Raw genomic sequence first — 44704 nt, 5'->3', positions numbered from 1 at the left:
AGCCTGCGTTCGGCCAGCGTGGTTTAACGGGGCGCCTAGGATCAAAAGCCAGATCAAGAGCGACTCGCTTCGCATCGTGGTTACGGTTGGGCGCTACAGAGTTGTGTAGATACCTATGTCCCGATAGCCGCACCGCGATACCCCGCCTGCCCCTAATCCCCACCGCCATGATTTCTCTGAAAAACCTCTTCCCCCATCGCCGCAATCTGCCCCTCGATCAACGCTTCAAAAGGTTTGAGCAACGTCTCGAACGATGCCGGCGCCTCCAGTACCTGCAACGCCTGCGCAATCGCTTCGACCGTCGACAAGGCGCCAGGTCCCGGCGCCTTGCGCAAGCGATACCGGGAGACACCGCCATCGGCCAGCGTGACCCGAGGCAAGGCCGCCAGCAACGGGTTGAGGTGCAGCAACTTGCGCGCCTTGCGCCAGGTGCCGTCAGGCACCACCAGCAACAGCGGCTGATCGTCTTGTGCGTAGGCTTGCAGGGGTTGGGCATCATCGGCCGGAAACAACAGCCGCGCCTGATAGCCGGGCGGGTTCAACAGGGTCGCCAGGTCATCGAACACCTCTCCCACCACCAACTGCGCATTGTTCAACCCCAACGCCGCCAGCCGCGCGGTATTAAGCGCGTGGTTGACCTCGCTCGGATGCTGCAGCAGTAACACACGGGTGCGACTGTCGAGACGCGGAATCAGCGGGCACAGGCAGTGGCTGACGGGCCTGAGACAATGGGAACACTGGGGTCTGGACATGCTTTTCAGGCCTGGTTGAGCTGGGCTTTAAGTAAATCGCGGAAAGTCTGGATCAGCGGCTCGCGGCCTCGCCCCCGGCGCATGATCATCGAAAACGGCGCCTGGTAGCCGAAGGTGGCCGGCAGCAGTACGCGCAGGTCGCCCTTGTCGGCCCAGGCCTGGGCGTAGTGCTCGGGCAGGTAGCCGATATAGGCGCCGGACAACACCAAAATCAGCTGCGCCTCCATGCTTTCCACGGTGGCCGCGCTGTGCTTGAAGCCATGGCGCGCGAGTTCGGCCTGGCTCCAGTAACCACGCCCGACCATACGTTGCTGGGTGATGACCTGCTCGGGGATACGCCGCTCGTTGAACAACGGGTGCCGGGTGCTGCAATACAGCCAGTGCTGCTCCCGGTACAGCGGCATGTAGATCAGCCCGCTCATGCGGTTGGAAAACGCGCCGATGGCCAGATCCAGGCGATTGTCCTGTACCCCCAGTTGCAGTTCATAAGGACTCATCACCGACAGATGCAAATGGACTGCCGGGTGTTCGAGGCTGTAGGCACCGATCACCTCAGCGAACGGCAGCGCTTTGTCGCTGACCGTGGAGTCGAGCACACCGAGCTTGAGGGTGCCGCGCAATTCGCCCTTCAACGCGGCGGCATATTGTTCGAAGCCTTCCAGTTCGCCCAGTAAACGCAAGGTCTCCTGATAAAACAGCTCGCCCTTGCTGGTCAGGCTGAAACCGCCGCGCCCACGATGGCACAGCACCAGGCCCAACGCCGATTCCAGCTGGCTCATATAGGTGCTGATGGCTGACGTCGACAGGTTGAGTGCGTGTTGCGCGTTGGCGAACCCCTGGTGTCGCACAACGCTGACGAAGATGCGCAGCAGTTTCAGGTCGGGCAAGGCGTTGGCCATCAAATCTCCGCAGGCTCTCTTATTTAAACCGAGTTTACCCCAGGCGTTAGTTTAGAAAAATCTGAACTAAGTATTTGCCTCTGCCGATTCTTCCCTGCCCCCGCTTTTTACAGAATCGGCCTCCTGATAAACACAGCAACGATGAGGCAATCCCGTGGACAAGATTTTCCACCAACCACTGGGCGGCAACGAAATGCCGCGCTTCGCCGGCATCGCCACCATGATGCGCCTGCCCCACCTGCAAACGGCCGAGGGCCTGGACGCGGCCTTCATCGGCGTGCCCCTGGACATCGGCACCTCGCTGCGCGCCGGCACCCGCTTCGGGCCTCGGGAAATTCGCGCCGAGTCGGTGATGATCCGCCCTTACAACATGGCAACCGGCGCTGCGCCGTTCGATTCGCTGTCGGTTGCGGATATCGGCGACGTGGCGATCAATACCTTTAATCTCCTCGACGCCGTGCGCATCATCGAACACGCCTACGATGAAATCCTCGAGCACGCCGTTATCCCCCTGACCCTGGGCGGCGACCACACCATCACCCTGCCGATCCTGCGGGCGATTCACAAGAAACACGGCAAGGTCGGGCTGGTGCACATCGACGCCCACGCCGACGTCAACGACCATATGTTCGGCGAGAAAATCGCCCACGGCACTACCTTCCGCCGCGCCGTGGAAGAGGGTTTGCTCGACTGCGACCGTGTGGTGCAGATCGGCCTGCGCGCGCAGGGCTACACCGCTGAAGACTTCAACTGGAGCCGCAAGCAGGGCTTCCGCGTGGTCCAGGCCGAAGAGTGCTGGCATCACTCGCTCGCGCCGTTGATGGCCGAAGTGCGCGAAAAGGTCGGCGGCGGCCCGGTGTACCTGAGCTTCGACATCGATGGCATCGACCCGGCCTGGGCACCGGGCACCGGCACGCCGGAAATCGGCGGGCTGACCACCATCCAGGCGATCGAGATCATTCGTGGCTGCCAGGGCCTGGACTTGATTGGTTGTGATCTGGTGGAAGTTTCGCCGCCCTATGACACCACCGGCAACACCTCGCTGCTGGGTGCCAACCTGCTGTATGAAATGCTCTGTGTATTGCCCGGCGTGACGCATCGCTGATCAGCGCGTACACGCCTTGAACAGAATAAAAAGCATGGTCGCACTCTGAAAAACCCGGGGACTTCCAAGGTCCCCAATCACCGATGTACCTGACCTTGGCTCGCGCGCTTGCCGAGCCGACTGCCGCCTGATCGTCCATAAAAAATATAATCGGAGAATCACCGTCATGGCTTTGGATCTATTTGTCGTCCTCATCTACGCCGCCGGCATGCTGGTGCTCGGCTACTACGGCATGCGCCGCGCCAAGACCCATGAAGACTATCTGGTGGCCGGGCGCAACCTGGGGCCATCGCTGTATATGGGCACCATGGCCGCCACGGTATTGGGCGGCGCCTCCACCGTCGGCACTGTGCGCCTGGGTTATGTGCACGGTATTTCCGGTTTTTGGCTGTGCGCCGCACTGGGCGCGGGGATCATTGTGCTGAACCTGTTCCTGGCCAGGCCGCTGTTGAAGCTGAAAATCTTCACCGTCACCCAGGTCCTGGAGAAACGCTACAACCCCATGGCTCGCCAGGCCAGCGCAGTGATCATGCTGGCTTACGCACTGATGATCGCAGTGACCTCGATCCTGGCCATCGGCACTGTGCTGCAAGTGTTGTTCGGCCTGCCGTTCTGGATCTCGGTGCTGCTGGGCGGTGGCGTGGTGGTGGTGTATTCGACCATCGGCGGCATGTGGTCGCTGACCCTGACCGATATCGTGCAGTTCGTGATCAAGACGGTTGGACTGATGTTCATTCTGTTGCCGATCTGCCTGTACCGCGTCGGCGGCTGGGATGAACTGGTGGCCAGGCTGCCGGCATCGAGTTTGAGCTTCACCGCGATTGGCTGGGACACGATCATTACCTACTTCATGATCTACTTCTTCGGCATCCTGATCGGCCAGGATATCTGGCAGCGCGTATTCACCGCTCGCGACGAAAAAGTTGCGCGGTACGCCGGCACCTTCGCCGGGTTCTATTGCATTGTTTATGGACTGGCATGCGCATTGATCGGCATGGCGGCGCATGTGCTGATCCCGGAACTGGATAACGCCAACAACGCGTTCGCGGCCATCGTCAAAGCCTCACTGCCGGACGGCATTCGCGGCCTGGTGATTGCCGCAGCCCTGGCGGCCATGATGTCCACGGCCAGCGCCGGCTTGCTCGCCGCCTCCACCGTGCTGACCGAAGACTTGTTGCCACGGTTGCGCAGCGGCAAGCAGTCGAGCCTGGGCGTCAACCGCTTGTTCACCTTGCTGACCGGCATCGCCGTGATCGGCATCGCACTGGTGGTGAACGATGTGATCAGCGCCCTGACCCTGGCCTATAACCTGCTGGTGGGCGGCATGCTGATCCCGCTGATCGGAGCAGTCTTCTGGAAACGCGCGACCACCGCAGGGGCGATTACGTCGATGGGCCTGGGGTTCCTGACCGCGCTGGTATTCATGTTCAAGGATGGGCTGGATGCAAACACGCCGATTTATTACAGCCTCGCGGTCGCGTCGGTGAGTTTTGTGCTGGTGAGTGTGGTGTCGCGTAAACCGGGCGCCGTGGTGGCAGGCGTGGCTTGACCCCGTCCGGGCTTTAGAGCGGTTTCTTCAGCGGGTGCGACGGCGAATGTCACACCCGTTTTTTGTCCCTCAATGGTCAGACGTTCTGGCCAAGATGATCTCCTGAACCAAAGAGGCCCACACCAATCCCTGGGTAGTGCCTCCGGCATATGTGCCTCCGGCCGCGATTTGATGGTAGGCGGACCAATAAACGATCGAAAGCCCATCTGAAGTACCCGGCCTCGCACATTCGATTATTTGCAGGTCACTCTTTTCGACGGCTCTGCGGTAAGACTGTGGAAAATGCCGAGAAATAGCAGCAAGGCACGCCGCGAGTACTTGCTCTTTATATTCAAGCGTTGATCCAGGCGGAACCTGCCCGCCGGAGACAAGAATGCAATCCCCGTCCAGGCGGCAATTCATGACACCGACGGGTAGATCGTACTGCAACTTGAGCCCGCGCATTTCAGCACCTTCATGTCCAATCGCGGGCAGTTTGAAAAACCAACCGATGATCGCGATCACGTTGGGTTCCTCTACGCCCATGGCAGTGACAACGAAGTGATCTTTGCTCAGTTCACAAATGTGTTCCGACGTCAAAAGCCTGGACCGAAACTGAACCCCCGCACGTTGCAAAAGCCTCTCCAACTCCAGAATCAGATCGTCGAATGCCACCTCGTAGCCGGATACTTCTATAGCCCGGCCGACACCATGAACGCCGTAACTTGCCTGGATTTGCGTATGACTAATCTCTGCAACTTCACCTCCTGGCTTGCCGCTCGGCCAAGGACGGCGTTCGATATCGCGCTGTTCGCGTATCGCTCCTTCTACATCAGTGGTATCGCCTATATAGGCTCTTACAATCCGCGCGTGCGCAAAGGGTGCCAGCGACGGGTTGTCAGCCAGAAGTTTTTCAAACAATTCAATGCCTGCTCGGTTGCATTCAACGGCCAAATGCTGATTTCCGCAGAGCAGGTACTGATTATGGAGCGGCTTTGCCGTCGTCTCCGTCGCTGACAGGTGACGCATGTTCACCTGCTTGTGGCTGGCGCCATCGCTCTGCCGGTTGCGGCCGTATACGTCGACTTGATAATTGGCCAGGCGAAACATCACGGCTTGAAAAAGGCCGTTGATCCCTCTGCCGATGATCGACACGCGTGGCGCATCGGCCTCTATCTGCTGAACGGGAATCGCCAATGACTGTACAACTTTGCGCCTGGCAAGACCGTGCAAAGCCGTCAAGCTCAATTGGATTGCGACGGCATAGTCGAGATCGCACTGGCAGGCTTCTGCAGTTGCCGCCTGCGCCGTCAGCGTCGCCGGTTTGCGCCACGTGGAGACACTACAGCCGAGCTTTTGCGCGCGCATTCGAAACGCGTCCAATGTGACGAGCCCATAGTCCAATACAAGCTGGATGCCCTCGGCTCGCGCCAGGGCCTGCAAAGCGTCATCGCTGAACACGTCCGGTTTGGCGACGCAAACAACGCGAGCCTGTTTGTGCAGACATTGAATAAGGGCACGGTCAATACGACGGGTGGAGTCCTTAGTCAGAGATAAACACAGAGCGACTGCACGGGCCCCCTTCATCGCCTCGAACCAGTCGACTACAAATGACACCCGGCTGTTTTGGGAGACTTTTCTGCCAAGTGCCGAAGGGCAGCGGCTTAACACCTTAATTCGAACATCCGGGTCTCGATCAAGGAGTAACGTGACAAGTTCCTGACCGACATTGCCGTATCCCAGCACGCAGATGTCACGGGGTATCGAGCCATCGGCCAATGTCAGCCAGCGCGCAATATAAGCAGCGACATGCGGCGCGTTCACACCGGGCGTATTGACCACTTGAATCCCTTTGGATGCGCACAGGTCCAGTCGAACCTTATCGAGGCTCGTCCCCCTGCGAATCAGATGCAGGTTTCCAAATGGGTGGGCTGAACGCCAGAGGTCTATGACGTCTGCATCCATGGCTTGGTCCCCAACAACGATTGTTGCTGGACGCAAAAGCCCGATCTGGGTGAGCAACGCCTGCTTGGTTATTGTCGGGGAGAGAAACACGATGTTGTCCGGAGCATCAGCTTTCCAGCCTCTGGAAACCGGCGCGATATGTAAAATGCTCTCGGTTGTGGCGATCAAGGATGCGGCGACGGGCGGAACGGGAAAGCGCGTCATGGCTTAGTCTCCAATAACTCTGACTTAGTAATGCCCCGAAGAGAGGTTTTATAAAGTTTGGAGTTACGGAAGCGGCCGTTCTCTATTCCTGGGTTTTGTTTGACCTTTCCACAAAGAATTGCAACAACCGATGAAATTCCGTAACGGAATTCAACCTACGCTCATCTTTTAAAATGAATAAGCCAGCCAATTCTGACGAGCGAGTAGCCCAATTCCGACATTTGAAGGCGAGAGATGTAAGGCGCTTTAACCGATCTTCGTGCCTGTCACAAACGAAATATGGGAGCGAACCTGCTCGCGAATGCAGTAAACCAGTCAACTACTTATCGACTGACTCACCGCATCGCGAACAAGCCCGCTCCCACACGAATACCGGATTGGCTGGGGATCAACGCCGACGTGGGCGGCGTTGCTCGTCATCGGTACGAATCGGCACCGGCTGCAGTGGAGGCTCGATCAAGCCCAGCGCAACGCCAAGGTCATGGAGCCAGGTTTGAATTTTCTCTTTCATGATTTGCCCCCTTTGAGGGTAATGCGGGTAGACGCCTGTCTTGTCGCCCTTTCCTACACTGATAGTAGCCCTAAGTCCTATGTATTGCTTGCGCGAAACCACAACGAACTATTACTGAATGGATCAGGATCCTGTCGATTCGTTCAAGCAATCTCGCGCCTGTCTTGCACGCTCTCTGCCTGGCTCGCCTGCTGCAGCTCGATCCATGCATTGAGGTTAGCGCCGAGCATACCCTTTCGCCACATCAACCAGGTGGTGGCAGTGGCAAAAGGCCCAGTCAGCGGATGAACGGACACACTGTCCTTGCCCGGCAGGCTCTCGAGCATGGATTCGGACATCAACGCCACGCCTGAGCCGGCGATCACACAAGCCAGCATGCCCTGGTAGGACTCGATCTCGATGGCGCGGCCCATGGCCACGCGCTCGTGGGAAAACCAGGTCTCCAGGCGGGTGCGATAGGCGCAACTGCGGCGGAACGTGAAAACCGAGCGGCCGGCCACATCCTGGGGGCCGCGCACCGGCGGGTGGTCGGCCTCGCAAATGATCACCAAGCGCTCTTCGCACAGCGGCACGCCGTCCAGCGTGGCAATCGTCAATGGACCATCCACCAGCGCCGCATCCAGCCGCCCGGTGATCAAGCCTTCGAGCAGTTCGCCGCTCGGCGCGGATTGCACCTGCAAATTCACCATCGGGTAGGCCTTGTGATAACGCGCCAATAGCGTGGGCAAGTGAATCGCCGCCGTGCTGTACATGCTGCCGAGGACAAAATCACCCGCCGGTTGCCCGCCCTGCACGGCGCCATGAGCTTCATCGTGCAGGGCCAGTAGACGGGTGCTGTAGTCCAGCAGCACTTTACCCGCAGGAGAAAGCTGCAAACGCTGGCGTTCACGCACGAACAGCTCGACGCCAAGCTGTTCTTCCATTTGCTTGAGCCGGGTCGACAGGTTCGACGGCACACGGTGCAGGCGCTCGGCGGCGCGGGTGATGGAGCCCTCTTCCGCTACCGCCTGGAAGATGCGCAGTTGACTGAACTCCATAGCCTTTCTCCAAAACTGAACAAGTTACTCACTATTATTCATTTTTACAGAAAGTCAATCCGCTTTAGCCTGACGGTCTTCGCTTTCTCGCAGGACACGTGCACATGTCACCGCTGATTCGCTTAACCGCCAGCTTTGTCGCCCTGATGATGGCCATGGGCATCGGCCGCTTTGCCCTGACTCCGCAGATGCCGCATTTGCTCAGCGAAGGTCAGATCGACCTGACCGGCGCCGGGTTGATCGCGGCCGCCAATTACCTGGGTTATTTCGTCGGTGCGGTGGACTCGATTTTCGCCCGCAGTCATCACCACATTAAAGGGCGCTTGTACGGCGGGTTGTGGCTCTGCGTGCTGCTGACCCTGGCGTCCTGTTGGGCCCAAGGCTTCTGGCCTCATCTGCTGCTGCGTTTCGGCACCGGTGTCGCCAGCGCCTGGGCCCTGGTGATGATTACCAGCCTGAGCCAGCCGCTGGCGATTGCCGCCGGCAGGCCACGCCTGGGAGCGCTGGTGTTCGCAGGACCTGGCTTGGGCATTGTGCTCACCGGACTGCTGGCGCTGGGGTCCAACCTGTTGGGGCAAAGCTCCGCAACGCTGTGGTTGGTGTATGGCACGGTGGCACTGGTGATGCTGCTGGCCATCCTGCCATTCCTGCCAACGCCGACCACGCTGGCTGCGCCCGCCTCCAACGCGGGTAATAACGGCAGCATCGCGCACTTGGGCTGGATCTACTTCCTGTTCGGCCTGGGCTACATCATTCCAGCGACTTTCCTGTCGCAGATGGCCACTGCGCAGTTCAAGGGCGCCTGGCAGGCCGACTTGTTCTGGCCGTGCTTTGGCCTGGCCGCTGCGATGGGCGTGGTGATAGCCAGCCTGCGGCGCAAGGACCCGAACACCACCCGGCGCTGGCTGATGACCACGCTGTGGCTGCAGGCGGCCGGCGTATTCACGTGCCTGCTGGGCAATACCTGGGGCCTGGCGCTGGGAGTATTGCTGTGCGGCGCACCGTTTCTGGCGTGCATGCAATTGGTCATGGCGCGCCTGCGCGAGATTGCGCCCCACGGCTACCAGCGCAGCACCGGCCTGTTGACGGCAAGCTTTGCCATCGGCCAATTGAGCGGGCCGCTGCTGGCCTCGGTGAGCAGCCACTTGAGCGGCGGCCTGCAACCGGCGCTGGTGATTGCCGGTTGTGGTCTGTTGGTGGCCGGCGGTGTCGTGCTCAGCCAGCGACCAGAGGGGTCGGCAAGCGCACCTGCTCACGCCGTGCCAGTACCAGAAAAAACAGCCCTCCCAGGAAGCAGCCGGTAAACCAGGCGAAATTGGCCATGCCTTGCAACGCAGGCGTGAAGGTGATGGCGACGCCCACCAGCGTCGCCGGTACCAAGGCCTTGACCGCCGTCCAGTTCACCCCGCCGTCGAAGTAATAGCGTCCGCTCGGGCTGTCATCGAACAGCGCATCCACGTCGATCTGCTGCTTTTTGACCAGGTAAAAATCCACCAGCAGGATGCCGAACAGCGGCCCGATAAACGCGGCCAGGATATCCAGGGTGTAGTGAATCATCAGCGGGTTATTGAACAGGTTCCACGGCGTGATAAAGATCGACGCCACGGCGGCGATCATTCCACCCGCACGCCAGCTGATTTTGCTCGGCGCAATGTTGGCGAAGTCGAACGCAGGCGAGACAAAGTTGGCGACGATATTGATGCCGATAGTGGCGGTCACGAACGCGAAGGCGCCCAGCAACACGGCCATGCTGTTGTCGATGCGCGACACAGTGGCGATGGGGTCATGCAACATTTCGCCAAATACTGGCAGGGTGCCCGAGACGATCACCACGGTTACCAGGGAGAAGGCCAGGAAGTTCACCGGCAGCCCCCAGAAGTTGCCACGGCGCACGTCCTGCATGCTGCGGCAGTAGCGACTGAAATCGCCAAAATTGAGGGTGGGTCCGGAGAAGTACGACACCACCAGCGCCGTCGCCACGATCACCTGGCCGAACGCCTGCCAGCCCGACAGCGACTTTTCCGCCAGGGTAAAGCTGATATTCGCCCAACCCGCTTTCCACACAATCCAGCCGGCCAGGGCAAACATCACCGCATACACCACCGGGCCGGCCCAGTCGATAAAGCGGCGGATGGATTCCATGCCGGCCCAGAACACGGCGGCCTGCAGCACCCACAACGTAAGAAAGCCGAACCAGCCCAGGTACGACAACCCGGCAAAGTGCGGCTCTGCATACACAGCCATCGACGGGAAAAAGCGCAGCACCACGATGATCAAGGCACTCGACGCCAGGTACGTCTGAATGCCGTACCAGGCAACCGCGATCAGGCCACGGATCACCGCAGGAATATTCGCACCAAATACACCAAATGCCAGGCGGCAAATCACTGGATAAGGCACCGCCGCCTGCTGACTCGGCTTGGCCACCAGGTTGGCGATCAGTTGCACAATGCAAATGCCCGCAAGCAAGGCGATCAACACCTGCCAACTGGCCAGTCCCAGGGCGAACAGGCTGGCGGCGAACACGTAGCCGCCGACGCTGTGCACGTCGCTCATCCAGAAGGCGAAGATGTTGTACCAGGTCCATTTTTGCGGCAGTGGGCCCAGGTCCTGGTTATACAGCCGTGGGCTGTAGCCGTTGGGCAATTGGTCGGTCATCGCGGGACTCCTCGTAATATCGCCCTGCGTTGACGTAGCGATATGCATACGGTACGCAGTATGGGTTGTATACGAGGTAGTCAGCAGAATGCATGCCAATAGCACACAATGCCCAGGGAACGGCGTTCCAAAGACATTATAAAGGTTTAGATAGAACAGCTATGCGCAACAACGGTGCACTACAATCCTGTACACAATCAGTGGCGCACTCGTTGTGCACAGAGATAGCCGACTGTGCAACAGATCGCTGTGAGCACAGTCCCCCACGCCATGTCCATTACCGCCAGGCCGGCGGACCAGCCTTGCAGCGTGGCCCAATTGCTCAGGTCGTAAGTGCCATAGGCCACCAACCCCAGCAAGGCCCCCAAACGCGCAGCGCGTTGCCAGCTCGCGCTGGGCAAGACAACGAATATCACGCAACCGAGGACATACAGCAGATAGAACACGACGGCGGGCAACAGCCGGGGCTGATCGAGCATCAGCGAGCCGAGCAGGCTTTTATAGGTAGGTCCCATCAGGACGCCCAGCCAGAGGCCGTCCAGCACCAGGAAGGCGACCAGCGTACCGAGGTAGGCAAACAAGGTTTTCTTCGACATTTGACCATCCACTGTAGGAGCAAGCGTGCTCCTACAGCAGAGCCGGCCGCACTCAGCTTAGTTCAATGCGATCGGCATGAATCACAATCTGCCCCTGCTTGTAGAGCGCACCAATGGCCTTTTTGAAGTTGCCTTTGCTCACACCGAACAAGTTGCTGATGACGGCGGGATCGCTTTTATCACTGACCGGCAAGGTGCCGTTGTTGTCACGCAATTTGGCGAGGATCTTCGAGTTGAGGCTGGAAGCCGCTTCCTGGCCAACCGGCTGCAGGCTCAGGCTGATGTTGCCATCGGCGCGGATCTCTTTGATAAAGCCTTTCTCTTCCTTGCCCGGGCGCAGGAACTTGAACACTTCGTTCTTGTGGATCAGGCCCCAGTGTTTGTTGTTGATGATCGCCTTGAAGCCCATGTCCGTGGCTTCGGCCACCAACAGGTCGACTTCCTGGCCCACCTGGTAATTGGCCGGCGTTTTGTCCAGGTAGCGATCAAGGCGCGCGGTGGCGGTGATGCGCCGGGTGTGCTTGTCGAGATAGACATGCACCACGCAATATTCACCGGCGCTCAGCTGACGCTTTTCTTCCGAGTAGGGCAGCAACAGATCCTTGGGCAGCCCCCAATCGAGGAACACGCCGATGCTGTTGACTTCCACCACTTTCAAACTGGCAAATTCGCCCACTTGAACTTTGGGTTTTTCAGTGGTGGCGATAAGTTTGTCATCACTGTCCAGATAAATGAAAACGTTAAGCCAGTCTTCATCTTCACTGGGAATGTCCTTGGGGATATACCGATTAGGCAAGAGGATTTCACCGTCTTGCGCACCATCCAGGTACAAACCAAAGTTAGTGTGTTTAACCACTTGCAAGCTGTTGTAGCGCCCGACTAAAGCCATTTCCAGATACCCTCATTGCGTGGGCGGCATTCTACCCGAGTTGAGCCAGACACGCGCGCGCGCCTGAAAAATCCGCAGGCCGACGTGGCGCTGCGATGGCAGTGCCCCGCTCGTCTGATCAATCCTGCGAATTTTACCCGTCACCAGCGCCTGCACATTTCAAGCTTTCGAGTTAAAACAGTCAGTTAGCGGGTTATTGGGTTGATCAAGTTCGGTCTTTTGCAGAGGCGACATTTAATTCCCTGGGGATATTTGCCAAGCAATTGTCAAGTAATTCCTGTACGATGCCTGGCCAAGTTAATTTTCTACAGGTTAGTGGCCGCCATGCGCGTAAAAGCATCCAACAGCAAAGCAAAGCCAGCTCCCGCCGTTGAAACCAGCGAATCGATCAACAGCCAGATTGCTGCGTTCCTCAAGTCCGGTGGCGAAATCCAGCAAATTGCCAAGGGCGTGAGCGGCCAGACTTTCGGCCCGTCCAAGCAGATCAGCCTGGGCAAAAAGTAATACCCGCGCAACGCACCTGGTCCCTAAGCGTCTTGCCTTCAAGGCGCTAGGACTAGAGCCCGAAACACCTTCGCAACACCTTGATCCTCACCCCAATCGACGAACGGGCCTCACCTGCGAGCTTTCGCCGGTATCCTTGCACACGTCTAGCACGGGCATCTGCCCATCCTTTTCCTCACTGCTCCTCGCTTTTCATGGAGTGAAGCATGCTCAAATCCTGCATGTTACTGGTCAGCGCGCTTGCCGTGTGTCCGCTCGCCGAAGCGCAGATTTTCCAGCGCGAATTGGGCGACTTCGACCTGAAATTGGGTACCACCCCCAGCCGCACCATGGCCCAGGGCCTGGTCAAGCCGACCTCCCCCGGCAGCGACGCATTCCATGGCGGGCTGGACCTGAGTCACGACAGCGGCCTGTACTTCGGCCAGTTTTCACCGAACATGGGGTTGTCCTCGCCCAGCACCCTTGAAGTGGATTCCTATATGGGGTTCAAGCATCCCTTCGACCAGACCCTGGGCTACGAAGTGGGCTTGATTCACTACAGCTACCCCAAGGTCAGCCCCCTCGACAGCCAGGCGTTTTATGGTGGCCTGAACCTGCTGGGCAACCGTTTCGGCGTGTCTTTCAGCAACGACCCCGACCGCCAGGACAGCACGCTGTTTGCCGACCTCGGCGGCACCCAGCCTTTCGGCGTCGGCGTCAGCGTGAAGTACACCACCCATCAACTGGGCACCCCGGCGTCGGTGGAGAACGGCGCCATCAGCAGCTTCAGCGACTGGTCAGTGCAACTCTCCAGGGCCTGGAAAGGGGTCGACCTGGACCTGATCTACAGCGACTCCAGCCTCAGTGGCGGGGACTGCTCGGCCTACTCCGGACACAATTCGCAATGTGACGGCCTGTTGACCTTGAAGGCTGTCCGGTCGTTTTATTGATGGGCTGAACTGTCGCCCCTTGTGCAGGTTCACATGCATTAATCCCAACCGTGCAAGGACCTGCCCATGTTGCGTCGGCTCAAATTTATGGTGTTATTGCTGACCCTGAGCCTGGTGCTCGCCGGCTGCAATCGCGTGGGCCTGGCCTACCGTAATCTTGACGTGATCATCCCCTGGACCCTCAACGACTACCTGGACATGAACGCCGGGCAGAAGAGCTGGTTCAATGACAAACTCAAGGAGCACCTGGCCTGGCACTGCACCACGCAATTGCCGGGTTACCTGGACTGGCTGGACCGCCTGCAACAGATGGTCGACGCCAATCAGGTCACCGACGCCGCCTTGCAGGCCCGCACTGTCGAAGCCAAACAGGCCATCGCTGAAATCGCGCGTGAAATCACCCCGTCTGCGGTGCAATTGCTGCAAGGTCTGGATGATCAGCAGGTCAAGGAGATGAACGACGCCCTGGCCAAAGACCTGCGCAAACGCCAGGACGAATACCTCAAGCCGCCGCTGGCCCAGCAGATCAAGGAGCGCGCCGAGCGCATGAGCAAGCGTCTGGACGCCTGGATCGGCCCACTCAGCGCCAGCCAGCAGCAGCGGGTGGTGGCCTGGTCCGAGGCATTGGGAGATCAGAACAACGAGTGGATCGGCAACCGCGCGCACTGGCAGGCGCAGTTCAGCGAGGCGCTGCGGCAACGCAACAGTCCCGGGTTTGCGCAAAAAATGCAGCAGTTACTGGTGGACCGGGAAAGTCTTTGGACCCCCGAGTACCGGGCGGCCTATGCACAGACCGAAGCGGCAGCGCGTAGTTTGATTGTGGATTTGATGGCGCAGAGCACTGAGCAACAGCGCATGAAGCTGAGCCAGAAAATCGACAAAGTCCGTGGCGATTTTCAGGCCCTCAAATGCCTCAAGGCTGCCTCTGCGTGATGTGGGTAAGGGCGTGCTTTCGATAGCAGCGCGGGACAAGCCCTACCGCCGTCTGTAGGAGCGAGCTTGCTCGCGAAAAACTCACAGGCACCGCGTTCATTCAGGAAGCACGCGTTATCGTTGACGTTTTTCGCGAGCAAGCTCGCTCCTACAGGGTTATGCGGGGTGTTCAGATGGCGCCGCCGGCAATTGCAGCCTTGGAGGCAACCTGATCGAAGGTGGCTTCGTCCAGCGCATCTTCCTGTTGGTCCAGCACATGGCGTGGATGGTGTTCGCCTGGAATGGAACTGTCGATCAGGGAAAGCAGGCTTGAACCGCGCGGCGTCAGGATGAAATTCTCCCCATTGCCGCCTTCCTCCTGCGGACGCGATTCGATAAACCCGCGCTTGAGCAACAGTGCTTCGTAATCCGCAGCCGTCTTTTTCAGCGTATCCAGGTTGCCTACGGGCTCGCCCGCCGTGGCCTTCTCGGCGGCTTCCTGCTCGGCGTACTTGCGCGGGGCGAAGCTGCCCTCACCGTTTTGCACTTCATGCAGCAGACGTTCGATCAGATCCCAGTTGTAAGTCGTCATCCTGATTCCTCCTGCAGGCCCAAGGAAAAGTAGCCCGTCTAGAGGTGTGACACGCCAGCTCAGCCGCCGTTCAGCCTGATCGACGGGCGTCATTTCGCTGAACTTTCCCGACGTTCGCCCCCTCAACCGTACACAATCGCCAAGGAGGTCGCCCATGAAAACCCTGATGAACCTGGCCGTCGCCGCTACGCTGCTGAGCAGCGTGCCCGCCTGGGCCTGCACGCCTGAGGAAGCCACCGCCAAGCGCGAGCAACTGGCTCGGGAAGTCACCCAGCTCACTGAGCAGAACCCGACCAAGGCCAAGGAGATGAATGACGAGTTGCAGAAAATGGACTTGGACACCGAAAGCGCGGAATTTCCCGACAAGTGCCAGTTGATTGATGCGCGCCTCAAGGAACTCAAGGAAGCGGCGGCTAAAGCCAAAAGCTGAATGCAGGCGTGGACGCGGAGCGTCTCGGGAGGCGTTCCCACGCGCAGCGTGGGAACGATCGGTCAGACGGACGTTACTCGGCAGCCGGCACTTCCGGCTTGCGGCGCTTGAGCGGGGCCATGCCGTCCTTGCTGACGAGCGACAGGTTGTCGGTCTTCGGCCGATTGGCGATCTTGCGCTTGGTCGGTGACTTGGCGCCGGCCTTTTTCTTTTCGCCCTTGGCGTCAGTCTTTTTCTTCTTCACCCCAACGGCCTTGCCCGAGGCCTTGACCTTCTTCGGCCCGGTGTAGGTGCCTTTGACTTCCTTGATGGTGCGGCGCTCGAAAGATTGCTTAAGGTAGCGCTCGATGCTCGACATCAGGTTCCAGTCGCCGTGACAGATCAGCGAGATGGCCAGGCCATCGTTGCCGGCACGCCCGGTACGGCCGATACGGTGCACGTATTCGTCGCCGCTGCGTGGCATGTCGAAGTTGATCACCAGGTCCAGGCCATCCACGTCAAGGCCGCGCGCGGCGACATCGGTAGCGACCAGGATCTTCACGCCGCCCGCCTTGAGGCGGTCGATGGCCAGTTTGCGATCCTTCTGGTCCTTTTCGCCGTGCAGCACGAACGCCTTGTATTCCTGCGCCACCAGGCGCCCGTAGATCCGGTCGGCAGCGGCGCGGGTGTTGGTGAAGACGATCGCCTTCTGATAGGTCTCGTTGGCCAGCAGCCAATTGAGGATCTGTTCTTTATGCACGTTGTGGTCAGCGGTGACGATCTGCTGACGCGTGGTCGCGTTCAGGTCGCTGACGTTGTTGACCTGCAGGTGCTCGGGGTCGTTCAGCACCTTGGCGACCATGTCGCGCAGGGTCGAGCCACCGGTGGTGGCGGAGAACAGCATGGTCTGCTGGCGGTTGACGCATTCGGCCACCAGGCGCTGCACGTCGTCGGCAAAGCCCATGTCGAGCATGCGGTCGGCTTCGTCAAGCACCAGCACTTCGACTTCCTTGAGGTCGAGGTTGCCGGCATTGAGTTGCTCGATCATGCGGCCCGGGGTGCCGATCAGGATATCCGGGACCTTGCGCAGCATGGCGGCCTGGACCTTGAAGTCTTCGCCACCGGTAATGATGCCGGACTTGATGAAGGTGAACTGCGAGAAGCGCTCGACTTCCTTCAGGGTCTGCTGGGCCAGCTCGCGGGTCGGCAGCAGGATCAGGGTCTTGATGCTGACGCGGACTTTAGCCGGGCCGATCAGGCGGTTGAGGACCGGCAGGACGAAAGCAGCGGTCTTGCCGCTACCGGTTTGCGCCGTCACCCGCAGGTCACGCCCCTGGAGCGCGAGCGGGATGGCCGCTGCCTGCACAGGCGTAGGCTCGACAAATTTAAGCTCGGCCACGGCTTTGAGCAGGCGTTCGTGCAGGGCGAATTGGGAAAACACGGGTGCTACCTCGAAGAAATACAAAATATCAGCTGCATAGGTTACCGGTTTCGGGCGTCCAAACCGAGTTTCTTTACGCGAACGGTGCTAATCAGCTGCTTTTTTGTCAGCGATTTTGTCCGTGGCGTCAACTTTGTTGCACTTAAATGCTCTAATCGGCCCGTGTTGTCTTACAGAAGAATCGGTTAATCCATGGATATCAAACAGCTCTGGCTCAACGTCCAAGACCTCTGGGGCGCCCTCGATGAACACCCGGTCCTGCATTCCAGCCTCGGCTTGCTGGTATTGCTGGTGGTGGCCTTCGTCGTGGGGCGTGTGGCGCGCTACCTCATCCTGCACGCGGTCAAATTACTCGGCCGGCAACCGGCGCTGCATTGGCTCAATGATCTGCGGCATAACAAAGTCTTCCATCGCCTGGCGCAGATGACGCCGTCCCTGGTGATCCAGTTCGGCCTGTACCTGGTGCCGGACCTGAGCAAGACCGCCATCCTGTTCATAGGCAACGTGGCCCTGGCGATCACCATTCTGTTCATGGTGCTGGCGATAAGTGCCCTGCTCAACGCGCTGCTGGATATCTACGCGCGCACCGAACATGCGCGCACCCGCTCGATCAAGGGCTATGTGCAGCTGGCGAAGATGGTGCTGTTCGTGTTTGGCGCGATCATCATCGTCGCCACCCTGATCGACCGTTCGCCGCTGTTGCTGCTGTCGGGCCTGGGTGCCATGTCGGCGGTGATCCTGTTGGTGTACAAGGACACGCTGCTGTCGTTCGTCGCCAGCGTGCAATTGACCAGCAACGACATGCTGCGGGTCGGTGACTGGATCGAAATGCCCCAGGTCGGTGCCGACGGAGATGTGGTGGATATCACCCTGCACACGGTCAAGGTGCAGAACTTCGACAAGACCATCGTCTCCATTCCCACCTGGCGCCTGATGTCCGAGTCATTCAAGAACTGGCGCGGCATGCAGGCCTCCGGCGGCCGGCGCATCAAGCGCAGCCTGTTCATCGACGCCAGCGGCGTGCGTTTTCTGCGCGATGACGAAGAAGAACGCATGACCCAGGTGCACCTGCTCACCGGCTACATCGGGCGCAAGCAGGCCGAACTCAAGGCCTGGAACGAGGCCCAGGGCCACAGTGCGCAACTGTCGGCCAACCGCCGCCGCATGACCAACCTGGGGACCTTTCGCTCCTACGCCCTGGCGTACCTGCAAAGCCACCCGGACATCCAGCCGAACATGACCTGCATGGTGCGCCAGATGCAGACCACCGCCCAGGGCGTGCCGCTGGAAATCTACTGCTTCACCCGCACCACGGCGTGGGCGGACTACGAGCGCATCCAGGGGGATATTTTCGATTATTTATTGGCGGTATTGCCGGAGTTCGGCTTGAGCCTGTATCAGCAGCCGAGCGGCACGGACCTGCGCGGCGGTCTGTTTGCGATGACGCAGAATGCCAAGGCCGTGGAAACCCTGGAGCACTGACAACCTGAGCTGCGAGGGGCCTGGCGGTCCCTCGCAGTGGCCGCTACTTGAGTTGGAACTGCGGGTCACCGGTCAATTGGTAAAGGTATTCCGCACCCTTCGGCCAAGGCCCGTACCCCGAGTCGCCGTTGATATGGCCGGCGTCCGGCTCCCACACCAGTTCACTGCCCCATGCCTCGCCGAATGCTTTCGCCCGTTCCGGGGTGACGTAGGGATCGTTGGTGCTCGCCACCAGGATCGTGCGAAACGGCAGGCGCTGCATCGACATCGGCGTAAAACCGGTGGTGCCCGACGGATACGAGTCCGCCTCGGTATCGCTTGGCGCCACCAGCAAGGCGCCCTTTACCTTGTTCGACTGCGGATACTGCGCCGCCCAGCGTGTGATCAGGGTAATCGCCAGGCTGTGCGCGACCAGCACAACCTTGCTGTCAGCCGCCTCTATCGCCTGATTCAGGCGCGCCACCCAATCGGCAGCGACCGGCGTTTGCCAGTCCTGCTGCTCGACCCTCTGCAACCCGTGGAACTGACGCTCCCATTGCGATTGCCAATGGGCTTCACCGGAGTTGAACAGGCCCGGCAGGATCAAAACGCTGACTGTCATCTTCCTTCTTCCTCAAGACCTTATTAGCCCGCATGCCGGAAAAAGCCGGCGAACATGTCTAGTCGTCGCCCTAAAATAAATCAACTCACCCAAATCACAAAGCAGACTCCACCTATTGATTTAGTGAAATTCACTATCTACGCGCCCAATTTTCAATCTGTTTTTAGAAAAACCAAATCTATAGCATCTGGCCATCGAACAAATCAGCCAGAAGGCACTTCTTATGTTATGGACAACTAAGCTGTCAGATGACGCGCCCCACTTCGCACTCAGTTCGGATGCCGAGGCGCTTACCCACTACGGTGATGCCCAGGCTTTTGCCCAACCGCGCAGTTTTTATACCAACAGCCCCTTCCAGCGCCCTTCTCGGCCGCAGGATATTTCAGATGTTATTATCAGCACCCGCCTGACCAGCGACCAACTTTCAGACAGCCAGCATTTATTGGCGCAACGCTTGTTATTGAATATCTATGAGCAGGACCTGGTATTTCTGCCAAAGCCGCCCATGGAACTCGATCTCAAGGCGTTCAAACAATTCTACGACCCCGAGCACGCCGCCAGCGGCAAGAAGATCCGGCCGTTGCTTGAGCAGTATCTGTACGACTGGCTCAAGCAGGAAGTGCATATCAACGGTTCGTGGTGCCTGGATTCGTTTGTCGCCCACACCGACAAAGTCCTGGAGGAGGTCGCACAGTCCGAGTCCAGGTTGCACCAGGTACTGACCACCAGCCGCAACCCTGAACGGGCCGCGCGTTTTTTCATGACCCAATGCGCCGGCGACTTCCTCAGTGAAGCCTCGGCGATGGCGCGTAACGTGCTGGGCAACTGCGGTGTGTACACCAGCGAGCTGTTCAAGATCCTGATCGATGAATATGGCTACGGCGTCGATAAAAAGAAGCACAGCACCATTTTTGAAGACATGCTCAAAGACATGGGCATGTCGCACCACGTGCACCATTACTGGCAGTTCTACACCGCAGGTTCCTTGTCGCTGACCAACTACTTCCATTATGTGTCCGCCAACCACGGCGAGCTGTTCCGCTACATTGGCGCGATGTATTACACCGAGGCCACCCTGGCCCTCACTACCAAGCATCAGTCGAGCGCCATCAAGGCGATTTTCGGCGACAGCGTCTCCACCGACTATTTCGATGAACATTCACACATCGATGTCCATCACGGAAGAATGGCCCTGCAGCGCCTCATCCTGCCGATGATCAAGCAATTTGGCAGCAAGATCATTCCCGACCTGGTCCGGGGTTTCGAAGAGTTCAGGTTGCTGCAGGACATCGCCGATGAAGAGCTCTACGCCCATATCAAATGGCATGACGAGCTGGATGAACACCGTGCACTGGCTGCCGCCCACCACGGCCAGAAGCCGGTGGACCTGCGCATTACCGAGGCCGAGCACGAACTCTCGGTGCCGCACACCCACCCCAATGACGAGCTGTTCTGGGTTGAAACCGGCGAGCTGGATTTTGTCGCAAGCCCCGAACTCAGCGTGCGCCTGAAGGCCGGGGAAGGCGTGGTGATTCCCAAGGGCATGCTGCATGGCACCCGCGTCGTCAGCCCGTCCTGCACCTATACCGTCACGGCACTTTGAGTAGGCACCCCATGAAAGCTATCCGCCTGAACCTGACCGACGCCAACTACGTGGCCGTGGAAGACACCACTTATTTTCTCAAGCGCCACACCTATTCGACGCAGTTGCTGCCGACCACTTGCCCCCATCGCGGCGGCCCGTTGCACATGGGTGAAACCAGCGGCGACGGGCAGAGTGTGATCTGCCCCTGGCACGACAACGCTTACAAGGTGTGCAACCTGGAAAAGAAGTCGCCCCCCACCGTTCGCGTCAGAAACCAGTTCAGTACCGTCGTCGGTGACACCCAACGGTGCGTGCCTTTACTCAAACTTTCTCGTTACGACTGAGCCCTATGACCACTAAATCAACACTGACAGCGTTCTATTCGATCGTGACCCTGTTTACCGGCCTGGACATGGCGATTGTGATTGCCATGGTCTGGTTCGGCCTGGAAACCACCGGCTCGACATTCCTGGTCGGCGCCACGCTGTGCGTGGCGACGGTGGTGCCGTATGTGTGCGAACAATACATCGGCAAGTTTTTCACCATTGAACTGAGCATGAAACGCCTGCTGTACATTCGCCTGACCGCGTTCGCCGCCGTGCTTGGTCTGTCGTTCACGAACGCCGCCGTGTTGCCCATCGGCTTCCTGGCAATCGCGTTCGTGGTCGGTGTCACCGACTATTTCACCATCAGCACCCTCGAGTCGAAAAATACCAAGCTGGTGTTGGCCGGCGCGACCGACAGCGACACCTCGGCGCGGCTGATGCAAACGTCCATCCAGATCGGCGCCTTCGGCGGCGCGCTGCTGGGCGGGGTGATCGTGGACGTGTTCTCGGTCAGCCAGACCCTGCAGATCATCAGCCTGGCGGCGATTGTCTCGCTGGCGGCGATCCTGTTCGTACAGGCCACGCCCGGCGCCGACACCACCGAGCAGGCCGGTGACAGCCCCGTAGCCCAGGCGCTGAACCTGCCGCGAAACCTCTACGTGCTGATCATTGTGTTAAGCATGATCGGGTTCCATATCGGCGCCTTCAACAGCCTGGTGCCGATCGTGTTTCAAAAGCTAAACGAGTGGAACGCCACCCTGTTCGGCGTGGCCAGCGGCCTGGCGGGCCTGGGTGCCTTCAGTGCGGCGGTGCTGCCACGTATCAAGCTCAACAGCTACAGCGCCATCCTCCTGGTGCTGCTGGCCGACGTGGCAATCGTGTATTTCCAGAACCTCTACGTGATGATGGTGGCCGCGTTCCTGCTGGGCTTTTGCATCAACAGCCTGCGCATCCAATTGCGCAAGAACCTGATCGAGTCGGCGCCCAATGCTCGGGTGGCCGACGTGATCGCTGCAAAGAGTTCGCTCTACTACCTGCTGGTCAGCGGTTCGGCGCCCATGATCCTGACGTTTTTCACCACCGCAGGATTCCTCGGGCTGGAAGGTGCGCGCCTGTTGATGATCGTCTCCGCCGGCCTGTTGGCCGCCGCCGTGCTGGCGTGGAATCTCACGCCGGCGGTCCCGGCCACCGCGACCCTTGAATAAGGAATGCCTCAATTGCAAACCGTACTGATCGTCGACCCGTTTTCCACCGGCAAACTCTACGCCCCGTTGTTCAAAGCCCAGGGCGTGAAGTGCATCGCGGTGATCTCCACCAACACCTTGCCCAGGCACTTCACCGATGACCTGATCCGGGAAGATTTCGAAGAGGTCTACCACTGGGAAGAGAGCCTGCTGGAAACCCTCGAGAAGCTGTCATTGAGCGCGGTGATCGCAGGCTGCGAGACCGCGATCTATCTCACCGATTACCTCACCGAAGTGCTGCGTATTGCGGGCAACAGCCGCATCACCAGCGACCTGCGGCGCAACAAGTATTCCATGCAGCAAGCGCTCAAGAAACACGGATTGGCGAACATTGCGTCGCAACTGTTGAGTTCGCAAACCCGCATCCGGGAAGTCGTCGACTCGTTGGACGAAGCGGCTACCTACGTGGTCAAGCCACTGAATTCGGCCGCCACCGAAGGCGTGGTATTCGCCCAGGGCAAGCACGAAGTGCAAGCCGCCCTGAACAATGCGGCCTGGCGGCAGAAAAACGACCTTGGGGAGTTCAACCTCGGGTTTATCGTGCAGCCATTCGTGGCGGGGCCGGAGTACGTGGTGGACATGGTCGCCTTTGATGGCGAGTACACCATCGCCACGGTGTGCAAATACACCAAGATCCACAGAAACGGCAGCAAGTTTGTCTATGAAAGCCTGGACACCCTCGACCCCCAGGCACAAGAGCTGCAACCCTTGATCGACTACGCGCGCCAGGCAGCGGCGGCCCTGAGCATCGAGATCGGGCCGATTCATATGGAAATCATCTGGTCCGATGCGGGCCCGGTGATGATTGAAGCGGGCGGCCGTTTGCATGGCGGTATCGCCCCGCTGCTGTTTCAACAGGTGTACCAGCCGGACCTGTTATCGCTGGCCATCGACAGCTACCTCGGCCGGCCTCGCCCGCCGGCCGGAGTTGCACGTGAGATCAGCCATGGTCGTATCGGCTTTTTCTGTTCCGACGAGCGCCGCACCTTTACCGCGCCTTCACCTCAGGCGCTGCAGAGCGCAATGCTGGATGAAGCCTATTGCGGCCATCGCTTCTTCCTAAGCCCGGGCGACACCACGCCGGTCACGATCGACTTCGCCACCTGCCCAGGGCTGTTCTGGTTGCAGCACCCCAGCCTGCAACAGCTCGATGCCAGCACCGAACTGCTGCGCAACAAGCTATGGAGCTAAGGGCATGAAAAGTCGTTTGATCATTCAACAGTCAGCCCTTGACCTGGGCCTCAATAATGCGTGCGCCGCCGTTGTCGAAAACATCCGGGTGTCTGACGACCAGAGTTTCGTCAGTCTCTTGCAGAGCAACCTGAATCATGTGGCCTCGCACCTCAACGAACTGGACGCCAATCCCGTTTACGAAGGGTTTGCCCGCCAGCTTGAAAAGCTCGGCTACACCAACACGGTCAGCGCCAACGAAAAACTGCTGCGGCGCTTCATCGCCAACGGTGTGCGCCCGATCAATAACGTCGTCGATGCCTATAACGCCGTGGCGATCCGACACGGCGTCAGCATCGGCGTACACAGCTATCATCAGCGGGACGATATCCACGTCATGCGCTCGCCGGAACCGAGGGCCTTCCGCCCGTTGTTTGCCAAGAAGGACGTCATGATCCCCGCGGGCGACATCGTCTATACCTGCGGTGACGTGCCTTTGGCGAGCATCGGCAAAGTCGACGCCGATGCCCATGACTTCAGACTGACGAACGCATCGTCCAGCCTGCTGGTGGTGGTACTGGGGCATGACGACACCACGTTGGCATTCAACCGGACGGTCATCGCAGAATTCGTGGACACCCTGCGCCAGACGATGCCGGCCCTGAATCACTACTTTCTCGAAACCTTCCACGACCACGCGCCAGCCTGATCGGGCACCAGCCGCTGCCGTCCCGGACGGCAGCGGCTAGCGCCAGGCCTTGAGCACCGGATTGACCACCACCTCATTCACGTGCTCGATCTTGAGCAGGTTTTCCTTCAACACCATCAACTCTTCAAAATGGCGGTAGCGCACGTCGAGCATCATGTCCACGTCGCCAAACAATGAATAGGCCTGCACCACCTCGCGATACTGGTGGATTTTCGGAAACACCAGGTGGCAGGTGCTCCCGTTGAGCTTGAGCATCAAAAATGCCGATTGCCGGGCCTCATCACCCTCAGCGACGCTGATGGTAAAGCCGAGGATAATGCCCTTTTCGATCAGTTTTTGAACCCGCGACTCCACGGCGGTTCGAGACTTGTGAACCTGGCGCGCCAGTTCGGCCAGGCTGACGCGGGAGTCATCCTTCAAGGCAGCAATTATCAGTTCATCGACCTTGTCCACTCTGCCACCCCCACAGCGTTCCTTTCGATAACACACTCTCATTGCCGCTCACACATCGCTGGCACCTTCAAGTCGCAGACTTTACGCCAGCAGCGGGCTTGATACCCAATCGACTGACCCCTACCGCCGCCAGAATCACCAGGCCGCCCAGGGCCAGCCTTCCCAGCGGTTCATGCTGGTTCCAGATCAGCAGGTTCAGCAGCAGCCCCACCGGCACATGCAGGTTATTCATCACCGCCAGGGTGCCACCATTGACCAGGCACGCCCCCTTGTTCCACCAGTACATGCCCAGCGCGGTACTGATCAACCCCAGGAACACCAGCACACCCCATTGCAGCGGCGCCTGGGGCAGAAAGTCTGCCTTGCCGAACAGCAGGAACGCGGGCAGCACCACCAGCAAGGCACCCAGGTAGAAATAACCGAAGCGTCGGTAGTGCGGCTGATCGCTCGGATAGCGTGCCACCAGATGCTTGTACATGACTTGCCCGGCGGCGTAGGTGAAATTGGCCAGTTGCAGCAGCAGGAAGCCCATCAGGAAATTCGGCGTGATCTGGTCGAAGCGAATCACCGCCGCACCCGCCACCGCCACCAGTGCGGCGACCAGTGCCCAGGGATTGAACCGCCGGTTGAGCGCGTCTTCGATCAGGGTCACGTGCAACGGTGTGAGGATCGTGAACAGCAACACCTCCGGCACCGTCAGTACGCGAAAGCTCAAATACAAGCACACGTAGGTCACGCCGAACTGCAGCGCACCGATGACCAGCATGCCGCGCATGAAGGCCGGTGCCACCGAGCGCCAGCGGGTCAGTGGGATGAAGATCAACCCGGCCAGTACCACGCGCACCAGCACTGCGAAGTAGCTGTCGACGTGACCGGCGAGGTATTCGCCGATCAAGCTGAAGGAAAATGCCTGAATCAGGGTGACAATCAGTAGATAGCCCATGTGCGCCTCGTTTCGAATGGGCGCGACATTAAAGCTTTTCGATGCTTGAAGAAACTCGAGGCAAAAAAAACCCGACCTCGCTGAAGCGGCAGTCGGGCAGGAGCACTCAGGAGCAAACAGTGCAAAGGGAGGTTCGGTACGCGTACTTGAACGGATTGCTTGGGGCTAGATAAACACCGGGGGATTATCTGGCGATTAAAGGATCACGCCACCTGCACGAGCAGGGCGTTGGCGGACAGGGCCATGTAGGCTCTATCGGAAAATGCTGTGAGTCGATGCAGAAAAGATTAACCGTGGCCGCTTCGATTAAAAAGCGCAAAAAACTGCTATAACCCATCTATAAATTTGTTTATAAGCGGAGTCTGCCTGTCGCTGTGCTCCGCGCTTGCTTTATTTCGGCGCACACGCCAGGGCGATTCGCATCTTGATGATCGCGCGGTTGAACTTGACCGTGGTGTGGGTGCTTTTGCCTGCGGGCACGCTGACGGTGCGACGACGCGGCGCTTCCGGGCCATTGGTAAAGATTACAGAACACAGGGCATCCTGGGTGCCGTAGTTATTGAGCTGAATCGAGCTGATATCGCCGTCCACATCGGACGCGGTGTAGTCGATGCTTACGCCGTCGATCTTTTTAGTCACGTCGATCGGGTAGGCAAACGCGCTCATCGGCAGCAGCGCCAGCAACACACAACAGAATTTTCTCATTCGGCAGTCTCCAATAAGGACCGCCAGCTTAGGACAAGAGGAGCTCATCTTGAAAGCGCCCCGCGTGACCCTTGATCAATGGCGCACATTGCAGGCCGTGGTCGACCATGGCGGCTTCGCCCAGGCGGCCGAAGCGCTGCACCGTTCGCAGTCCTCGGTGAGCTACACCGTGGCGCGCATGCAGGACCAGCTCGGCGTGCCGCTGCTGCGCATCGACGGGCGCAAGGCGGTACTCACCGATGCGGGTGAAGTGCTGCTGCGCCGCTCCCGGCAACTGGTGAAGAATGCCAGCCAACTGGAAGATCTTGCCCACCATATGGAACAAGGCTGGGAGGCCGAAGTGCGGCTGGTCGTGGATGCGGCCTATCCCAACGCGCGCCTGGTACGCGCCTTGACTGCCTTCATGCCGCAGAGTCGAGGCTGCCGGGTGCGCTTGCGTGAGGAGGTATTGTCCGGCGTCGAAGAGCTTTTGATAGAAGGCGTGGCTGACCTGGCGATCTGCGGCTTCAGCATTCCCGGTTACCTGGGCACCGAAATGAGCGATGTGGAATTTGTCGCCGTGGCCCATCCCGAGCACGGGTTGCACCGCATGCACCGGGAGTTGAGCTTCCAGGACCTGGAAGGCCATATGCAGGTGGTCATCCGCGACTCCGGTCGCCAGCAACCGCGGGATGTGGGTTGGCTCGGTGCCGAACAGCGCTGGACCGTCGGCAGCCTGGCCACCGCCGCCGCGTTCGTGGGCAGCGGCCTGGGGTTTGCGTGGTTGCCCCGGCACATGATCGAGCGCGAACTCGCCGAAGGCCTGCTCAAGCAACTGCCGTTGGAACAGGGCGTCAGCCGCCATCCCACATTCTATTTGTATTCGAACAAGGACAAACCCCTGGGGCCGGCGACGCAGATTCTCGTGGAACTGCTACGCACCTTTGATACCGCTCCGCTGGACGCGCCCTTCGCGGCCCCTCGGCAAGCCTGAAACGCCGTGCACAAGACCTGCGTTCAATCGCGCAAGCTCGACGCGATTGTGCGCTGTGGCGACAGGAACCACGTTCCAGAATCACCTGTCCAACCCGGACCATCAACGCACTAAACTATGTAAAACTGCTGCTCTACGCGCGACTGGTGATGATTGAACATTCCCGCCACGCCCTTGGATCAACCGAAGTCTTTAACGCTACCCTGCTCGCTTCTCTAAAGACCGTCGACCCCACTACCCAGGATCACTGACCCATGCTGAAAAAAATCGCCTTCCTTGCCGGTTCCGTTCTGTTCGCTGCCAACCTGATGGCGGCCGAACCGGCCAAAGCGCCCCACGTACTGATTTCCACCACCAATGGCGACATTGAAATCGAACTCGACCCGGTCAAGGCGCCGATCAGCACCAAGAATTTCCTCGCCTATGTCGACAAAGGCTTCTACACCAACACGATTTTTCACCGTGTGATCCCGGGTTTCATGGTCCAGGGCGGCGGGTTTACCCAGCAGATGTCGCAAAAGCCGACCGAAGCGCCGATCAAGAACGAAGCCAGCAACGGCCTGCATAACGTGCGCGGCACCTTGTCCATGGCCCGCACCAATGACCCGAACTCGGCCACCAGTCAGTTCTTCATCAACGTGGCCGACAATGCCTTCCTCGACCCGGGCCGCGATGCCGGTTACGCGGTATTTGCCAAGGTGGTCAAGGGCATGGACGTGGTGGATGTCATCGTCAATTCGCAGACCACCACCAAGCAAGGCATGCAGAACGTGCCAATCGATCCTGTCCTGATCAAGTCGGCCAAGCGCATCGACTGAGGTCTGCAGGAAATTCCGCACGTTGCCCACAAGGCGACGTGCGCATTTGAAAGGAGAGCCCGCACGGCGGGCGTCAAGCCTAATGCTCTATCGTCGTTTTGAACAACTGATCGACATCTTCCGCGATGCTCCCAGCGCGGCCCCGCCCGATAAAGTCCTGCCCTTCTACCTCTACTACCTGCGCCAGGTGTGGCCGTGTTTTGCCGCGCTGTTGGTGGTGGGCCTGGTCGGTGCGCTGATCGAGGTCGCGCTGTTCAGCTACCTGAGCCGCATCATCGACCTGGCCCAGGGCACGCCGCCCGCGAATTTCTTCCAGGTGCACAGCACCGAGCTGGTCTGGATGGCCGTGGTCGCCCTGCTGCTGCGGCCGATTTTCAACAGCCTGCATGACTTGCTCGTGCACCAGACCATCAACCCCGGCATGACCAGCCTGATCCGCTGGCAGAACCACAGCTATGTGCTCAAGCAGAGCCTGAATTTCTTCCAGAATGATTTCGCCGGGCGCATTGCCCAGCGCATCATGCAAACCGGCAACTCGTTGCGTGACTCTGCGGTGGCAACGGCCGAAGCCATCTGGCACGTGTCGATCTATGCCATCACCTCGCTGGTGTTGTTTGCCGAGGCCGACTGGCGACTGATGATTCCGTTGATCATCTGGATCGTCTGCTACTGCCTGGCATTGCGTTACTTCGTGCCGCGGGTCAAGGAGCGTTCGGTGATCTCTTCCGAAGCACGCTCCAAACTCATGGGGCGCATCGTCGACGGCTACACCAACATCACCACCTTGAAGCTGTTTGCCCATACGCAGAATGAGCAGGAATACGCCAAGGAAGCGATTGTCGAGCAAACCGAAAAAACCCAACTGGCGGCGCGCGTGCTCACCAGCATGGACGCGGTCATCACCGTCCTGAACGGCCTGCTGATCGTCACCACCACAGGCCTGGCCCTGTGGCTGTGGACGCAGTCGCTGATTTCCGTCGGCGCCATTGCCCTGGCCACCGGCCTGGTGATTCGCATCGTCAATATGTCCGGCTGGATCATGTGGGTGGTCAACGGCATTTTCGAAAACATCGGCATCGTGCAGGATGGCCTCAAGACCATCGCCCAGCCGCTTGCGGTGGTCGACCGCGCCGACGCCCCGCGCCTGGAAGTGCCCCACGGCCTGGTGCGCTTCGAGCAGGTGGATTTCCACTACGGCAAGCAGAGCGGGATCATTGGCGGCCTGAACCTTGAGATCAGGGCCGGGGAGAAGATCGGCCTGATCGGCCCGTCCGGCGCGGGCAAGTCGACCCTGGTCAACCTGCTGCTGCGCCTCTACGACCTGCAGGGCGGCCGCATCCTGATCGACGGCCAGGACATCGCCGAAGTCGCCCAGGAAAGCCTGCGCGCGCAGATCGGCATGATCACCCAGGACACCTCGCTGCTGCACCGCTCGATCCGCGACAACTTGCTGTACGGCAAGCCGCAGGCCACCGACGAAGAACTCTGGGCCGCCGTGCACAAGGCGCGCGCCGACGAGTTCATCCCGCTGCTGTCGGATTCCGAGGGCCGTACCGGGTTGGATGCCCATGTGGGCGAGCGTGGGGTGAAACTCTCCGGCGGCCAGCGTCAACGGATCGCCATCGCCCGCGTGCTGCTCAAGGATGCACCGATCCTGATCATGGACGAAGCCACCTCGGCACTGGACTCCGAAGTGGAAGCCGCGATCCAGGAAAGCCTGGAAACCCTGATGCAGGGCAAGACCGTGATTGCAATCGCGCACCGACTCTCGACCATCGCGCGGATGGACCGACTGGTCGTACTGGAAAAAGGCCGGATCGCCGAAAGCGGCAGCCACGCCCAATTGCTGGCCCATGGCGGGCTGTATGCGCGGTTGTGGCAGCACCAGACGGGTGGGTTCGTTGGCATCGATTGAAGGCATCGAGACCGGCAGACTCTAGGGTTAAGGCAGCCTGATCATTCCCACGCTCCGCGTGGGAACGATCTTACGGGCAGGCCTGCCGATAAGGCAGGGCGGAACTTTTGACGTGTTGATCAGCCTTGATGAGCCTGCATGTATTGGCGCAAGAGCTGGTTAATGCGGGTCTGGTAGCCAGTGCCTTGACCTTTGAACCACTCTAAAACATCCGCATCAAGTCGAATGGTGACCGCCTGCTTCACAGGAACACGCAGTTCAGCACGTCGAAAAAACTCAGCATCCAGTTCAGGAATTTCACTGGTATCAATATCTTTGTCGCTCATCTTGGCCAGGCGCTCCCAATCAGTTTTCGATGTTTGCGTCATAATATTTGGCCTCCTTCTTGGTTGCTTTTCGGGCGGAAATGATACGGATCACATCACCACACCGCTCGGTGTATACGACAACACCAATCAATAATTTGATCCAGCCAATACTGATCCAACGCTCTTCGTCATAATCCGCTCGATCATCGCGCAAGGCCAGCATTGGATGTCTAAAGATATCCGGAACGTCGTTGAAATCGATGCCGTGCTTAGCAATGTTGGCCTTGTTTTTTGAATCATCCCACTCAAAATGCATGGCACGTCCTGTATGTACTTTTGTACATACAGAATAGCGATTTCGGCTTCTTTGACCAGTTCTGCCAGACCGGTGGCTCAAGCCTGCCGATAAGGCAGCGCCGACCTCGCCTCTTCGGCATACGCCAGAATGCCCACTCGCTCGCGCTCGAGGAAATCCTCCACGGCGTTTTTCAGTCCCGGATGGCGCAGGTAATGCCACGAGCGGGTAATCACCGGCTCAAAGCCACGAATCAATTTATGCTCGCCCTGAGCGCCGGCATCGAAGCGTTGCAGGCCGTGGGCGATGGCGTAGTCCATGCCCTGGTAGAAACAGGTCTCGAAATGCAGCCGGTCGAACTCTGCCAGGCAGCCCCAATAGCGGCCGTAGAAGCTGTCACCGCCGATCAGGCTGAACGCCATGGCCACCGGGCGTGAGCCCTGTTTGGCCAGGACCACGCGAATCGCCTCGGGCATGCGCTCGGCCAGCAGGCTGAAAAACGCCCGGGTCAGGTAGGGCGACTGGCGGCGTACCGCGTAGGTGTTGGCGTAACAGGCGTAAACAAAATCCCACTGGGCTTCGCTCAGTTCATGGCCCTGCAACCACTCGAACTCGATACCCTGCCCCGCCACCTGTTCGCGCTCTTTGCGCATCTGTTTGCGCTTGCGTGAGCTCAGGGCGTCGAGAAAATCCTGGAAGTCGCGGTAGCCACGGTTCTGCCAGTGGAACTGGCAGCCCAGACGCTGCAACCAGCCGGGATGCCGGGCCAGTGCGTCATCGGCCAGCGCGTCGGTGAAATTGACATGGGCACTGGATAGCCCCTCGATTTCCAGGTAACCGGGCAGGCTGTTCAACAGTTCGAAGCCGTCCTCGGCATTGGCTGCAAGCAAACGCGGGCCGCTGACCGGACTGAACGGCACGGCCGTCAGCAGCTTGGGGTAGTAATCGATGCCGGCGCGTGCGCAGGCGTCGGCCCACCCGTGATCGAACACGTACTCGCCATAGGAATGCCACTTGCGATAACCGGGCAATGCCGCCACCAGCCGCTCGCCCTCCCAATGCAGCAAATGCTCCGGTTGCCAGCCCGAATGGCCCCCCAGGCTGCCACTGTCTTCCAGCGCGCTCAGGAACGCATGCCGCACGAATGGCTGGGCCTGCGGCGCCAGGGCATCCCAGGCCTGCGGGGTGATGTCGGACAGGCTGTCCAGGCGTTGCAGCGGCATCGGCATCTTCTCTGTGTCTTGGGCGTGAAAGCCTGGCGAGTATCGCCTATCACAGCCGAGTGCACACCCGGAAAAAACCCAGGACACAACTCCAAATCAATAGTTCCGTGGGCAAACCAATTGTCATGGAGATGAAATCACTTAGCCACTACTCCGTCATAAACCGTCGCGATACTGACGCCTGTTTTTAGAGCACCCGGGTTTGCCAGGTGGCCTTTTTTCCGTCCGTCATCGGTCGGTTGTGTCCTGGAGGGTTTGTTACCCCTCCTCACTTTCGGAGATTGATATGCGTCTTGCTTCCACTAAAACTGCGGCGGTCCTGTGCGGCGGCCTGTTACTGGCCCTGAGCGTTCCGGCCAGCGCTGCAGTCGACGCTAAGTTGCTCGACATGCTCAAGGCCAACGGCCAGATCACTGCTTCGCAGTACACCGAATTGCAGAACGAGTTGGCCAAGGACCAGAAAGAACAGCAGATCGCACGCCAGGCCCAACAGGAAACCAACGAACAGATCGCCGCCACCGCGAAAAAGACCAACGAGCTGAGCAGCTTCGACCAGAAGCTGGCCTGGGCCGCCAAGACTCAGTTCAAGGGCGATGTGCGCTTTCGCCAGGAAACCATCAAGATCGATGGCGAGCCCAACAACGGTGGGCGTGACAAGGACCGTCAACGTATCCGCGCGCGCCTGGGTGCCTACACCGAGATCAACCCGCAGGTGGACACCGGTATCCGTATCGCCACGGGCGGCGGCGACGATGCGCGTTCCACCAACCAGGACCAGGATGGTTACTTCGATAAGAAATCGATCTGGCTGGACCTCGGCTACATCGACTACCACCCGGACCAGATCAAGAACCTGCACGTGATCGGCGGCAAGATGATGCAACCGTGGGTGAGCATGGGCGATGTGATCTGGGACAGCGATATCAACCCCGAAGGCCTGGCCGTCACCTACAAATACCCGCTTGGCGGCAGCGCCGAGCTGTTCGGCAGCCTGGGCAACTACAACCTCAAGGACAACGTCGACGGCGACGGCGTGCAATTTCGCCACGACCTGCGCCTGACATCCGGCCAGTTGGGCACGCGTTTCTCGCTGACCGACAACCTGAAAATGACCCTGGGCGGCAGTGTCTACGCCTACCAGAACGACAAGGACAGCCGCTGCACGACCACCACCACGCCTTGCGCACTGGCGGTCAACGGCAACTCGGCCAATAACGAATTCCGCTTGTATGAAGGCTTTGCCCAAGCCGACATCGGCGGCCTGGCAGTGCCGTTGGCCTTCTACGGCCAATACGTGAAAAACAACGATGCCGTGACCGATCAGGACACCGCCTGGTTGGTGGGTGCCAAGTCCAAGGTGTTCGGTTTCAACCTCGACTACAACTACCGCGATACGCAACGTGACGCAGTGGTAGGCGCCTTCACCGATTCGGACTTCGCCAACGGCACCACCGGTTCGCGCGGTCACAAGATGAAGGTCAGCTACGACATCGACAAGAACTTCGCCCTGGGCGCCACGTACTTCCTGACCAAGGCTGACTACGCCAGCCGGACTCAGCGTGATGCCAACACCAACACCCTGCAGCTGGATGCTGAAGCCAAGTTCTAACCTCACCCTGTAGGAGCGAGCATGCTCGCGAAGAACGAACAGGCAGCGCGTTTATCCAGGATACCCGCGTTATCGTTGACGTTTTTCGCGAGCGAGCTCGCTCCTACACATCTTTACGCCGCTCGGCCGCGAGCCGCTCGGCCAGCGCATCCGCATCCTTCACCGGCTCGTCCGGCATGATCCGCAACGTCGCCTGCATCAGGCGCATCTGACGGATAAAGCGCCGGCAGTTCGGACAGAACATGAAGTGATGACGCACCAGCAGACGCTCACGAAAGGTCAATTGCCCATCGAGGTAGTCACTGGAACGCGCCACTTGCTCCTTACACGTCAACATTCGCCCGTTTCCTCAAAATGCTCCACTGTGGCAAAGACTTTAAGCCGTGCCCGATGCAGCAGCACACGCACATTGGAGAGTGAGAGCGTCAGAAGATTACAGATTTGCTCCAGCTCCAGGCCCTGGCGTTCACGCAGCACCAGCACGCTGCTTTGCAATTCGGACAGGCTCAGCAGGGTGTGCTCCAGGCAGTTGCGCAATTCCTCTTCGGTGAGCAAGGCTTCCGGCGTGTCCTGGTGCCAGGCATACGGCGCTACGGCCCAGTGCCCATCGTCAGGCGTAAAGCGTTCATCACCGATGGTTCCATGGGGAGATGGCAGATCGTCAAGCAACACCTCCCGACGATTTTGCTTGTAGCGGCCCTTGGCGGCGTTCGCGGTGATCGTCAGCAGCCAGGTCTTCAGGCTGGAACGCCCTTCGAACCTGGCGAGGTTGCGGACCACTGACAGCCAGGCATCCTGCACCACCTCATCGGCATGCCGCTGGCCGACGATGGCATAGGCCACCGCCCGCATCGCACTCTGGTACGTGGTGACCAACTCCTTGTAGGCCCGCTGCTCACCCTTGAGCAGGCGTTCAAGCAGATGCGTGTCGTCCGCTGCTGCCATTCAACACCTCACTGTAAACGCGCAGACCCGCTCCGCCATCAGCGTTTGCGCAGGATCACGCTGCCGATGGAGTAGCCGGCCCCGAACGAGCTGAGCACGGCCACGGCGCCTTTGGGCAAGTCGTCCTGATACGTGTGGAACGCAATCACCGAGCCTGCCGAACTGGTATTGGCGTAGGTGTCGAGGATCACCGGCGCCTCTTCCACCGAGGCCTCGCGGCCCAGCAGTTTCTTCACGATCAGGTGGTTCATGCTCAGGTTGGCCTGGTGCAGCCAGAAGCGCTTCACATCGGTGACGCCCAGCTGGTTTTCCGCCAGGTGCGCGCCAATCAACTCGGCCACCATCGGGCAGACATCGCGGAACACTTTGCGGCCTTCCTGCACGAACAATTTGTCCGGCGCGCCGACGCCCTCTTCCGCGGTGCGGTTGAGAAAGCCGAAGTTGTTGCGGATGTTGTTGGAGAACTTGGTCAGCAGCTTGGTGCTCACCACGTCGAACTGGTGCTCGGAGGTCGCCAGGTCGGCCCGCTCGAGGATCACCGCCGTGGCGGCATCGCCAAAGATGAAGTGGCTGTCGCGGTCACGGAAATTCAGGTGACCGGTGCAGACTTCCGGGTTGACCATCAGGATCGCCCGGGCCTGGCCCAGCTGGATGCTGTTGGCGGCATTCTGGATCCCGAAGGTGGCCGAGGAACACGCCACGTTCATATCAAAACCGAAGCCCTCAATACCCAGGGCTTCCTGCACCTCGATGGCGATGGCCGGGTAGGCACGCTGCAGGTTGGAACAGGCGACGATCACGCCATCGATATCGGCGGCAGTCTTGCCGGCGCGTTGCAGGGCCTGCTCGGCAGCGCCGACGGCCATCTGGCAGAGCACCGACCATTCGTCGTTGCTGCGCTCGGGCAAGCGTGGGGCCATGCGCCGAGGGTCAAGGATGCCGTCCTTGTCCATCACGAAGCGGCTCTTGATGCCCGAGGCCTTTTCAATGAACGCCGCACTGGACTCAGTCAACGCCTGCACGTCGCCGCGCTCGATGGCCGCAGCGTTTTCGCTGTTGAACTGCTGCACATAGGTATTGAAAGACTGCACCAGCTCTTCGTTGGAGATGCTGTTGGCCGGGGTGTACAGGCCAGTGCCGCTGATGACGACGTTATGCACGGTCGTTCCTCTAAATCTGTCAGGCAGAAGATATTGGTACCGTCGTACCAAACTGTAGGTCGTTTGATTCCGTCCAGCGGGCATCAAACTGGCAACGCTTTATTCCATCGCGTCGCTGCTACGACGATCCCGGCATTTATGGGCGCGAAGTTTGCCACAAACACCGGGGTTTGGCGCCACTTCCCGGACAGACACCGTTAAATGTGGGAAGAGGCTTGCTCCCGATGGCGGTGTATCAGTCAAGGCATCAGTGGCTGACACTCAGTCATCGGGGGCAAGCCCCCTCCCACAGTGGGACCGTGTTACCAGTTGCTTGCTGCGGTACTGGATTCAAATCCTTGTCGGAAATGTCCTAGATAGTCCGGCTGCACACAGCTCACAATGAATGTGGGAGGGGGCTTGCTCCCGATGGTGGTGTATCAGCCAAGGCATCAGTGGCTGACACTCAGTCATCGGGGGCAAGCCCCCTCCCACAGTGGGACCGTGTTACCAGTTGCTTGCTGCGGTACTGGACCCAGATCCTTGTCGGAAATTTCCTCGATAGTCCGGCTGCACACAGCTCACAATGTGGGAGGGGGCTTGCCCCCGATGGCGGTTTATCAGTCAAGACATCAGTGGCTGACACTCAGTCATCGGGGGCAAGCCCCCTCCCACAGTTGACCCCTGCTCACTTGGGCATCCGGGAAGACCTCAAGGCTCTACCTGGCTCCATTGCTTGCTCAATCGCTTGTCGGATATGGGCACCTTGGTCCCCAACTGTTGGCCGAACAACGACACCCGGTATTCCTCCAACCACCAGCGATAAAGCTCCAGTTGCGGATCGCGCTTGCCTTCCTGGGTGTGTTTGTTCAGGCGGTTCTGGTACTGGGCCCACAGGCCGCTCAGTTCGGTGCTCCACACACGGTCCTTCTGCACCTGGCTCGGCAGTTTTTCCAGGCGCAGCTCGATGGCCTTGAGGTAACGCGGCAGCTCCTTGAACCACTGCGCCGGGGTCTCGCGCACAAACCCTGGGTACACCAGATGACTCAGTTGCTGCTTGATATCGTTCAACGCCACCGCCTGGGCCAGGTCGATCTTGCCCTTGAAGCGTTTTTGCAGGCCATGCCAGAGTTTCAACACGTCAAGGGTCAGGCGCGCCAGACGCTCGGCGTGTTCGGTCCAGCCGCCACGCTTGCGCTCGGCCAGCGCGGCCAGCCCGGCACCATCGCGCGGCAGATTGGCTTCGCCTTCCAGTACGCAGGTGTCGAGACTGGCGAGCAGGATATCTTCCACCAGTGCATCGATGCGCCCCAGTTCGCGATACATCAGGCCCAATTCGGTCAGCCCCGGCAATTTGCCGCGCAGGAATTTCGCCGGTTCCGCCAGTTGCTGCATCAACAGGCGCTGCAAGGCACGGCGGTGCTGGAATTCGGCCTCGGCGGCCGTGGAGAAACGCCCTTCCTTGACCGTGCCGTTTTCTTCCACCAGCGCCGGGTATACCGTCATCGACAGGCCGGCGATGTTCTGCTGGGTCTTCTCAGCGACCGCCGCAAACACCTTGGCCTCCACCGGCTGCTGGCTTTTCGCAGTTTGCGGAACCGCCAGTGCCGCCTGGCTGGCCTCGGCGAAACGCGCCGTCAGCTCTGCCAAGTCACGGCCTTCGCCGAGGAACTTGCCTTGGCCGTCAACCACTTCCAGGTTCATCTTCAGGTGGTTTTCCACCTGCTGCGCCGCCTCGGCCCAGGCTTCGTCGCTGACCCGCGCACCGGTCATGCGCAGCAATTCACGGCCCAGCGCCTGGGGCAGCGAGCCCTGGCCAAACTCGATGCGCTGCAGCGCCGCCTTGACGAAATCCGGCACCGGCACGAAGTTCTTGCGCAGTGCTTTGGGCAAGTTGCGCACCAGAGCGATGCACTTGGCTTCGATTACCCCCGGCACCAGCCATTCCAGACGCTCGGCCGGCAATGCCGGCAGCAATGGCGCCGGCACGCGCAGGGTGACGCCGTCACGCGGGTGGTTGGGCTCGAAGTGGTAACTCAAGGCCAGGGCCAGGTCGCCCAGGTGCAAGGTGTCGGGGTAATGCGCGGCGGTGACTTCACTGGCTTCGCGGGCCAGCACGTCTTCCTCGCGCATGATCAGCAGTTGCGGGTCTTTCTGGCTGTTGACCTTGTACCAGCTGTCGAAGGTCGCCGTCTGGTGGATCTCTGCCGGCAGGCGCGCATCGTAGAAGGCGTAGAGGGTTTCTTCGTCGGCCAGGATGTCGCGTCGGCGCGCCTTGGCTTCCAGTTCGTCGAGCTGCTCCAGCAGTTGCTGGTTGGCCGCAAGGCACTTGGCTCGCGACTGGATTTCCCCACGCACCAGGCCTTCGCGGATAAACAGCTCGCGCGACACCACCGGATCGATCGGCCCGTAATGCACCGGCCGGCGTCCGACCACGATCAGCCCGAACAAGGTGATCTGTTCAAACGCCACCACCTGGCCGCGCTTTTTCTCCCAATGCGGCTCGAAATGGTTTTTCTTGATCAAGTGCCCGGCCAGCGGTTCGATCCAGTCGGCGTCGATCTTGGCCACCATGCGCGCATACAGCTTGGTGGTTTCCACCAGTTCGGCGGTCATCAGCCATTGCGGACGTTTCTTGCCGATGCCCGAAGAAGGGTGAATCCAGAAGCGCCGCTGACGCGCGCCCAGGTAGTCGCCGTCCTCGGTCTTCTGGCCGATCTGGCTGAGCAAGCCGGACAGCACCGCCTTGTGCAATTTCGGGAAATCGGCCGGTTCCTTGTTGATCGTCAACTGCATGTCGCGGCAGATCAAACTCAACTGGCGATGGGAGTCGCGCCATTCGCGCAGGCGCAGGTAGTTGAGGAAGTTCTTTCGACACCAGTTGCGCAGCGGGCTGGCGGTCAGTGCCTGGCGCTGTTCTTCAAAGCCGCGCCACAGATTGACCAGCCCGGCGAAGTCCGAATCCGCGTCTTTCCACTGCGCATGGGCCTGGTCGGCGGCCTGCTGGCGCTCCGGCGGACGCTCGCGCGGGTCCTGGATCGACATGGCGCTGGCGACGATCAGCACTTCCTGCAAGCTGCCCAGCTTGGCGGCTTCGAGCAGCATGCGGCCCATGCGCGGGTCCACCGGCAGGCGCGCCAGCTGGCGGCCCAACGGCGTGAGCTGGCTGTTGCGGTCCACCGCCGACAGCTCCTGAAGCAGGTTGAAACCGTCGCTGATGGCCTTGCCATCCGGCGGTTCGATAAACGGGAAGTCGGTGATTTCGCCCAGGCGCAGGTGCAGCATCTGCAGGATCACAGCGGCGAGGTTGGTGCGCAGGATTTCCGGGTCGGTAAATTCCGGGCGCCCGATAAAGTCTTCTTCGCTGTACAACCGGATGCAGATGCCCGGCTCGACCCGGCCGCAACGGCCTTTACGCTGGTTGGCACTGGCCTGGGAGATCGCCTCGATCGGCAGGCGCTGCACCTTGGCGCGGTAGCTGTAGCGGCTGATGCGCGCGGTGCCGCTGTCGATCACATAACGAATGCCCGGCACGGTCAACGAGGTTTCCGCGACGTTGGTCGCCAGTACCACGCGGCGGCCCGGGTGGGATTGGAAAATACGCTGTTGCTCGGCCGGTGACAGGCGCGCATACAACGGCAGGATCTCAGTGTGCTTGAGCTGGGCCTTGCGCAGCATCTCGGCGGCGTCGCGAATCTCGCGTTCGCCGGGCAGGAACACCAGCACATCGCCGGGGCTGCGTCGTTCGCTGCGCTCATAGGCGGCGATTTCATCGAGGGTGGCGAGGATCGCCTGGTCGACGGTGAGGTCGTCCTCGACGCGGTTGCCCTCCTCGTCCTGTTCCAGGGTCAGCGGGCGGTACCAGGTGTCGACCGGGAACGTGCGGCCCGAGACCTCGACAATCGGCGCATCGTCGAAGTGCTTGGAGAATCGTTCAAGGTCGATGGTGGCCGAGGTGATGATGACTTTCAGGTCGGGTCGGCGCGGCAACAGCGTCTTGAGGTAACCGAGCAGGAAGTCGATGTTCAGGCTGCGCTCGTGGGCTTCGTCGACGATGATCGTGTCATAGCGCTCCAGATAGCGATCGTTCTGGGTTTCCGCCAGCAGAATACCGTCGGTCATCAGCTTGATCAGCGTATTGGAGTCGCTCTGGTCCTCGAAGCGCACCTGATAGCCGACCAACGCGCCGAGCGGCGTGGCCAGTTCTTCGGCGACACGGCTGGCAACGCTGCGCGCGGCGATCCGGCGTGGCTGGGTATGGCCGATCAGGCCGTATTGACCACGGCCGATTTCCAGGCAGATCTTCGGCAACTGGGTGGTTTTACCCGAACCGGTTTCGCCGGCAATGATCAGCACCTGGTGCTTGTTCAGCGCAGCCTTGATCTCGTCACGCTTGGCTGCAATCGGCAGGCTGTCGTCGTAACGAATCACCGGCAGGCTCGCACGCCGCGCCGTGACCTGGGCGCAGGACGCCTGCATGCGCGCCACCCACTGCGCCAGCTTTTCCTCGTCAGGCTTCTTGCGCAGCTCAAGCAACTGCCGGCGCAAGCGGTGGCGGTCGGCGAGCATGGCGTGATCGAGAGTGTTGAGCAGTTGGTCGAGGGTGGGGGCTTGGTCAGTCATCAGCTACTTCGACGGTCATCTATTTATACGCGGCCAACAAGTGTGGCAGAAAAGCCGCTCATCTGGCAGGTCAAACCGGTGGGAGGGGGCAACCCCCTCCCGCAAGGGAATGCGTTACAGGGGGTCTTTTCTGCGATAGGGGAATACGTCGATGACCTTGCCTGCGCGTATCGCCTCCTGCAGGCCCTTCCAGTAATCGGCGTTGTATAACTCGCCATGCAACTCATCGAACAACCTGCGCTGGCCGGCGTCGGCGAACAGGAACGGTGGAAACTCTTCGGGGAACACATCCAGCGGACCGATGGAGTACCAGGGTTCCGATGCCATTTCATCCTCGGGAGTGCGCGGCGTGGGAATGTGGCGGAAGTTGGCTTCGGTGAGAAAGCAGATTTCATCGTAGTCGTAGAACACCACCCGGCCGTGACGGGTGACGCCGAAGTTCTTGAGCAGCATGTCACCTGGGAAGATATTCGCTGCCGCCAGCTGCTTGATCGCCAGGCCGTAGTCTTCCAGGGCTTCGCGCACCTGGGCGGGGTTGGCGTTGTCGAGGTAGAGGTTGAGCGGGGTCATGCGCCGTTCGGTCCAGCAGTGGCGGATCAGGACGCTGTCGCCCTCCACTTCGACGGTGCCGGCGGCCACTTCCAGCAACTCGGCGAGGCACTCGGGCTCGAACTTGCTCAAGGGAAAGCGGAAGTCGGCGAACTCCTGGGTATCGGCCATGCGCCCTACCCGGTCGACACTTTTGACCAGCCGGTACTTCTCGATCACCGTGGCGCGGTTGACGTTTTTCGACGGTGAGAAACGGTCCTTGATGATCTTGAACACCGTGTTGAAACCCGGCAGGGTAAACACGCTCATGACCATGCCACGCACGCCCGGCGCCATGATGAATTGATCATCGGTGGTCGCCAGGTGGTTGATCAGTGCGCGGTAGAACTCCGACTTGCCGTGCTTGTAAAAGCCGATGGAGGTGTACAGCTCGGCAATGTGCTTGCCGGGCAGGATGCGTTTGAGAAAGCCGATGAACTCCGCAGGTACCGGCACATCGACCATGAAGTACGACCGGGTAAAGGAAAAGATGATCGACACGTCGGCTTCATCAGTGATCAACGCATCGATCTGGATTCCCCGCCCTTCGCGGTGCAGCAACGGGATCACCAACGGCCATTGTTCGTCGCGGGTGTAGATACGTCCGACGAGGTAGGCGCCTTTATTGCGGTAAAGCACCGAGCAAAACAGCTCGACGTGCAGGTCCGGGTCTTTGCACACCCAGTCCGGCAGGTTTTCCCGCAGTTGCGCTTCCAGGCGTCGCAGGTCGGCAGGCAAGTCGGCGTAAGGCTCACTGAAGCGGTAGTCCGCGAAAATCTGCGCGAGCATGTCCGCCATCTTGCCCGCAGGCGTGTAGGTGCGGGTTTGCGCAGCCCGCGCCCGCTGCTGGCTGGGCCGCGTGGTATGAATGAACATGCAGCCATCGCTGATCAGGTCATGGCTGAACAGGCTGCAAAACACCGAGTTGTACCAGGTCTCGGACAGCTCGTCGTCAAAGCGCAGGTCGATCAGGCCGATGTAGGCACTCTTTACCAGCGGCCAGCGTTCGATGTCCTGCAACACGCCCGCATCGAACGCGGCGCACAGACGCGCCGTGACCTCCCCCACCTTCTCTTCGTAGAGGTTGATGCGCGCCGCCGAAGCGGCCTGCCCTTGCTGCCACTGGGCCTTTTCGAAACGTTCGCGCGCGCCATCGGTGATCTGGCGAAAGTGCTCACGGTAGTCGTCGAAACCGTCGAGGATCATCCGGGCGATAGCGAGGGCGGGCTGCGACATGCGGAAAACCTCGAACGGGTTGCGGGAAGCCCTGAGCTTAGCCAGTGAACCGAGGCAGGAGAAGGCCGATTTTCATTGGCGACGCTACTTAGCGATTGTGCCAACCGTAACGCTGGGCAACACTCCGCCGCCTGATTGCGTAGGAGTTTTCCGTGAAACCTGTCGACACCCTGTACTTGCTGGGACTGGCCGCCATCTGGGGTGCGAGTTTCCTGTTCATGCGCATCATCGCGCCGGAAATCGGCAGCGTGCCGACCGCGTTTTTCCGCGTATCGATCGCTGCCGCCGGCTTGTTGGTGATCCTTTCGATGATGCGCGTGAGCTGGGACTTCCAGGGCAAGTTCAAGACCGTGCTGCTGTTGGGCGTGATCAACTCCGGGATTCCGGCCACCCTGTATTCGGTAGCCGCGCAGGTACTGCCGGCGGGTTACTCGGCCATTTTCAACGCCACTACGCCATTGATGGGCGTACTGATTGGCGGGATGTTTTTCAGTGAACGCCTGACGCCGTCGAAAATCGCCGGGGTGTGCCTGGGCCTGTTCGGCGTGGGCGTGCTGACCCGGGCGGGCCCGGTGGCATTTGACCTGGATTTGTTGACGGGGGCGCTGGCGTGCTTGCTGGCCACCACCTGCTATGGCTTTGCCGGATTTCTCGCACGGCGCTGGCTGGATCAGCGCGGCGGGTTGGACAGTCGCCTGTCAGCCTTGGGCAGCATGCTCGGCGCGACGTTGTTTTTGCTGCCGTTGTTCGCTTACAGCGCCATCACTCAGCCGCCGGCAAGCTGGGGTGGCTGGCAGGTGTGGATGTCGTTGCTGGGGTTGGGCCTGGTGTGTACGGCCTTTGCCTACATTCTGTATTTTCGCCTGCTGTCATCCATCGGTCCGGTCAAGTCGATGACCGTGACCTTCATGATCCCGCCGTTCGGCGTACTGTGGGGCGCGTTGCTGCTGGACGAGCCGCTGTCGATGGCCCACGTGTATGGCGGGGTGTTGATTGCAGGGGCGTTGTGGCTGGTGTTGCGGCCACAAAAAGCAGGCGCGAGCCGCGAGCATTCCTGACCTCCCGCGGCACTCGTCGCGGGATTATTACAAATATAAGTTAAATAAACGCCCGCAATGGCCGATAACCCCTGAAAGCCTTGCGGATTGAACAATCATGCGTAATAACCAACCCGTTACCCAGCGCGAACGTACCTTCCCCGCCCAGCAACGGTTGATCTCCACCACAGATGCCAAGGGTGTGATTACCTACTGCAACGACGCCTTTGTCGAAATCAGTGGGTTCAGCCGCGACGAACTGGTCCGTGCCCCGCACAATCTGGTGCGTCACCCGGATGTTCCGGCGGCGGTGTTCTCGCACATGTGGTCGACGCTCAAACAAGGCTTGCCATGGATGGGCATTGTCAAGAATCGCTGCAAGACCGGTGATCACTACTGGGTTAACGCCTATGTGACGCCGATCTTCGACGGCAACCAGGTAATCGGCTACGAATCGGTGCGCATCAAGCCCACCGCCGAGCAGATACGCCGGGCCGAAGCGCTCTATCAACGCATCAACCAGGGCAAGTCGGCCGTTCCCCGGCGGGACAAGTGGCTGCCGGTGCTGCAGGACTGGCTGCCATTTATCCTGGTCAGCCAGTTGAGCTTCATGATCGGCGCCACCCTCACTTCCCATTGGGGCTTTGCCTTGGCGGCAGGGCTGTCGGTGCCGCTGGGCCTGCTCGGCCTGAGCTGGCAGCAGCGCGGCCTCAAGCGTTTGCTGCGCCTGGCCGAGCAGACCACCTCCGACCCGCTGATCGCGCAGATGTACACCGACAGCCGTGGCGCCCAGGCGCGCCTGGAGATGTCGATCCTCAGCCAGGAAGCGCGCCTGAAGACCTGCCTCACCCGCCTGCAGGACACTGCCGAACACCTCAACGATCAGGCGGCGCAGTCCAACACCCTGGCGCACAACAGCTCCAGCGGCCTGGAGCGTCAACGCGTGGAGACCGAACAAGTCGCCACGGCGGTCAACCAGATGGCGGCGACCACCCAGGAAGTCGCCAGCCATGTGCAGCGCACGGCGGATGCCACCCAGGAAGCCAATCGCCTGACCGGCCGTGGCCGCGATATCGCCGGGGAAACCCGCGAGGCGATCCAGCGCCTGTCGGTGGCCGTAGGCGAGACGGGCGTGACCGTTACGCAACTGGCCAAGGACAGCGACGAAATCGGCGGTGTGGTGGATGTGATCAAAGGTATCGCCGACCAGACCAACCTGCTGGCGTTGAACGCCGCCATCGAAGCGGCGCGTGCCGGCGAGATGGGCCGTGGGTTTGCGGTGGTGGCGGATGAAGTGCGCCAGTTGGCGCAACGCACCACCGAATCGACCGGGCAGATCCATGCCCTGATCGCCAAGCTGCAGCACACCGCCAGCGCTGCCGTGCAAACCATGGACGCCGGGCATCGCCAGGCCGAAGAAGGTGTGGCACGGGTGATGGAAGCGGATCAAGCGCTGGTGGGCATCAGTGAGGCGGTGGCCAATATTACCGACATGACCACTCAGATCGCCGCGGCTACCGAAGAGCAAAGCGCGGTTGCTGAAGAAATCAGCCGCAATATCAGCACGATTGCGCTGCTGGCGGACCAGACCTCGGAACAGGCGATGAACTCGGCGCAGTTGAGTGAAGAGCTGACGCATACCGCCAATACCCAGTACTCGCTGGTGGAGCGTTTTAACCGGTAGCCATAGGTATCTACACAACTCTGTAGCGCCCAACCGTAACCACGATGCGAAGCGAGCCGCTCTTGATCTTGATCTTGATCTGCTTGTGATCCTAGGCGCCCCGTTAAACCACGCTGGCCGAACGCAGGCTTGAATCCGTGGGTAACCCGGCAGGACGCCGGG

Annotated in this window: 41 protein-coding genes; 19 read left to right on the top strand and 22 right to left on the bottom strand. The window is 60.0% G+C overall.

Going from position 1 to position 44704, the window contains the following annotated elements:
- Positions 1-152: 152 nt before the first annotated feature.
- On the bottom strand, positions 153-752 hold the full coding sequence (locus tag BFP96_RS14405; protein WP_065893749.1) for a tRNA-uridine aminocarboxypropyltransferase: 600 nt from the start codon (positions 750-752) through the stop codon (positions 153-155).
- Between the two features lie 5 nt (positions 753-757).
- Entirely contained in the window at positions 758-1651 is an 894-nt protein-coding gene (locus tag BFP96_RS14400) for a LysR family transcriptional regulator (protein ID WP_065884488.1), read from the bottom strand.
- A gap of 154 nt (positions 1652-1805) precedes the next feature.
- Here BFP96_RS14400 and speB point away from each other — a divergent pair, with 154 nt between their 5' ends.
- Entirely contained in the window at positions 1806-2756 is a 951-nt protein-coding gene (gene speB / locus BFP96_RS14395) for an agmatinase (protein WP_065893751.1), read from the top strand.
- A 166-nt stretch (positions 2757-2922) separates the two neighbouring features.
- On the top strand, positions 2923-4305 hold the full coding sequence (locus BFP96_RS14390; protein WP_065936457.1) for a sodium:solute symporter: 1383 nt from the start codon (positions 2923-2925) through the stop codon (positions 4303-4305).
- 69 nt (positions 4306-4374) lie between these two features.
- On the opposite strand, the gene BFP96_RS14385 is transcribed toward BFP96_RS14390, so the two are convergent.
- The 3 genes from BFP96_RS14385 to BFP96_RS14380 form a co-directional block, all read right to left on the bottom strand.
- The gene (locus BFP96_RS14385; protein WP_065936456.1) at positions 4375-6453 is read right to left on the bottom strand and encodes an FAD-dependent oxidoreductase; all 2079 of its coding nucleotides are present in this window, start codon (positions 6451-6453) and stop codon (positions 4375-4377) included.
- A 388-nt stretch (positions 6454-6841) separates the two neighbouring features.
- The gene (locus BFP96_RS31305) at positions 6842-6964 is read right to left on the bottom strand and encodes a PA1414 family protein (protein ID WP_017737772.1); all 123 of its coding nucleotides are present in this window, start codon (positions 6962-6964) and stop codon (positions 6842-6844) included.
- 143 nt (positions 6965-7107) lie between these two features.
- Positions 7108-8001, bottom strand: coding sequence for a putrescine utilization regulator PtrR (locus BFP96_RS14380; RefSeq protein WP_065893754.1), 894 nt, complete (start codon positions 7999-8001; stop codon positions 7108-7110).
- A gap of 104 nt (positions 8002-8105) precedes the next feature.
- Between BFP96_RS14380 and BFP96_RS14375 the strand changes: the two genes are divergently transcribed.
- Positions 8106-9305, top strand: a complete 1200-nt coding sequence (locus BFP96_RS14375) for an MFS transporter (RefSeq protein ID WP_065936455.1) — start codon at positions 8106-8108, stop codon at positions 9303-9305.
- Here BFP96_RS14375 and BFP96_RS14370 read toward each other — a convergent pair.
- From BFP96_RS14370 to BFP96_RS14360, 3 genes are all read right to left on the bottom strand, one after another.
- The gene (locus tag BFP96_RS14370; RefSeq protein WP_065936454.1) at positions 9217-10659 is read right to left on the bottom strand and encodes an NCS1 family nucleobase:cation symporter-1; all 1443 of its coding nucleotides are present in this window, start codon (positions 10657-10659) and stop codon (positions 9217-9219) included. The two genes, BFP96_RS14375 and BFP96_RS14370, sit on opposite strands and share 89 nt — an antisense overlap.
- Before the next feature lie 197 nt (positions 10660-10856).
- Positions 10857-11255, bottom strand: a complete 399-nt coding sequence (locus BFP96_RS14365; RefSeq protein ID WP_065893757.1) for a DUF2177 family protein — start codon at positions 11253-11255, stop codon at positions 10857-10859.
- A 52-nt stretch (positions 11256-11307) separates the two neighbouring features.
- Positions 11308-12144 carry a CvfB family protein gene (locus BFP96_RS14360; RefSeq protein ID WP_065884480.1) on the bottom strand — a complete coding sequence of 279 codons (837 nt, stop codon included), beginning with the start codon at positions 12142-12144 and terminating at the stop codon, positions 11308-11310.
- Positions 12145-12468: 324 nt separating this feature from the next.
- Here BFP96_RS14360 and BFP96_RS14355 point away from each other — a divergent pair, with 324 nt between their 5' ends.
- From BFP96_RS14355 to BFP96_RS14345, 3 genes are all read left to right on the top strand, one after another.
- Positions 12469-12648, top strand: coding sequence for a hypothetical protein (locus BFP96_RS14355; protein WP_003193095.1), 180 nt, complete (start codon positions 12469-12471; stop codon positions 12646-12648).
- Positions 12649-12854: 206 nt separating this feature from the next.
- On the top strand, positions 12855-13577 hold the full coding sequence (locus BFP96_RS14350) for a TorF family putative porin (RefSeq protein WP_065936453.1): 723 nt from the start codon (positions 12855-12857) through the stop codon (positions 13575-13577).
- 66 nt (positions 13578-13643) lie between these two features.
- A complete protein-coding gene (locus BFP96_RS14345; RefSeq protein WP_065936452.1) occupies positions 13644-14510 on the top strand; it encodes a DUF6279 family lipoprotein in 867 nt (288 codons plus the stop codon).
- A gap of 169 nt (positions 14511-14679) precedes the next feature.
- On the opposite strand, the gene BFP96_RS14340 is transcribed toward BFP96_RS14345, so the two are convergent.
- Positions 14680-15081: a transcriptional regulator gene (locus BFP96_RS14340; RefSeq protein WP_065936451.1), complete on the bottom strand. Its 402-nt coding sequence runs from the start codon at positions 15079-15081 to the stop codon at positions 14680-14682.
- 154 nt (positions 15082-15235) lie between these two features.
- Here BFP96_RS14340 and BFP96_RS14335 point away from each other — a divergent pair, with 154 nt between their 5' ends.
- The gene (locus BFP96_RS14335) at positions 15236-15511 is read left to right on the top strand and encodes a hypothetical protein (RefSeq protein WP_065896261.1); all 276 of its coding nucleotides are present in this window, start codon (positions 15236-15238) and stop codon (positions 15509-15511) included.
- A gap of 73 nt (positions 15512-15584) precedes the next feature.
- On the opposite strand, the gene BFP96_RS14330 is transcribed toward BFP96_RS14335, so the two are convergent.
- Entirely contained in the window at positions 15585-16931 is a 1347-nt protein-coding gene (locus BFP96_RS14330) for a DEAD/DEAH box helicase (protein WP_065894385.1), read from the bottom strand.
- A gap of 192 nt (positions 16932-17123) precedes the next feature.
- Here BFP96_RS14330 and BFP96_RS14325 point away from each other — a divergent pair, with 192 nt between their 5' ends.
- Positions 17124-18413, top strand: a complete 1290-nt coding sequence (locus BFP96_RS14325; RefSeq protein ID WP_065936450.1) for a mechanosensitive ion channel family protein — start codon at positions 17124-17126, stop codon at positions 18411-18413.
- Positions 18414-18456: 43 nt separating this feature from the next.
- Here the strand turns inward: BFP96_RS14325 and BFP96_RS14320 are convergent, their stop codons facing one another.
- The gene (locus tag BFP96_RS14320) at positions 18457-19014 is read right to left on the bottom strand and encodes an RBBP9/YdeN family alpha/beta hydrolase (protein ID WP_065936449.1); all 558 of its coding nucleotides are present in this window, start codon (positions 19012-19014) and stop codon (positions 18457-18459) included.
- A 223-nt stretch (positions 19015-19237) separates the two neighbouring features.
- Here BFP96_RS14320 and BFP96_RS14315 point away from each other — a divergent pair, with 223 nt between their 5' ends.
- Genes BFP96_RS14315 through BFP96_RS14295 form a run of 5 tightly spaced genes read left to right on the top strand, consistent with a single transcriptional unit; the run spans position 19238 to position 24048 of the window.
- Positions 19238-20617 (top strand): iron-containing redox enzyme family protein, encoded by a 1380-nt coding sequence (locus BFP96_RS14315; RefSeq protein ID WP_240998945.1) that lies wholly within the window; start codon positions 19238-19240, stop codon positions 20615-20617.
- 11 nt (positions 20618-20628) lie between these two features.
- On the top strand, positions 20629-20943 hold the full coding sequence (locus tag BFP96_RS14310) for a Rieske 2Fe-2S domain-containing protein (RefSeq protein WP_065887918.1): 315 nt from the start codon (positions 20629-20631) through the stop codon (positions 20941-20943).
- Between the two features lie 5 nt (positions 20944-20948).
- On the top strand, positions 20949-22130 hold the full coding sequence (locus BFP96_RS14305; RefSeq protein WP_065894388.1) for an MFS transporter: 1182 nt from the start codon (positions 20949-20951) through the stop codon (positions 22128-22130).
- Positions 22131-22133: 3 nt separating this feature from the next.
- Positions 22134-23360 carry an ATP-grasp domain-containing protein gene (locus BFP96_RS14300; RefSeq protein WP_065936448.1) on the top strand — a complete coding sequence of 409 codons (1227 nt, stop codon included), beginning with the start codon at positions 22134-22136 and terminating at the stop codon, positions 23358-23360.
- A gap of 4 nt (positions 23361-23364) precedes the next feature.
- The gene (locus BFP96_RS14295) at positions 23365-24048 is read left to right on the top strand and encodes a phenylalanine--tRNA ligase beta subunit-related protein (protein WP_065894391.1); all 684 of its coding nucleotides are present in this window, start codon (positions 23365-23367) and stop codon (positions 24046-24048) included.
- 36 nt (positions 24049-24084) lie between these two features.
- Here BFP96_RS14295 and BFP96_RS14290 read toward each other — a convergent pair whose 3' ends face one another.
- The 3 genes from BFP96_RS14290 to BFP96_RS14280 form a co-directional block, all read right to left on the bottom strand.
- Complete coding sequence (locus tag BFP96_RS14290) at positions 24085-24501, bottom strand: Lrp/AsnC family transcriptional regulator (protein WP_065887914.1); 417 nt, start codon at positions 24499-24501, stop codon at positions 24085-24087.
- Between the two features lie 67 nt (positions 24502-24568).
- The gene (locus BFP96_RS14285; RefSeq protein ID WP_065936447.1) at positions 24569-25444 is read right to left on the bottom strand and encodes a carboxylate/amino acid/amine transporter; all 876 of its coding nucleotides are present in this window, start codon (positions 25442-25444) and stop codon (positions 24569-24571) included.
- A gap of 390 nt (positions 25445-25834) precedes the next feature.
- Positions 25835-26149, bottom strand: a complete 315-nt coding sequence (locus BFP96_RS14280) for a 3-phosphoglycerate kinase (RefSeq protein ID WP_065894395.1) — start codon at positions 26147-26149, stop codon at positions 25835-25837.
- A 49-nt stretch (positions 26150-26198) separates the two neighbouring features.
- Here BFP96_RS14280 and BFP96_RS14275 point away from each other — a divergent pair, with 49 nt between their 5' ends.
- From BFP96_RS14275 to BFP96_RS14265, 3 genes are all read left to right on the top strand, one after another.
- Entirely contained in the window at positions 26199-27122 is a 924-nt protein-coding gene (locus BFP96_RS14275; protein WP_065936446.1) for a LysR family transcriptional regulator, read from the top strand.
- A 254-nt stretch (positions 27123-27376) separates the two neighbouring features.
- Positions 27377-27940, top strand: a complete 564-nt coding sequence (locus tag BFP96_RS14270; RefSeq protein ID WP_065887910.1) for a peptidylprolyl isomerase — start codon at positions 27377-27379, stop codon at positions 27938-27940.
- 82 nt (positions 27941-28022) lie between these two features.
- The gene (locus BFP96_RS14265; RefSeq protein WP_065936445.1) at positions 28023-29855 is read left to right on the top strand and encodes an ABC transporter ATP-binding protein; all 1833 of its coding nucleotides are present in this window, start codon (positions 28023-28025) and stop codon (positions 29853-29855) included.
- A 119-nt stretch (positions 29856-29974) separates the two neighbouring features.
- Here BFP96_RS14265 and BFP96_RS14260 read toward each other — a convergent pair whose 3' ends face one another.
- The 3 genes from BFP96_RS14260 to BFP96_RS14250 form a co-directional block, all read right to left on the bottom strand.
- Positions 29975-30223, bottom strand: a complete 249-nt coding sequence (locus tag BFP96_RS14260) for a BrnA antitoxin family protein (protein WP_065887908.1) — start codon at positions 30221-30223, stop codon at positions 29975-29977.
- Positions 30201-30479 (bottom strand): BrnT family toxin, encoded by a 279-nt coding sequence (locus BFP96_RS14255; protein ID WP_065894401.1) that lies wholly within the window; start codon positions 30477-30479, stop codon positions 30201-30203. The genes BFP96_RS14260 and BFP96_RS14255 overlap by 23 nt, the downstream gene beginning before the upstream one ends.
- A 77-nt stretch (positions 30480-30556) precedes the next feature.
- Positions 30557-31681 carry a GNAT family N-acetyltransferase gene (locus BFP96_RS14250; RefSeq protein ID WP_065894427.1) on the bottom strand — a complete coding sequence of 375 codons (1125 nt, stop codon included), beginning with the start codon at positions 31679-31681 and terminating at the stop codon, positions 30557-30559.
- Positions 31682-31967: 286 nt separating this feature from the next.
- On the opposite strand from BFP96_RS14250, the gene BFP96_RS14245 reads away from it, so the two are divergent.
- The gene (locus BFP96_RS14245; RefSeq protein ID WP_065887907.1) at positions 31968-33290 is read left to right on the top strand and encodes a putative porin; all 1323 of its coding nucleotides are present in this window, start codon (positions 31968-31970) and stop codon (positions 33288-33290) included.
- Between the two features lie 103 nt (positions 33291-33393).
- Here the strand turns inward: BFP96_RS14245 and BFP96_RS14240 are convergent, their stop codons facing one another.
- The 5 genes from BFP96_RS14240 to aceK form a co-directional block, all read right to left on the bottom strand.
- The gene (locus BFP96_RS14240; protein WP_065894403.1) at positions 33394-33627 is read right to left on the bottom strand and encodes an anti-sigma factor family protein; all 234 of its coding nucleotides are present in this window, start codon (positions 33625-33627) and stop codon (positions 33394-33396) included.
- Positions 33621-34235, bottom strand: coding sequence for an RNA polymerase sigma factor (locus BFP96_RS14235; protein WP_065887905.1), 615 nt, complete (start codon positions 34233-34235; stop codon positions 33621-33623). The genes BFP96_RS14240 and BFP96_RS14235 overlap by 7 nt, the downstream gene beginning before the upstream one ends.
- Before the next feature lie 38 nt (positions 34236-34273).
- Positions 34274-35395, bottom strand: a complete 1122-nt coding sequence (locus BFP96_RS14230) for a beta-ketoacyl-ACP synthase III (protein WP_065894405.1) — start codon at positions 35393-35395, stop codon at positions 34274-34276.
- A 690-nt stretch (positions 35396-36085) separates the two neighbouring features.
- Complete coding sequence (gene hrpA / locus BFP96_RS14225) at positions 36086-39997, bottom strand: ATP-dependent RNA helicase HrpA (RefSeq protein ID WP_065896266.1); 3912 nt, start codon at positions 39995-39997, stop codon at positions 36086-36088.
- A 114-nt stretch (positions 39998-40111) separates the two neighbouring features.
- Positions 40112-41821 (bottom strand): bifunctional isocitrate dehydrogenase kinase/phosphatase, encoded by a 1710-nt coding sequence (gene aceK, locus BFP96_RS14220; protein WP_065936444.1) that lies wholly within the window; start codon positions 41819-41821, stop codon positions 40112-40114.
- Between the two features lie 152 nt (positions 41822-41973).
- Here aceK and BFP96_RS14215 point away from each other — a divergent pair, with 152 nt between their 5' ends.
- Positions 41974-42879, top strand: a complete 906-nt coding sequence (locus BFP96_RS14215; RefSeq protein WP_065894409.1) for a DMT family transporter — start codon at positions 41974-41976, stop codon at positions 42877-42879.
- 97 nt (positions 42880-42976) lie between these two features.
- Entirely contained in the window at positions 42977-44542 is a 1566-nt protein-coding gene (locus BFP96_RS14210; RefSeq protein ID WP_065894410.1) for a methyl-accepting chemotaxis protein, read from the top strand.
- Positions 44543-44704: the final 162 nt, after the last annotated feature.

The sequence above is a fragment of the Pseudomonas sp. 34 E 7 genome (genome assembly GCF_900005715.1).
In the GTDB taxonomy this organism is placed as follows: domain Bacteria; phylum Pseudomonadota; class Gammaproteobacteria; order Pseudomonadales; family Pseudomonadaceae; genus Aquipseudomonas; species Aquipseudomonas orientalis_A.
This window is presented reverse-complemented; position numbering and strand designations above follow the sequence as displayed.

Bases quoted from the DNA above. Each gene is read 5' to 3' on its own strand.
- BFP96_RS14365 (WP_065893757.1), bottom strand. From the start codon at position 11,255: ATGTCGAAGAAAACCTTGTTTGCCTACCTCGGTACGCTGGTCGCCTTC.
- BFP96_RS14350 (WP_065936453.1), top strand. From the start codon at position 12,855: ATGCTCAAATCCTGCATGTTACTGGTCAGCGCGCTTGCCGTGTGTCCG.
- BFP96_RS14385 (WP_065936456.1), bottom strand. From the start codon at position 6,453: ATGACGCGCTTTCCCGTTCCGCCCGTCGCCGCATCCTTGATCGCCACA.
- BFP96_RS14345 (WP_065936452.1), top strand. From the start codon at position 13,644: ATGTTGCGTCGGCTCAAATTTATGGTGTTATTGCTGACCCTGAGCCTG.
- BFP96_RS14235 (WP_065887905.1), bottom strand. From the start codon at position 34,235: ATGGCAGCAGCGGACGACACGCATCTGCTTGAACGCCTGCTCAAGGGT.
- BFP96_RS14265 (WP_065936445.1), top strand. From the start codon at position 28,023: ATGCTCTATCGTCGTTTTGAACAACTGATCGACATCTTCCGCGATGCT.
- BFP96_RS14405 (WP_065893749.1), bottom strand. From the start codon at position 752: ATGTCCAGACCCCAGTGTTCCCATTGTCTCAGGCCCGTCAGCCACTGC.
- BFP96_RS14285 (WP_065936447.1), bottom strand. From the start codon at position 25,444: ATGGGCTATCTACTGATTGTCACCCTGATTCAGGCATTTTCCTTCAGC.
- BFP96_RS14375 (WP_065936455.1), top strand. From the start codon at position 8,106: ATGTCACCGCTGATTCGCTTAACCGCCAGCTTTGTCGCCCTGATGATG.
- BFP96_RS14295 (WP_065894391.1), top strand. From the start codon at position 23,365: ATGAAAAGTCGTTTGATCATTCAACAGTCAGCCCTTGACCTGGGCCTC.
- BFP96_RS14300 (WP_065936448.1), top strand. From the start codon at position 22,134: ATGCCTCAATTGCAAACCGTACTGATCGTCGACCCGTTTTCCACCGGC.
- BFP96_RS14305 (WP_065894388.1), top strand. From the start codon at position 20,949: ATGACCACTAAATCAACACTGACAGCGTTCTATTCGATCGTGACCCTG.
- BFP96_RS14270 (WP_065887910.1), top strand. From the start codon at position 27,377: ATGCTGAAAAAAATCGCCTTCCTTGCCGGTTCCGTTCTGTTCGCTGCC.
- BFP96_RS14320 (WP_065936449.1), bottom strand. From the start codon at position 19,014: ATGACAGTCAGCGTTTTGATCCTGCCGGGCCTGTTCAACTCCGGTGAA.
- BFP96_RS31305 (WP_017737772.1), bottom strand. From the start codon at position 6,964: ATGAAAGAGAAAATTCAAACCTGGCTCCATGACCTTGGCGTTGCGCTG.
- BFP96_RS14315 (WP_240998945.1), top strand. From the start codon at position 19,238: ATGTTATGGACAACTAAGCTGTCAGATGACGCGCCCCACTTCGCACTC.
- BFP96_RS14240 (WP_065894403.1), bottom strand. From the start codon at position 33,627: ATGTTGACGTGTAAGGAGCAAGTGGCGCGTTCCAGTGACTACCTCGAT.
- BFP96_RS14260 (WP_065887908.1), bottom strand. From the start codon at position 30,223: ATGACGCAAACATCGAAAACTGATTGGGAGCGCCTGGCCAAGATGAGC.
- aceK (WP_065936444.1), bottom strand. From the start codon at position 41,821: ATGTCGCAGCCCGCCCTCGCTATCGCCCGGATGATCCTCGACGGTTTC.
- BFP96_RS14390 (WP_065936457.1), top strand. From the start codon at position 2,923: ATGGCTTTGGATCTATTTGTCGTCCTCATCTACGCCGCCGGCATGCTG.
- BFP96_RS14250 (WP_065894427.1), bottom strand. From the start codon at position 31,681: ATGCCGCTGCAACGCCTGGACAGCCTGTCCGACATCACCCCGCAGGCC.
- BFP96_RS14360 (WP_065884480.1), bottom strand. From the start codon at position 12,144: ATGGCTTTAGTCGGGCGCTACAACAGCTTGCAAGTGGTTAAACACACT.
- BFP96_RS14400 (WP_065884488.1), bottom strand. From the start codon at position 1,651: ATGGCCAACGCCTTGCCCGACCTGAAACTGCTGCGCATCTTCGTCAGC.
- BFP96_RS14355 (WP_003193095.1), top strand. From the start codon at position 12,469: ATGCGCGTAAAAGCATCCAACAGCAAAGCAAAGCCAGCTCCCGCCGTT.
- BFP96_RS14310 (WP_065887918.1), top strand. From the start codon at position 20,629: ATGAAAGCTATCCGCCTGAACCTGACCGACGCCAACTACGTGGCCGTG.
- BFP96_RS14340 (WP_065936451.1), bottom strand. From the start codon at position 15,081: ATGACGACTTACAACTGGGATCTGATCGAACGTCTGCTGCATGAAGTG.
- BFP96_RS14255 (WP_065894401.1), bottom strand. From the start codon at position 30,479: ATGCATTTTGAGTGGGATGATTCAAAAAACAAGGCCAACATTGCTAAG.
- BFP96_RS14245 (WP_065887907.1), top strand. From the start codon at position 31,968: ATGCGTCTTGCTTCCACTAAAACTGCGGCGGTCCTGTGCGGCGGCCTG.
- hrpA (WP_065896266.1), bottom strand. From the start codon at position 39,997: ATGACTGACCAAGCCCCCACCCTCGACCAACTGCTCAACACTCTCGAT.
- BFP96_RS14325 (WP_065936450.1), top strand. From the start codon at position 17,124: ATGGATATCAAACAGCTCTGGCTCAACGTCCAAGACCTCTGGGGCGCC.
- BFP96_RS14280 (WP_065894395.1), bottom strand. From the start codon at position 26,149: ATGAGAAAATTCTGTTGTGTGTTGCTGGCGCTGCTGCCGATGAGCGCG.
- BFP96_RS14210 (WP_065894410.1), top strand. From the start codon at position 42,977: ATGCGTAATAACCAACCCGTTACCCAGCGCGAACGTACCTTCCCCGCC.
- BFP96_RS14335 (WP_065896261.1), top strand. From the start codon at position 15,236: ATGAAAACCCTGATGAACCTGGCCGTCGCCGCTACGCTGCTGAGCAGC.
- BFP96_RS14370 (WP_065936454.1), bottom strand. From the start codon at position 10,659: ATGACCGACCAATTGCCCAACGGCTACAGCCCACGGCTGTATAACCAG.
- BFP96_RS14380 (WP_065893754.1), bottom strand. From the start codon at position 8,001: ATGGAGTTCAGTCAACTGCGCATCTTCCAGGCGGTAGCGGAAGAGGGC.